Genomic DNA, 57,671 nt, shown 5'->3' with positions numbered 1-57,671 from the left:
GCTCCATCTTGACCAGCATGCGTGGCAGTACCGATTCCGAAGAAGAAGTACCGAGCACGATCAGCAGTTCCTCACGGATGTAGCGGATCATCTTCAGCACGCTGAAGCCGTGCATGCGAGCGATGGAGCCCAGCACGATCAGGATGAACAGCAGGCAAGTGATGTAGAAGCACGCCATCAACTGACCCAACTGCACCAGCGAACCGACACCGTAGGCACCGATGGTGAACGCCATGGCACCGAAGGCACCGATCGGCGCGAGCTTCATGATCATGTTGATGATGTTGAACATCACGTGGGCGAAGCGATCGATGAAGTCCAGCAGCGGCTTGCCGTAGGCACCCAGGCGATGCAGGGCGAAACCGAAGATCACCGAGAACATCAACACCTGCAGGATGTCGCCGGTGGCGAAAGCGCCGACGATGGTGGCCGGGATCACGTTCAGCAGGAAGCCAACGACGCTCTGGTCAGCACCGGCTGCAACATAAGTGGCAATCTTGGAGGCATCGAGGGTGGCGACGTCGATGTGCATGCCATTGCCCGGCTGCACGATGTTGACCACGACCAGACCGACCAGCAGGGCGATGGTCGATACGATCTCGAAGTACAGCAGCGCATAGCCACCGGTCTTGCCGACCGACTTCATGTCCTGCATACCGGCGATGCCGCTGACAACGGTACAGAAGATGATCGGGGCGATGATCATTTTGATCAGCTTGATGAACCCGTCACCCAGTGGCTTCACGGCCACACCGAGCTGTGGGTAGAAGTGACCGAGGGCGATACCGATGACAATTGCAACGATCACCTGGAAATACAGGGATTTGTACAGTGGCTGACGAGTCGTCATTGCAAAGTTCCTCAAGGGTGCCCGGTGACAACATCCATCTGTTGCCCGCAACACCGCAATTGCGAACCCTCCTGCACTGGAGGGATTTGTTTTTTCGAGCTGCGCAACGGCAGGCATCTGCTCGTTGTATCGCAAGGCCCGTGCCACCTTCCGTAAAAACCCTGCAAGCCTTTTGATATCAGGGGTCGCAGCAAATTCCCTGTCACCAGACGGTTACATGCATGTGGCGGATTTCCGCCCTTCCACTAAAAGCCGTCCTGCAATTTGGCGGATATCCGCCCTGTTCATGCCCGCAGTGCGCAGCTACCATCCGTCGTTCAACGGTCAGGCCTGCTGCCATGCGTGAACGCACCATCGCCAGTCATTTCGCCCGCGCCGTTCTCGGCGGGGCGCGTCGACACGGCTACGACTATTCGAGACTGCTGCAACAACTGGGAATCAGCCCCGAGTTGCTGGACGAACCGCGGGCGCGCCTCGCTCCGGAGCAGTTCACCCAATTGATCAAGGCCTTATGGCTGGCACTGGACGACGAGTACCTGGGGTTCGGGCAAGCCCCGAGCAGACCGGGCAGCTTCGCGATGATGTGCCATGCCGTGATCCACTGCCGCAGCCTGGATAAGGCACTCAATCGCGGCTTATTGTTTTATAGCCTATTCCCCGGGACTCCGCGTTTGACCCTGACTCACGAGGACGAATGGGTCCGTCTGAGCCTGGACGACTCGCAGCTTTGGGACCCGGACCACTTTCTGACCGAGGCTTTGCTGGTGATCTGGCACCGTTTCGGCAGCTGGCTGATCGGCCAGCGCATTCGCCTGGAACAGGCCACGTTCAGCTACCCGCGTCCGGAACACGGCGCCGAGTACGACCTGCTGTTTTCCTGCCCGCTTGAGTTTTCACGCCCCCAGAGCAGCCTGTTGTTTCACAGCCGCTACCTGACCATGCCGTTGTTGCAGGACGAGCGCACCCTCAAGCATTTTCTTGAGCACTCCCCGGCAAACCTGCTTTCGCGTCCGGATGACGGCGACAGCCTGAGCAGCCGCTTGCGCCGCTTGCTGAGCCGGGACAGTTCTCGCTGGCCCGACCTGGAAGCCGTGGCCGCGCACTTGCACATCAGCCCGCAAACCTTGCGCCGGCATTTGCGTGAAGAGGGCACGAGCTTTCAGGAATTGAAGGACCAATTGCGCAGGGACATCGCGATTTACCACCTGAGCCGCGCCGACCTGTCGTTGCAACAGATCGCCGAGCAATTGGGGTTTTCCGAACCGTCGGCGTTTCACCGGGCGTTCAAGAAGTGGACCGGGCTGACACCGGGGGCCTATCGGGCGCAGGAGAGCTGAGGTTCAGTGCCCGTTTTTTCGGTGTGATCACCGGCCTCTTCGCGGGCAAGCCCGCTCCCACAATGGCCGACGTTGTTCACAAATCATCTGACTCACTCAAAACCCTGTGGGAGCGGGCTTGCCCGCGAAGAGGCCCGAAAGAGCACTATCAAACTCCCGGTTAAACCACCGGAAAATGAATCCGAAACGCCGCCCCGCCCATCGGTGAATCCCCCAAGGTCAGTTGGGCGCCGTAGCTCTCGATGATGTCCTTGACCACCGCCAGGCCGATGCCCTGCCCCGGATGCTGACGGTCCAGGCGCTCACCGCGCTCGAGAATCCGTGCGCGCTGATCCGGCGGTACACCGGGCCCGTCGTCCTCGACACACAACTCGGTGCCGCTGAGGGTTTCACGCACGCTGATACGTATTTCGCCGAGGCACAGGCGATAGGCGTTTTCCAGCAGATTACCCATCATTTCCAACAAAGCGCCCTGCTCGATCGGTACATGGCACGGGTCGGGCAGGTCGAACGCAACGTGCACGCGCTTGTCGCGATAGACCTTGTCCAGCGTGTCGCACAGACTTTTCAGCACCGGGTGCAAGTGCACCTGATGACGTACCAGACCACTCTTGCGCAGGCTGGCGCGCTGCAATTGATAGCTGATCTGCTGGCTCATGCGTTCGATCTGGGTTTGCAGCACCCAGGCCTGATCGCGATCCTCGGGACGCTGGGCCATGTCTTCACTGACGCCCTGCAACACCGCCAGCGGCGTTTTCAGGCTATGGGCCAGGTCATCGAGGGAATCACGATAGCGACTGCGCTGCTCACGTTCACTGTGCAGCAAACGGTTGAGGGAGCCGGTGAGGCGCAGCAATTCCCGGGGATGTTCCTCGCTGAGGCTTTCACGCGTACCACCTTCAATCTGGTCCAGCTCCTGGCTCAAGCGCCGCAATGCCTGCAAGCCCCAGGTCAGGCCGATCCACAGCAACGCCAGCAGTACCAGCAGTGCCGCCCCAAAACCCAGATAGAGATTTTCCCGCAGACCTTCGAGGGTCAGTTCGTACTCGCGAACCGGTTGCAGGGCCACGATGCTGAAGGCTGCACTTTTGCCGCCGAGCAACTTGACCTCGACGTCGTAGACGAAGAATTCCTGGCCATTGGCTTCGCGGATCCGCGCAAACTCGTTACCACGTCCGTCATAACGTGGCTTGTAATTGATGCGCTCTTCCCGGGTCGCCTTTGAGCGCCAGACCAGATGCCCTTCGCGGTCATAGATATAGCCGAGCAGTCGGCTGTCGGTGAGGTTGAAGCGCTCGTCGGGCAATTGCGCCGGCATTTGCAGGCTGTTGTTCTCCACGCGGGCGGCGGAGATCAACGTGGTCACGTCCGATGCCAGACGCTGCTCGATGGAGTCCTGCAACGCCAGGCTGAAGGCGCCCTGCATCGCCGGCAGCAACGCCAGCATGAACAACACCGCCAACAGCGTGGCGGCGAGCATCAAGCGAATGCGCAGCGAACGGATCAAGTGCAACGCTCATTGAACAGGTAGCCCAGGCCGCGCACGGTGTCGATCGGCTTGAAGCCGCCCGGCCCCTCCAGTTTGCGGCGCAGACGGCCGACCAGCACCTCGATCACATTCGGATCACGCTCGTCGTCATCCGGGTAGAGCTGTTCCATCAAGCGGTCCTTGGGCACCACTTGCTGATGGTGGCGCATCAGGTATTCGAGAATGCGGTACTCATACGCGGTCAGTGCCAGCGGCTGTTCGTCGAGGGACGCCTGCTTGCGATTGAGGTCCAGCAGCAAGGGACCGGCGACGATGGTCGACTGGGTGAAACCGCTGGAGCGGCGCAGCAAGGCATTCAGGCGAGCTTCCAGCTCTTCGAACTGGAACGGTTTGACCACGTAATCGTCGGCGCCGGCGGCCAGGCCTTCGACCTTGTCCTGCCAGTTGCCGCGCGCGGTGAGGATCAGGATCGGGAAGGTCTTGCCACCTGAACGCAACTGGCGAATCAGGTCGAGCCCGCTCATGCCCGGCAGACCGAGGTCGATCACCGCCAGGTCAAAGTTGAATTGCGCGGTCTGGTACAACGCCTCTTCGGCGTTGGCCACGGACTCGACCACGTGGCCGCTTTCCGTCAGGCGGGTTTTCAGGTGATGACGCAGCAACGCTTCATCTTCGACGACCAGCAGTTTCATAACACTCTCCCGGGCAAATCAACATCTCCAGAGGCGCAACGCCGCGCCTCAATAGCTAACATGGCAACGCCGGATCGTCACTCGGACCGATCCGGCGCAGGCCGCTCACGAAACGCTTGTCAGAAAGCGTAGTTGGCGGACAGGTAGGTCTGGGCGCTGCTGGTCAGGTCCAGCGAACCCTGCTTGCTGCCACCACGCTCACTCATCTCGGTGCTGGCGTTGCTGCGCAGGTAACGGTAACCCAGTTCAACCGAGGTGTTTTGCGAAACCTGTTGCAGCACACCCACCTGGCCACCAATGGCGTAGCCGATATCGCTGTCGCGACTGAAGCCTGGCGACTCCTGGGTCATTTTGGTCAGGCCCGCCGTGGCGCCGCCGAACAATTTGGTGCTGCCGCCCACCGGGTAGAACAGATCGTAGCTGCCCAGGAGGTTTTCCTGACGCAGTTTAATGCCGTTGTGCGAGCCCGACACGTTGTCGTAAGTGGCGTAGTAACGGCCCTGGCTATTCTGCTGGCCCAGACGCACACCCCAGGTGGTGTCCTTGCCGATTACACCGTCGGCGTTCGGGTGATTGAGGTTGTCGTTCAGGGCGTGGGATTTTTTGACCTTGTCGCTGGTCTGTCCAAGAGTAAGGCTGGCGAAGTTGTCGTCGGACGCGAAGGCTGCGGTGCTTGCGCCCATAACCGTGAATGCCAGAAGCAGTTTTTTGAATGCAGTCATTGGGGAGTTTCCTCATGTGCCGTTTGTTTTTTGGGTACGAGGCAAGGTTACGCACCGCGCCCTGAACTCCCCCTGAACGCACTCTGAACCTGGGCTGAACCACCCTTTCCCGAATGTTTCGACACGTTTCAACAGGAGTTCCGACCATGCGCATATTCTTCGCTGTTCTCCTGCTGGCCTTGAGCGGGCTCAGCCAGGCTGCCATCCAGACCCGGGAAATCCCCTACCAAAGCGCCGATGGCACAAAAATGATTGGCTACTTCGCCTACGATGACGCCCTCAAGGGTCCGCGCCCCGGGGTCGTGGTGGTGCATGAGTTCTGGGGCCTGAACGACTACGCCAAGCGCCGCGCCCGGGATCTCGCTGGCCTGGGCTACAGCGCCCTGGCCATCGACATGTACGGCGACGGCAAAAATACCGAGCACCCCAAGGACGCCATGGCCTTCATGCAAGCCGTGACAAAAGACAGTGCCGTGTCCAGCGCGAGGTTTCAGGCGGGGCTCGACCTGTTGAAAAAACAACCGCAGACCGATCCGCATAAAATCGCCGCCATCGGCTACTGCTTCGGCGGTGGCGTGGTGCTCAATGCCGCCAGACAGGGCGTGCCATTGGCAGGCGTGGTGAGTTTCCATGGCGCGTTGGCAACCAATACGCCGGCAACGCCAGGCAGCGTCAAGGCGAAGATTCTGGTGGAACACGGGGCGCTGGACAGCATCGTCACCCCGGAAAACATCACGGCTTTCAAAAGTGAGATGGACAAGGCCGGGGCCGACTACACATTTGTCAGCCTCGACGGCGCCAAGCATGGGTTCACCAATCCGGATGCCGATCGGTTGAGCCATGGCGAGCATGGCGGACCGGACATTGGTTACAACAAGGCCGCCGATGAAAAATCGTGGGCGGACATGCAGGCGTTCCTCAAAAAGATCTTTGGTTGAACCGGTAGACCGCTTCGCGAGCAGGCTCGCTCCCACAGGAATTGTGCAAGCGACACAAATCCACTGTGGGAGCGAGCCTGCTCGCGAAGGCGGCAATACCAATCTGAAGCTTTGCACTACCCAGACCCAATGCAACCCGGCAAAATGCCGACATGAATCCAGCACTGCCCGTCTGCTGCACCCCCCTCGATGACCACTGGCCGCTACCGTTCGTGCTGCCCGATACGGTCCTGTTGAGCACTCACTTCGATAGCGCCCGACTGGCCAGCGATGACTTTCAGCGCAGCGCAGTGGAGGTGCCGGCGAGCATTCAGCGCTCTGTCGCCAAACGGCAGGCGGAGTTTCTCGCCGGGCGGGTGTGCGCGCGGGCTGCGTTACAGCGCCTGGAAGGTTTGAGCGTCATTCCGGCCATTGGTGAAGACCGGGCACCGGTCTGGCCTGCTCATATCACGGGCTCGATCACCCATAGCACAGGCCGGGCCGCGGCGATTGTCGCGAACAAAAGCCATTGGCGCGGCCTGGGCATGGACCTGGAAAACCTGCTCAATGTCGAACGCGCCGAACGCCTGGCCGGGGAAATCCTCAACCCGCCGGAGCTACAACGCATGGCGGCCGGTACTCGCGAGCAACGGGCGTTACTGGTGACCCTGACGTTCTCGGTCAAGGAAAGCCTGTTCAAGGCACTCTATCCGATCGTTCAGCAACGGTTTTATTTCGAACACGCCGAAGTGCTGGAGTGGCGTGAGTCGGGTGAGGTGCGGCTGCGACTGCTCACGGATTTGTCCGGCGAATGGCGCAACGGCACCGAGCTGGATGCGCAGTTCGGGGTCAAGGATGGGCAGTTGTTGAGTCTGGTCAGTATCAAGGCCTGAGAGTTTTCGGTGCTTGGTATGGCCCCTTCGCGGGCAAGCCCGCTCCCACAGGTTTTGTGTCGTACACAAGTCAACTGCGGGAGCGGGCTTGCTCGCGAAAGCGGTTGAACATTCGCCGGAAGGCTCAACGCTTCTCCTGATTGCGCGGCCAGCTCAGGCTGAAACACGCCCCACCCAGACTCTTGCTCTTGCCGATCAACGCACGCCCGTCGTGCCAATGGATGATACGCCGCACGATCGACAACCCCAGCCCATGCCCGCCCGACGCACGGGTGCGACTGTCGTCCAGACGCAGGAACGGCGTAAAGATCTTCTCCCACGCCGACTCCGGCACCCCCGGCCCGTCGTCCTCGATATCCACTCGGCAGCGCTGTTGCCCCACCTGATAGCTGATGGTCACCCGTGATTGCGCATGGCGCATGGCATTGCTCACCAGGTTCTGGATCGCCCGGTGCAGATAACGCGGTTCGGCCTCGACCCAGGCATCGTCGTTATCGGCGGCCGACAGGCACAAACCCCGCTGTACCGTGACGTCGGCACGCAACGGCGCCAGTTCCTCAATCACCTGGTTGACCAAGGCATCCAGATCGATCCGCTGGAAATTCAGTGCCGGAGAACCCTGTTCGAGCCGCGCGTAGGTCAGCATCTCGTCCACCAGCCGGTCGAGATCCTCGATGTCGTTGTCCATGCCCTGGCAGTATTTTTCCAGGGCTTGCGGCGTGGTGGCCGACCCGATCATCTCCAGGCCAAAGCGCAGGCGCGCCACCGGCGTGCGCAACTCATGGGACACCGCGCGCACCAGTTCGCGCTGGATCGCCAACAACTGCTGCAAGTGCTCGGCCATGCCGTTGAACGCCGAAGCCAGCCGTCCCACCGAGTCCGCGCCACGCGCCGGCACGCGGGTTTCCAGGCTGCCCTGGGCAATGCGCGTGGCGGCGGCCTCCAGGCCACGCAAACGCCGCTCGAGCTGGCGCACCAACAGATAAACGATCAAACCGATCAGCGTCAGGCCCAGCGCGGCGATCAGCACCAGCCATTGCGGGGGATAAGGATTCATCTGATACAAAGGGCCGATTTCCAGGACCCACGGCGTGCCGACCATGCCGGCAAACACCCGGATCGAATCGCCCTCCTTGCCCAGCGCCATCACGGTGTCGCCCTCGGACACCCGGCGGCTCTGGTCTTCGTCCATGTCCGCCTCGTCAACCGTAACCAGGCGCAGGTCGAAGCCAAAGCCCTTGTCTTGCTTCAATTGCGCCAGCCGCATGGGCTGATCGGCTACAGGGGTGCGCACCAGCTCATCGGTCAACAGGTAAATGGTTGCCCGGGCCAGTTGCTCGCTGATCTGCTGCACTTCCCCGGTCAGCATCAACTGTTCTTTGTCGCTGACCAGCTTGTAGACCTTCGCCGCGTGCGGGCCGGTCTGTTCCACCAATGCCTGGCCGCGCAACACACGGGTGCGCTGGGTCAGGTCCAGGTCAGTTTCGACAAAGGTTTTCAGCGCCAGCGGAATGCCCAGCAACCGCTCCCACACCAGCAAGGCCCGATGGCGCTCGGTCTGGTTCATCGGTTGCAGGTTGTCGGCCATCAGCGAAAAGGTGCCGTGGGCCAGGCGCTCGCGGTATTGCTCGCTGCGCACCTGATTGAGCAGGTGCAACGCCAGCACACCGAGCACCGCCACCAGAATCAGCGCGGCACACATGCCGCCATAGATACGCAGGAAGATCGAGTTCACAGGGTCTGGTCTACGCAAGCCTCGGGAACAAACAGATAGCCTTTGCTGCGCACGGTCTTGATCAACCGTGGATGCTCCGGGTCATCGCCGATCTTGGGACGGATGCGCGAGATGCGCACATCGATGGAGCGGTCCTGACCGTCATAACCGATACCTCGCAGCGCAGTGAAGATCTCTTCCCGGGAGAGAATGCGCCCGGCATTGGCCACCAACAGCCAGAGCAAGTCGAATTCGGCGCTGGTCAGTTCGATGCCGTTGCCCTGCAACCAGGCTTCGCGCAAGGCGTTGTCGACGATCAGCGGGCCGAACTGCAGACGCCGTTGTTTTTCCGGGGCAACTTCAGGCGTTTCGCTACGGCGCAGCAGGGCCTGGATGCGCGCCAGCAGCAGGCGCGGGCGTACCGGTTTGCAGACGTAGTCGTCAGCCCCCAGGTCCAGGCCGAGAATCTGGTCGGTATCATCGGTGCGAGCGGTGAGCATCAGGATCGGGCCGTCATAACGGGCGCGGACCTTGCGGCAGATGCTCAAGCCATCTTCGCCGGGGAGCATCAGGTCGAGGATCACCAGGTCCGGTTGTTCCTTGATAATGCGGTTCGCGGCGAGAGCACCATTCCCTTCGATCGACACACGCAGGCCATTGGCTTCCAGGTAATCGCGGGTCAGTTCGGCCAGTCGCTGGTCGTCCTCCACAATCAATACCTGCCAGGCTTCTTGCTCCACGGGTGACCTCTGCTTGCCAAAAACACTAATAAGGAAGGATCCGCCCGTTTTTTTGTAATGATTCGGGGGGACAAATATGTATACACGCTGGGCCGAATGTATAAACGCCGCTCGTCGAGAACACAAGCGGGTAAATGCGTTCGGACAACGCGGTTTTTTGTGATAGGGTTCGCGCCCTTAAAAATCTGATAAGCCATTTTCGCCAGGTCAAAATCACTGAAAATAGCTTCAATCCAGCTACGTCGCGGCCTACACGCCGCTTCCCCCTTTCACACACAATATACGCACAGGTTTATCCACAGGCAGCACGTTGCATTCGCCCCCCAAAACGCATTATCTTGTAGCCCGCGCGTTGCAAAATACCTACATGTAGGGTTTTACGCTGAAAACCAAACACAAACCGGACAGCAATTTCAAGCGCTTTTCATGCGTCTTTTTCGGTTGAACCAAACGTATTTTTCGAAGACCAAACCGCGCGTGCGGATGGCTACTGTATTTCGACCCAAAGTGGTGAAAACGGTACGGGTGTTGCAGTCATAACTGACATCTGGAAAGGAATGCGGTATCGAGCACCGGCTCGCACCAAAACTTCGGCACGGACGGCCTCATTAGCCTTTTTCCTACTGTCCCGAAGTTGTTATGCCCGACGCCATGTCGGTTGTAGTGCTTCAGGACGGAACGGTGGGCACCGTGATGGTGCCCAAACAAACATAGAGAATGTGGAGACACTCCCCCATGCAAACCGACACAACTCGCGAGAACCCGCAGGGCACCTTGCCGCAGGCCGCTGATTCGAATTCGGATCTGTCCGCCACCGCGCCTGGCCAACTGCGCGTGATCAAGCGTAATGGCACTGTCGTTCCTTACACCGATGACAAGATCACCGTCGCTATCACCAAAGCGTTTCTCGCAGTTGAAGGCGGCACCGCTGCTGCCTCGTCGCGAATCCATGACACCGTTGCCCGCCTGACCGAACAGGTCACCGCGACCTTCAAGCGTCGCATGCCATCGGGCGGCACCATCCACATCGAAGAAATCCAGGACCAGGTCGAACTGGCCCTGATGCGTGCCGGCGAGCAGAAAGTCGCTCGCGACTACGTGATCTACCGCGACGGTCGTTCGAAAGAACGCGCTGCCCACGCCCCGGCCGAAGCTGCGGTCAACGCACACCCGTCGATCCGCATCACCCGCGCTGACGGCACTTTCGCGCCGCTGGACATGGGCCGCCTGAACACCATCGTCACCGAAGCGTGCGAAGGCCTGGAAGAAGTCGACGGCGACCTGATCCAGCGCGAAACCCTGAAGAACCTGTACGACGGCGTGGCCCTGACCGACGTCAACACCGCCCTGGTGATGACTGCCCGTACCCTGGTTGAACGCGAGCCGAACTACTCGTTCGTGACCGCCCGCCTGCTGATGGACACCCTGCGTGCCGAAGGCCTGGGCTTCCTCGGCGTCGCCGAAAGCGCCACCCACCACGAGATGGTCGACCTGTACGCCAAGGCGCTGCCGGCCTACATCGCCAAGGGTATCGAATACGAGCTGCTGAACCCTGAGCTGGCCTCCTTCGACCTGGAAAAACTGGGCAAGGCGATCAACCACGAGCGCGACCAGCAATTCACCTACCTGGGCCTGCAAACCCTGTACGACCGTTACTTCATCCACAAGGATGGCGTGCGTTTCGAACTGCCGCAGATCTTCTTCATGCGCGTGGCCATGGGCCTGGCGATCGAAGAGAAAGACCGCGAAGCCCGTGCCATCGAGTTCTACAACCTGTTGTCGTCCTTCGACTACATGGCTTCGACCCCGACCCTGTTCAACGCCGGCACCCTGCGTCCACAGCTGTCGAGCTGCTACCTGACCACCGTGCCGGATGACCTGTCGGGCATCTACCACGCGATCCACGACAACGCCATGCTGTCGAAATTCGCAGGCGGCCTGGGCAACGACTGGACGCCGGTTCGTGCGCTGGGTTCGTACATCAAGGGCACCAACGGCAAGTCCCAGGGCGTGGTTCCGTTCCTCAAAGTAGTGAACGACACCGCCGTAGCCGTTAACCAGGGTGGCAAGCGCAAAGGCGCTGTGTGTGCCTACCTGGAAACCTGGCACATGGACATCGAAGAGTTCATCGAGCTGCGCAAGAACACCGGTGATGACCGTCGTCGTACCCACGACATGAACACCGCCAACTGGATCCCTGACCTGTTCATGAAGCGTGTCTTCGATGACGGCAAGTGGACCCTGTTCTCGCCGTCCGAAGTGCCGGACCTGCACGACCTGACCGGCAAGGCCTTCGAAGAGCGCTACGAGTACTACGAAGCCCTCACCGAGTACCCGGGCAAGGTCAAGCTGTTCAAGACCATCCAGGCCAAAGACCTGTGGCGCAAGATGCTGTCGATGCTGTTCGAAACCGGCCACCCATGGCTGACCTTCAAGGACCCGTGCAACCTGCGCAGCCCGCAGCAGCACGTCGGCGTGGTCCACAGCTCGAACCTGTGCACCGAGATCACCTTGAACACCAACAAGGACGAGATCGCCGTTTGCAACCTGGGCTCGATCAACCTGCCGAATCACATCGTCGACGGCAAGCTGGACACCGCCAAGCTGCAACGCACCGTGAACACTGCCGTGCGCATGCTCGACAACGTGATCGACATCAACTACTACTCGGTGCCGCAAGCGAAGAACTCCAACTTCAAGCACCGTCCGGTCGGACTGGGCATCATGGGCTTCCAGGACGCCTTGTACCTGCAGCACATCCCGTACGGTTCGGACGCAGCCGTCGAGTTCGCCGACAAGTCGATGGAAGCGGTCAGCTACTACGCGATCCAGGCTTCCTGCGACCTGGCTGACGAGCGCGGCTCGTATGAGACGTTCCAGGGTTCGCTGTGGTCCAAAGGCATCCTGCCGCTGGATTCGCAACAGATCCTGATCGAGGCCCGTGGCCAGAAGTACATCGATGTCGACCTGAACGAAACCCTGGACTGGGCACCGGTTCGCGCCCGTGTACAGAAAGGCATTCGTAACTCCAACATCATGGCCATCGCACCGACCGCGACCATCGCCAACATCACCGGCGTATCGCAGTCGATCGAACCGACCTACCAGAACCTGTATGTGAAATCGAACCTGTCGGGCGAATTCACCGTGATCAACCCGTACCTGGTTCGCGACCTCAAGGCTCGCGGTCTGTGGGACTCGGTCATGATCAACGACCTGAAGTACTACGACGGTTCGGTGCAGCAGATCGAGCGTATCCCGCAAGAACTCAAAGAGCTCTATGCGACCGCCTTCGAAGTGGACACCAAGTGGATCGTCGACGCGGCCAGCCGTCGTCAGAAGTGGATCGACCAGGCTCAATCGCTGAACCTGTACATCGCCGGCGCTTCGGGCAAGAAGCTGGACGTGACCTACCGCATGGCTTGGTACCGTGGCCTGAAAACCACTTACTACCTCCGTGCCCTGGCCGCAACCAGCACCGAGAAGTCGACCATCAACACCGGCAAGCTGAACGCTGTTTCCAGCGGCGGCAACCACGGTGAAGATTCGGTCCTGGCAGCGCCTGCCGGCCCTGCTCCAGTGCCGAAGGCTTGCGCCATCGACGAGCCGGATTGCGAAGCTTGCCAATAAGCTGAGCTGGTAAGCACTGAAAGGTGCTGACTCGAAACCCCCGATGAGCCTCTGGTTTATCGGGGGTTTTTCTTTTGCCCGTGAAAAAGATCGCAGCCTCGCTTCGCTCGACAGCTCCTACATTGAAATGCGATTCCTGTAGGAGCTGTCGAGCGAAGCGAGGCTGCGATCTTTTGATCTGTATCTTGCACTCACAAAAAAGCCCCTCTCTCGAGGGGCTTTTTATGCAGCACTTTCCAGCATCAGGTCATCTGAATGATGGTCTGCATGATGGTGCTCTGAGTCGAGATGGTCTTGGCGTTCGCCTGGTAGTTGCTCTGCGCCTTGATCAGGTCGACCAGTTCGTTGGTCAGGTTGACGTTGGACTCTTCCAGGGAGTTGGAAACGATCGAACCCAGGGTGCCAGTCTGCGGCGCATCGTAGCCCGGGATGCCCGACGTGTAGGTTTCTTTCCAGCTTGTGCCGCCTACCGGCTGCAGGCCTTGCTCGTTGGTGAAGCTGGCCAGGGAAATCTGGCCGATCGGCTTGGTCTGGTTGTTGCTGAAGTTGGCCAGCAGCACACCGCTGCCATCAATGGTCAGGTTGGTGATCTGGCCGGTGGCGTAGCCGTTCTGCGCAGGAATCGAACGCGCAGTGTCGGCGTTGAACTGCGTGGTGTTGCTCATGGAAGTGGTCACACCTGCCGGATCGGCGGCGGCGCCGTTGGCTGCCCATACACCGTTGGTCACTTTGCCTGGAACCCAGTTGGTGATCTTCAGATCCGGGCTGACGACAGGCGGAGTACCTGGAGTGGTAACCGAAACCAGCTTGCCACTCGAATCGAAAGCCATGGTCGAAGGGATCGGAGCCGTCACGGCAGGATCACTGCCATCCGGGTTGCGACCATCGATCAGGGTGTAGGTATCCCAGGTGTTCGGACCCGTCTTGACCATGTACTGGTCCATGGGGTGCTGGTTACCCTGCGTATCGAAAACCGGGGTAGTGAACTGCTTGGTGTAAGTGGCGGGCTTGCTCGGATCGAACTTGTTGGTCGCCACCGTCTGATCGATCACCGGCGCCGTGGAGTTCAGGTTGATCGTCGACGAAACGGTGTTGGTGGCCTTCGGCGCCAGGTTGGAGGTATCGATTCGCAGGTCGGTCAACACGCCGTTGAGAATCTTGCCATTGGCATCCACACCGTAACCCTGCAATCGGGCCGTGCCGTCGCTGTTGGTGACGTAGCCTTCCTTGTCGGTCTTGAACGTACCGGCACGGGTGTAGGTCAGCGAACCGTTGTTGTTCAGGACGAAAAAGCCGTTGCCCTGGATACCCATGTCGAGCACGTTGCCGGTGTTGCTCACGTCACCCTGGGTGAACTGCTGGGAAACGTTGGCCAGGCGCACGCCGTTGCCGATGGTCTTGCTGCCGGTGCCCAGGCGGGTCGCCGAGTACACGTCTTCGAATTCTGCACGGGACGATTTGAAACCCGTGGTCGCGACGTTGGCGATGTTGTTGCCGGTAACGTCGAGTTGTTTGTTGGATGCAAAGAGACCGCTAAGACCGATATTGAAAGACATATTTCACTCCTTTGTGCCGGGTTAGTCGGCTTTACATACCAATGGTTTGTACTTTGGACAGGGCAACGCTGCCCAGCCCGGCCAGATTGAGCATCAACTCACCGCCGGTCTGGCTGATGGTCACGCTGTTGACGGTCGCGGGCAGGTTGGTGATCAACGCGACGGACTTGCCATCAATCTCGGTCGTGGCGCCGAAGGTGTAGGTGCCCGCAGGTACCGTCTCACCCGCATCGTTCTTGCCGTCCCAGATGAAGCTGGCGTTGCCGGCCTTCTGCGAACCGAGGTCGATGGTGCGCACGGTCTTGCCGGTTGAGTCGGTGATCTTCAGGGTGGCGGACGCCACCGAAGACGGCACCACCACCGTACCGCTCAGGCTCTTGGTGGTATCGACCACAGCCTTGTCGCCCGGCGCGATGACCGAACGGCCCACCAGCGACGACGCCTGCAAGGCCTGGGACGAGTTGTAGTTGCTGGCCAGGCCGCTCACGGTGTCGTTGAGCGTGGTGATGCCTTCCAGGCTGCTGAACTGCGCCAGCTGGGCCACGAACGCACCGTTGTCCTGAGGCTCCAGCGGGTTCTGGTTTTTCAGCTGGGTCACCAGCAACTGCAGGAACGCATCCTTGCCCAGGGCCTTGTTGCCCGAGGCGCTGCCGGCTGCCGAGGCGAGGCCGTCAGTCGTGGTGTTGGTCTTGATCGAAGAGTTGGCCAGGATGTCGTTGAGGCTCAAACCGCTGGTGGAATCGGTAACACTCATCTGAGTCGCCCCTTATCACTGACCGAGGGTCAGCACTTTCTGCATCATGGTTTTGGCGGTGTTCATCATTTCGGCGTTGGTCTGGAACGAACGGCTCGCGGAAATCATGTCAGCCATCTCTTCAACCACGTTGACGTTCGGGTAGTAGACATAGCCCTTGGCATCGGCGGCCGGATGGTTCGGCTCGTAGCGCGCTTCGAGATTGCTCTGGTCTTCGACCACACCCAGCACCTGCACGCCTTGGCCGGCGGCGTCCTGGCTCTGGAACAGCGAGTCGCTGCCGCCGCTCTGGCCACCCTGGAACATGGTGGCGAATACCGGGTGACGCGCGCGGTAGGTCTGGTCGATGCTCGACGAGACGGTCTCGGCGTTGGCGATGTTCGAGGCAACGGTGTTCAAACGCGTGGTCTGCGCACTCATGCCGCTACCGGCAATGTTGAAAACACTGGATAGAGACATGGCTTACTCTCCGCGCAGGGCTGACACCAGCCCTTTGAATTTGCTGTTGAGCAGGGTGAAGCTGGCCTGGAAGCCGATCGCGTTTTCCGCGTAGTTCGACTGTTCCAGCTGAGCGTCCACGGTGTTCTGGTCGATCGACGGTTGCATCGGCGTGCGATACAGCAACGACTCGTCGCCATTGCCCAGGCCTTCCGCTTCGATATGACGGCTGTTGGTCATGTTCAAGGCGAAGGTGCCGCTTTTGGTTTTCTCGTTCTGCTCGGCGAGCACTTTCGAGAAGTCCAGGTCCCGAGCCTTGTAGTTCGGGGTATCGGCGTTGGCGATGTTATTGGCCAGGACTTCGGCACGCTGGGCGCGGAAGCCCAGGGCTTGTTCGTGGATACCGAGCGCTTTATCGAAGCTGATGCTCATGTCGGGAAACCTTCGGGTGACCTGATTTTTCGTAGGATCAACTTAGCAAGCCCCATGCCAATTCAAAACCCCCCGGAAACCGGGGCTTTGCCGGACATGGCAACGCGGCAATGCCAGAAAAGCGGCAACGGTTTTCCGCCGCCTGCCGCTTTTCTGCCGCTTTCCCGAGTTCCGCACTGCCCCCTCCTGAATCGGGCACCGTCCCTTACTGGATCGAACGCCGCCCCCTGTAGGAGCTGCCGAAGGCTGCGATCTTTTGATCTTAAAAAACAAGATCAAAAGATCGCAGCCTTCGGCAGCTCCTACCTGATGCAAAAGCGGCGCGCATAAAAAAGGAGTCCCTGAGGACTCCCGTTTTTATACGTGCCGCTTTTGCATCATTTCGCCTGGTAAATGATCCCCGGGCTGCACTGGACCATCTGGTAATGATCCGGCAAACCGTTCAACGCTTCGGAAGCACCGAGGAACAGGTAACCCCCCGGCTTCAACGTGCTGTGGATGCGCAACAGGATGTCCTTCTTCACCTCGGCGGAGAAGTAGATCAGCACGTTGCGGCAGAACACGATGTCGAACTTGCCGAGGCTCGCGTAACTGTCCAGCAGGTTGAAGGAACGGAATTCCACCCGGCTCTTGATCGGCGCCTTGATCGCCCAGCGCCCCGGCCCTTTCGGGTCGAAATAACGCTGCAGGCGCTCGGGCGACAGACCGCGGCCGATGGCCAGGCTGTCGTACTCGCCGGTCTTGCAGTTGTTCAGCATGGTGCCGGACAGGTCGGTGGCAACGATCTGTACGCCCATCCTCAACTGGCCCATATTGACCCGTTCGAACTCGTCGATGGACATCGACAGCGAATACGGTTCCTGGCCCGACGAGCACGCCGCCGACCAGATACGCAGGCGCTGGCCGGGGCTGGCCTTGATCGCTTCGGGCAGGACCTTGTTCTTCAAGACTTCAAACGGGTAGGTATCACGAAACCACAGGGTTTCGTTGGTGGTCATGGCATCCACCACCTGCTCGCGCAAACCGCTGCGCGGCTGGGTCTGCATGCGCTGAACCAGCTCACCCAAAGACTTGATGCCTTGCTGTTCCATCAGTTTGTTGAGACGGCTGGAGACCAGGTATTGCTTGTTTTCACCGAGCAAAATGCCACAGGCTTTTTCCAGGAATACCCGGAACTGTTCGAAATCCAAATTACCCGTAGACAATGATGCCGCCTCTTAAATCGTGTTGACTGCCAGGGGCGCAGGCCCCTAGCTGATATCTGCTGCTTTGATCCGGTCGACTACCCGGGATGCCAGGTCATCAGGACGGAATTTGGCCAGGAAGTCATCGGCACCGACCTTCTTGACCATCGCCTGATTGAATACCCCCGACAACGAAGTATGCAGGATGATATGAAGCTTTTGCATGCGCGGGTCGTTGCGGATTTCCGCCGTCAGGGTGTACCCGTCCATCTCCGGCATCTCGATGTCGGAGATCATCATCAGGAACTCTTCTTCCGGCTTCTTGCCCTCGTCGACCAGTTTGCGCAGGTAATCCAGCGCTTGCCGACCATCGTTCAACGCCACCACTTCGACGCCGACCGTTTGCAGGCAACGCGTGACCTGCTTGCGCGCCACCGAGGAGTCGTCGACCGTCAGCACACGCAACGAAAGCGCCTTGTGCTGGGTTTCGACATCCACCACGCCGACAGAAATCGCTTCCGGCGTCGGTGCCACTTCCGCGAGCACCTTCTCGACATCGATGATTTCGACCAACTGATTGTCGACCCGCGTCACCGCCGTCAGGTAGTGATCGCGCCCGGTGCCCTTGGGTGGCGGATGGATCTCCTCCCAGTTCATGTTGACGATGCGCTCCACCGAGCGCACCAGGAAACCCTGGGTCTTGGTGTTGTACTCCGTGATGATCACGAACGGATTGTTCTTGTCCTTCAACGCACCGGAGCCGGTCGCCATTGCCAGATCAAGGATCGGAATGGTCGCCCCCCGGATGTTCGCCACGCCGCACACGACAGGACTGGACTTGGGCATCAACGTCAGTTGGGGGCATTGCAGCACCTCCCGAACCTTGAAAACGTTGATCCCGTACAGCTGCTGGCCGTCGAGACGGAACAACAACAGCTCAAGGCGATTCTGCCCCACCAGTTGCGTGCGCTGGTTTACCGAATCCATTACACCAGCCATGCCCAGACTCCTACACCAACGCCAAGTGTTGTTGCGACGCGCCTTCATCACTAAACGGCACGGCGCTTGCTTTTTTAATCGTTATGAACACAGAACCGACATTTTTCCGACGCCTGACCACACCCTACCGCAAATTACTCGGCGTGCTGGCGGCTGTTTGCCTGTTCAACGCTGGCAGCCCTGCCCTTGCTGACGCGGTTACCTTGCCTGACATGCTTATCGGCGTCACTCAGGGCTTTCTTGAATTCACCGTAGAAGACTATCTGGCAACCAGTCAAACGGAAGGTCGCTACGAGATCCAGGTCAACCCGCTCGACCCGCGCATGCACATGCCCATGTGCGACAAGGAATTGACAGCAACGCTCGAGACTCCAAAGCCGCTGGGACGGGTCACGGTCAAGGTCCGCTGCGAGGGCGCCTCCCCCTGGACTGTCTTCGTACCCGCTCAAGTCCGCCTGTTTCGCGATGTCGTGACCAGCGCCCGGCCACTGCGCCGTGCCGCCATTGTCGAGCCTGAAGATGTGGTGCTGCGCGAGCGCGATATCAGCCTGATCAGCCAGGGCTACCTGACGTCCCTCGACCAGGCGATCGGGCAGCGATTGACCCGACCAATGGTCACCGACCAGGTAATTACCCTGGTACATATCGAACAGGCAGAGGTGATCCGCAAGGGGGATCAGGTGGTGATTACCGCCCGCAGCGGTACGCTCAGCGTGCGCATGCCCGGCGAAGCCCTGTCGAACGGCAGCCTGAGCGAACAGATCCGGGTGAAAAACCTCAACTCCCAGCGGGTCATCAAGGCGCAGGTGATGGCGCCGGGGCAGGTGGAAGTGTCCATGTAAGGCGCTCGGTTCATCGGAATGTGGCGCTCGTCGCGGCTGTTCCCTAGACTGTGCTCCATGCAGGGCAAGCGCTGACGCGCGCGAGGTTCATTGATAAATGAGCCTAAAGTTTTCCAGGGAATGGCCGAAACCATGGCAAGCGTCCAAATTCCCAGAGGTTTTTTTTATCATGGTCATCGATTTCAGCCGTTTGAACAGCTCCTCGTCCCTGACGGGCAGTACACGTACCAGCGCCAGCAAGGAAAGCGCCGAAGCCGGCAAAACCGCGCCGCTGGAATCCGCGGCCGAACAGGCCGGTACCGTCAACAGCGGGGAATCGGTACATATCAGCAATGAGGCTCAACAGTTGCAGAAGGTCACTGACACGCTGCGCGATCAGCCTGCCGTCGACAAAGCCCGCGTGGCCGAGTTGAAAGCAGCGATTGCCGATGGCAGCTATAAAGTCGACAGCAACCGTGTAGCCAGCAAACTGCTCAACTTCGAAGCCCAGCGCTAGGCCACCGCCGGCGCCAGGCTTTTGGACGCTTAAAACCCAAGGCCAGCCATGCACGACACTCAGCTACTGCAACTGATCACCGACGACTTTGCTCCAGCGAAACACCTGCTGGAATTGCTGCAGACCGAATCCCTCGCCTTGCATGGCCGTGACATGCCATTGCTCGAGGGCATCCTGGCGCAGAAACAGGCATTGGTCGTCTTGCTCGAACAGCATGGGCGCAAGCGCAGTGAAATTCTCGCCAGCCTCAACCTGCCGACCAACCGCGGCGGGCTGGAGCAACTGGCCAGCCAGTCGAGCATTGGCGACCAGTTGCTGGCGCAAAGTGACGTGCTGAGCGATCTCCTGGTCCAGTGCCAGGCCAGCAATGCCAGCAACGGTCAATCGATCCTCACTCAGCAGGCCGCTACGGCCACCCAGCTGAGAATTCTCAACGGTGGTGAAACCCCGGCGCTTTACGATGCCAGCGGAACATTCTCCAAGCTTGCTAAGCCGCGCCCGCTCAGTCAGGCTTAGGCCGCTTGATGCGCCCGCTCTATCCAAGACGCGAAAGATGCTGGCAAAATGCTGGCTAGTCGTAGTCAAATTTTGTCTGGAGATTGATTAACCGTGTCCAATGCCTTATCCGTGGATGATGCTCCGCAGCCCCCCAAGGTGCTCTCCACGCCCTTGGAAATCTCCAGCAATCTGCGCCAGCTGCTCGAAAGCCATGACCCGCTGATCATCACGTTCCACGAGCGCAGCCAGCGCTTCCAGAGCTATCTGGTGGAACTGGACCGTGACAGCAACATGATTGCCCTGGACGAAATGATCCCTCGCGATGGCGAGCGCTACCTGATGGCGGGCGAACCCTTCAGGGTCGAAGGCTTCCACGAAGGTGTGCGCATTGCCTGGGAAAGCAACGGCCAATTGAACATCGACGAATCCGGTGGCAGCCGCTGCTATCGCGGCACCCTGCCCGATGAAGTGGTGTACCACCAGCGCCGCAATGCGTTCCGCGCGGCCTTGAAACTGGCCCAACTGGTCAACGTCAATCTCGACGGCGAAAAGCTCAAGGCCCCCATCAGCGGCAAGCTGCTGGATATTTCCGCTACCGGCTGCAAACTGCGTTTCGATGGCGACATCACGGGCAGCCTGCAACTGGGTCAGGTGTACGACCGCTTCAACGCCGACTTGCCCTTTGGCAAGATGACGGCGCCGGTCGAGTTGCGTTATCTGCACTTCGAAGAAAAGATCTCCACCACCTTCGCCGGCGTTCGTTTCCACAACATGAGCGGACTGGTGCAGCGTCAGGTCGAACGCTTCGTCTACCAGTTGCAGCGTGAAGCGCGCCGCTTCGACAAAGACGACATCTGATAGAACCTCCACAAAAAACGGGCAGTCCCTTGCGGTGACTGCCCGTTTTTTTTATGCCCCGGCTTTAAGGCCTGGCCTCGCTGAAGTTAGGGTCCCGCCCTGTATCAGGGTCTTGCGGCGGCTGATCGGTTTCAGTTTCGGTGACAGGTTCTGGCTCAGGCTCTGGCCCGGCACTCACCGGAGTGTGCATCTGATCCTGCACCACCTGCTCATCGACACGCGGGTCGAGGCAGGCCACCAGTGGCGAACTCGTCATATTGTCCGGCATGGCCACGTGATGCAGCGGTGCGTCGTCGACCTGATGCAGGTTGGTCACCGCTTTCGGGCGAATCCGCCACACCAGCACCAACGCAAAGAAACTGAAGAACGCATAGAGCATCTGGCTGCCAAACAGCTTCATCAGCACACCGGCCACCAGTGGTCCGATACTCGCACCCACGCCATAGGTCACCAGCAACATTGCCGTCAGGGACACCCGGCGATCGCCTTCGACGTGGTCATTGGAGAACGCCACCGCCAACGGATACAGACAGAACTGCACTAGCGAGCAGAGGAAGCCGGCGATGAACAATACCTCCAGCGGCACCTGCGGCATGATCGCCAGCGGCAGGGCAGCCAGTGCCAGGCTGAAGGCGAAACTGCGGATCAGCACGGCCCGATCGTAGCGGTCGGACAACCAGCCCAACGGCCACTGCACCAGCAGCCCGGCAAAAATGCAGCTACCCATGAACAGACCGACCTGCTCCGTGGACAACCCTTGCTGCGAGGCATACAGCGGCGCCAGACCGTAGAACGAACCGACAATCAGGCCCGCCCCGAGCACCGTACTCAATGATTGCGGGACACGCTTGATAAAGAACCGTGGCTCCATCGGCGCAGGATGCAAGGGTGCAGGGTGAATCCGCCGGGTCAGGGCCACAGGCACCAGGCACAGGGCAAAACACAGGGCGACCAGCATCAGCAGTTCCAGCCCCAGCGCCGGGTGCATGACCAGTATCAGTTGCCCCAGCACCAGGCCCAGGTACGAAGCGATCATGTAACCGCTGAACACCATGCCGCGCTGATTGGCATCGGCCTGCTCATTGAGCCAGCTCTCGATCACCATGTACTGGCACATCATGCCCAGACCCACTATGACCCGCAGGAACAGCCAGGCCGGCAGCCAATCGACCAGGCCATGGCCCAGCACCGCCGCGCCGACGATCCCGGCACAGGCCGAGTAGGCCCGGATATGCCCGACCCGGGCAATCAAGCGGTGACCGATCTTGCCCCCCAGCACCAGGCCGAAATAGTTGGCGGCCATCAACGCACCGACCCACAGGCTGTCGACATGGTCGGCCGCCAGGCGCAAGCCCAGGTAAGTACTCAACAGGCCCGAGCCGATCAACATCATCAGCGAGGCGAAATACAGTGCTCGAAAGGATTTCCAGATTTGGCGCATCGGCGTTCCGAGCGGCTCCTTGCAGTGAGAATCGGCTATCGCTAAACGATAGCCGGATGTCGACAGATCGTCAGGCCTGGGCGGCTAAAACACGTCGTTCCCAGGGCGTAATTTCATCATGGAAACTGCTCAGCTCCAGGGTCTTCGAAGCGATGTAGCCTTCGATGAATTCCGTGCCGAACAGTTCCTTGGCCAACTGGCTACGTTTCAGACGCTCAAGAGCCGCATGCAAGGTACACGGCAATGAAAGATTGTCCGGAACTTCGAATTCACCCTGGATCGGTGCGCTCGGCTCCAATGCGTTCTCGATGCCATGCAACCCTGCCGCCAGGCTTGCGGCAATCGCCAGATACGGGTTGGCATCGGCGCCGGGCAAACGATTTTCGACCCGTCGAGCCACTGGCAAACTGGCCGGGATACGCAGGCCGGCTGCCCGGTTGTCGTGGGACCAGCAGGCATTGTTCGGTGAAGCGTAAGGGTGGCACAAGCGCTGATAGGAGTTCACGTTCGGCGCAAACAATGCGGTGAAGTCGGCCATGCACACTTGCTGGCCGGCAATGAAATGGCGGAAGGTGGCCGTCTCCTGCCCCGCCTCGTCACTGAACACGTTACGCCCCGAATCGATCTCGACCACGCTCTGGTGAATATGCATCGAACTGCCCGGCGTATGCGCCAAGGGCTTGGCCATGCAGACCACGCTCAGGCCGTGCTTGAGAGCCACTTCCTTGAGCAGGTGCTTGAACAGGAACGTCTGGTCGGCCAGCAGCAATGGATCGCCATGCAGCAGGTTGATCTCGAACTGGCTGACGCCCATCTCGTGCATGAAGGTATCGCGAGGCAATCCCAGCGCCGCCATGCACGCGTAGACTTCATTGAAGAACGGCCGCAAGCCGTTGTTGGAGCTGACGCTGAACGCCGACTGACCGTCCTCGCGGCGACCGTCCTGCCCCACCGGTGGCTGGAACGATTGAGTCGGGTCGGTGTTAGGCGCAAAAACGAAGAACTCAAGCTCGGTCGCCACCACAGGCGCCAGGCCGCGGGCCGCGTAACGGGCAATCACCGTCTTGAGCTGGCCACGGGTCGACAGGTTGGAGCTGGTGGTAGTGCCCAGTTCGTTCGCGTCGCAAATGGCGAAAGCGCGCGGTGGACTGCTCCAGGGCAAGCGGTGGATTTGTGCAGGGTCCGGAATCAGCGCCAGGTCGCCATCATCGCTGCCATAAAACCGCGCCGGCGGGTATCCGCCCATGATGCATTGCAGCAGCACACCCCGCGCCAGCTGCAAACGTCGACCGTCGAGAAACCCCTCGGAGGTCATCACTTTGCCCCGTGGAACGCCATTCAAATCCGGCGTGACACATTCAACTTCATCAATGCCCGTCAATCGCTGCGCGAGTGAACTCAGGCCAACGGTCGTCATGACGCTATCCTTGTTATTGTGCGGGCCGCGAACGGCGACCGTACAAAATAGGCTCCGCGTGTTCGGAATTTCAAGCAGCCCACATCAATAAAGACACAAAACCCCGTAGGAGCTGCCGAAGGCTGCGATCTTTTGACTTCCAGGATCAAAAGATCGCTGCCTTCGGCAGCTCCTGCGAGAAACAATCATGGAAGGAAAAGTCTGAAGACCCCACCGCCCAACGGACCGCCATTGCTGATCTCGGTGTGCCCGCCCACGCCGTTGCGTTGATGCAGTGCGGCAATTCGTCCGGCAAAGTACAGGCCCAGGCCGGTGCTGCCAGTGCTTTGATTGATGCCCTGCGCGTAATCGGCCTGACGCTCGATCATCGGCGCCGGATAGCCCTCGCCATCGTCATTGATGGTCAAAACCAGTTGCCCGGCTTCGTCACTGACACTGATCAGAACGGCATGCCGTGCAAAACGAATGGCGTTGTTGATGCAGTTGGCCAATACCGACGCGATCAACTCGCGGTCGAAGAAACCCAGCGGGCTCAACGGGTCCACTTCATAGGTGGCCATGATGCCGCGGCTGGCGAACACCTCTTGATGACACGCCAGTTGCGCTTCGATGAAGTCGTCCAGCTCATGGTAGGCCGGTTGCAACGGCATCTGGTTGACGCCGAGCTTATACAGCCCCAGCAATTGCACCAGCATGCCGTTGAGGTGGGCGAACTCGAAGTCGATCACGCCCTGCTCCGGCGTCTGCTGCGCCGACTCCGGCAAACGCCCCAGCCACTGGCTGTGGGCCTGCATCAGCATGGCCAGCGAGTTCTTCATGTCGTGCACGGTGGAGGCGATCACCGTGGAGAAGTCCAGTGCCTGTTCGTGTTCGTTCATTGGCCAAACGCCTTGCTTTTGAGCTTTTGGTAACGTGGAAAACGCGCGTCGGTGTCGGGCATCAGGCCGACCATTTTCAGGCAGGTCCGGCATTCCTCCAGCTCCGCCGAAGCAACGCTGGTATCGGTGCCGTGCAACAGCGACTGCGCCATGTTCAGGGCGATACTGATGTTCTTCGGTTGCATGGCCAGGGCTTTGCGAAAGACCTGCCGGGCCTCCACCAGATTGCCCGTCTTGTAGACGCGCACGCCCTGACGGTTGAGCTCAGCGGCGGCGTTGCCGGCATTGAGGATGCTCGGGTCATCGGTCTGCTTGGCGATGTCCTTCATGACCGCCGGATCGTCGCCGTAGATTTCCACGCAGTTTTTCAGCATCGCGGTGCCGGCTTCGGACTGCCCGAGCATTTTCAGTTGCTTGGCCACCAGCAACGCCGCTTCGGCGCTCATGAATTGCTCCATGCCGTCGAGGCGCAACAGGGCCTGCTCGGTGAGCTTGTCGGCCGTTTCCGCATCGTTGATCAGCAGACTGGTGGCCTTCATCAAGCGCGCACGAATTTGCAGGCCAGGGTCGCTTGGGTTGTCCTTGGCCACTGCGCTCAGCGTGGTGTTGATTTCCAGCCGGGTGCGGGTATCCAACCCCCTGTCGCTGCCCTTGCTGATCAAGGCGTGAGCCAGGCCGAGGTTACTTTCAGGGTCCTTGAAGCGTGACTGCGCGCCTTGGGCTACCGCCTGACGATAGGCTTTGGAGGCGGTATCGAAGTCCTCGTTGGTCATTGCCAGCTTGCCCAGCGCCGCTTGCCGGCGCACCGCCAGCGGCGACAGGCGAATCGCTTCTTCGAGAACGCGCTGCGCCCCCTTGGTGTCCCCTTCGGCGACCAGCACGTCAGCCATGCCGTCATACAACGACGGCATCATCGGGAACACTTTCAGGGCTTTTTCGTAGATGCCTTTGGCCTGCCCGACCTGACCGCGCTTGAACAGCAACTTGCCCAACCCGGCAAACGCCCAGGGCAACGGACGGTCGGCGATGATGCCGTCGTACAGCCGCTCCAGCGCTTCGTTCTGATTGAGGTCGCGCAAGGCATCGGCGCGATAGCGCAGGCACAACGGCGAGTAACGGATGTCTTGCTTGCACAGGGCGATGCAGGCGTTGAGCACCTCCATCGGCTTGCCCCGGTCGAGCGCCTGCAGGATCGGCTTGAGCAAGGTCTTGCGCTGCTCCAGGCGCTCCAGGCGCTGGGCCAGGCTGGACCGGTTGAACGGCTTGGTCAGGTAGGCATCGGGTTCATGCTCCAACGCACTGAGCACCATGGCCTGGCTGGTTTCGGCGGTGACCATCACGAACACCGCTTCATGGCTGATCAACTTTTCTTCCATCAGGTCTTCGAGCACCTGCTGGCCATTCTTCTTGCCGTCACCCAGGTGAAAGTCCTGCAGGATGAAATCGTAGGCCTTCTGCGAACACATTTTCAGCGCCTGTTCGCCGGTATCGGCAGTGTCCACTTCCTTGACGCCCAGTTCGCGCAGCATCGAGCGAACCGAACTGCGGAAGTCCGAGAAATCATCGACGATCAGAAAACGCTTTTGGTGATACGACAGCATCGAAGATTTCCAGGCAATTTAAGAAGGAGAACCCAAAGGCAAATACACGGACGGACTCAGCTTCGCAGCCCTAGATTTGGCGCGCAGATGATAACTGGTAGCCCTTAGCCATCAAACAGCTTCTCATCGCCAATCAGCAGATGCACTGACCGCATAGATGAAGAAGCGCGTAACTGTCAGGGTTATCGGCCAGCCATGGCATTCCCTTGAGAACCTGCCCCAACGCTCACTCTGAATAGATGAACGCGCGAGTGAAAACGAGACGCAGCGCACAAAAAAGCCCCGCCGGAATCAACTTTCCGACGGGGCTTTTTGGACAGCAAAGTGCTGATGAAGGATGGTGTCCCAGGGCAGGTTCGAACTGCCAACCTTCCCCTTAGGAGGGGGATGCTCTATCCAATTGAGCTACTGAGACACAAGTCGGCCGCGACGAAACGCGGCGCGATGGACGGCGTGCATGTTAACGGCCGGACCTGCTTTTGTCATGTCGTCCGTGGGTTTTTTAAGTGTAGGCAGATGCCTCTGGCGGGCGCGGACTTGTTTACCGTGCATTTTGCATCACTGCAAAAAGCCACCATTGCAAAATGCAATATGGAGCTTTACCAAAAATAACTTAATTGATTGTTTTTAAAGAATTTAATTGCCGATAAACTCTGGCATGCGAGCTGCTTCCACTGTTCTCACAGAACAACCGAGGCACGCACCATGAAATGCGCCCTTTTACTCTCGAATGCAATCGCACTGGCAGTTTTACTGGGATTTCATTTTTTTCCCGAGACCAGCGCTACGCAGATTGCCCAACGCATCCCGCATTACCTTCAGTTGCAGAAGGCTCCGCAGCTGGCAGCGATAAGCGACCAGCACGGTTTTGTCAGCCAGGAGGCCAGCCAGGAAAACATCCCGGTGCCAAACCCGCCTGCCGAACGTTTGGTATTTTGACCCCCCCCACCAGGAGCATCGCATGTCCAGATCAGCCGCGAGTTTTTTCATCCTCGCCTTGTTGAGCGGCATTTTTCATCTGTCATTGACCCAGGACATGGTCGTCACCCTCCCCCTGATCGCCTGTGGTGTATTCACCACCCTGTTCGTGCTCGCATTGATTGCCGGACGCAAGATCAAGTTTGATCCGGTACTGCGCTGACCTTGGCTTGGCAGATTCAGTGCAAGGGCCTGTCTTCCAACCTGAATTCAGCCCCTCAATACCACCTCCCCTAGTAAATCGGCCATTTGCCACTATTCTGTAAGGGCAAGGAGCAGGAATCGAGCCCGCTTTTTTCCTCCCGCCAGAGACCTTTCGTCGGTCGGAGAAAGCGCCAAGCGAAACGGCCCGGTCAAACTTTTCAAACCAGTGCGCATTTCTGATAATTGGTGCTGGCAGAACGCCTTTATCCAGTTCAATATTTGTCACAGAATTGACGCCAAGGATCTGGCTGGTTTGAGGCATGATGCGCGCCTCTATCAATTCAGGTTGAACATTTGGTCAGAGAGCTTGTCCTACCAGACATCCTGCGGCCAATCCCGAAAACCGCTCCCCTGAACTAACCGGTTAAATATATGCGCCCATTGAAACAGGCAATTTATTCCAGCCGTACGGCTGACAAGTTCGTCGTACGTCTGCCAGACGGAATGCGTGAACGCATTGCCGAGGTGGCTCGCAATCATCATCGCAGCATGAACTCCGAAATCATTGCGCGCCTTGAGCAGAGTCTTATTCAGGAAGGCGCACTGGGAGAAGAGTTGAGCATGCGCCTGGACAGCCCGGAGCTTTCCTTGCACGAACGGGAGCTGCTGCAGCGCTTCCGCCAACTCTCACATCGACAGCAGAACGCTCTGGTTTCGCTGATCGCTCATGACGCTGAAATGGCCGCCGACGCGTCCTGATTCAGCCAGAAAGCTCAAGCCAGCCTGATCGCTGGCTTTTTTTTTGGTTATTTCACTGGCCTGAGCATGGACTCCTGCAGTTGCGGCCCCTTGTGGGAGCTGGCTTGCCAGCGATGGTCGTTAACGATTACGCGGGTGAACTGGATAAACGCGGCGCACTGGAGTCCATCGCCAGCAAGCTGGCTCCTACAGTTTTCGGCGTGGGCATGGCCCCCTGTGGGAGCTGGCTTGCCAGCGATGGTCGTTAACGATAACGCGGGCAAACTGGATAAACGCGGCGCACTGGAGTCCATCGCCAGCAGGCTGGCTCCTACAGTTTCCCGGGATTGCATGAAGAATTTTTTTGCCTGAAACCCGAGCACAAAAAACCCACCAGAAGGCGGGTTTTCGGTGAACAGGAGATCAGAGCAGGAAAATTGTCGCCAGCCCGAGGAAGATGAAAAAGCCACCACTGTCGGTCATGGCCGTAATCATCACACTGGCCCCCATCGCCGGATCGCGGCCCATCTTCGCCAGGGTCATCGGAATCAAGACCCCCATCAACGCCGCCAGCAACAGGTTGAGCGTCATCGCGGCGGTCATCACCACGCCGAGCGACCAACTGCCATACAGCAGATAGGCGACCACACCGATCACCCCACCCCATATCACACCGTTGATCAAGGCGACTGCCAACTCCTTGCGCATCAGGCGCGAGGTATTGCCGGTGCTCACCTGATCCAGAGCCATCGCTCGAACGATCATGGTGATGGTCTGGTTGCCCGAGTTACCACCGATCCCCGCCACGATCGGCATCAACGCCGCCAGCGCCACGAGCTTCTCGATCGAACCCTCGAACAAACCGATGACCCGGGAAGCCACGAACGCGGTAATCAGGTTGATCGCCAGCCAGGCCCAGCGGTTACGCAGGGATTTCCAGACCGACGCAAAAATGTCTTCTTCTTCACGCAGACCCGCCATGTTGAGAACTTCGCTTTCGCTCTCTTCACGGATCAGGTCGACCATTTCATCGATGGTCAGACGGCCGATCAGCTTGCCGTTCTTGTCGACCACGGGTGCGGAGATCAAGTCGTAACGTTCAAATGCCTGGGCGGCATCGTAGGCGTCTTCGTCCGGGTGGAAACTCACCGGATCGCTGGCCATCACCTCGGAAACCTGTTTGTCCGGATCATTGACCAGCAAACGCTTGATCGGCAACACGCCCTTGAGGACGCCGTCGTAATCGACCACGAACAGCTTGTCGGTGTGGCCCGGAAGCTCTTTCAGACGACGCAGATAACGCAGGACCACTTCAAGACTGACATCCTCGCGGATGGTCACCATCTCGAAGTCCATCAACGCACCGACCTGCTCCTCATCGTAGGACAGTGCCGAACGCACACGTTCACGTTGTTGCTGGTCGAGGGTCTCCATGAGCTCATGGACGACGTCTCGCGGCAGCTCGGAGGCCAGATCAGCGAGTTCGTCGGCATCCATGTCCTTGGCGGCCGCCAGGAGCTCGTGATCGTCCATGTCGGCGATCAGCGATTCACGGACCGAATCGGATACTTCAAGGAGGATGTCGCCGTCGCGATCGGCCTTGACCAATTGCCAGAGCGTCAGACGATCGTCCAGCGGTAAGGCTTCAAGGATGTAGGCGACGTCGGCGGAGTGCAGGTCATCGAGCTTGCGTTGCAACTCGACGAGGTTCTGCCGGTGGACCAGGTTCTCGACCCGGTCATGATGCGGGCCTTCCTGGCGGTGAGTCAGGTCTTCTACCACTCGCTGGCGCTGCAGCAACTCAACCACCTGAGCCAGGCGATCCTGCAAGCTTTCCTGCGTTTTCTTTACTTCAACTTCGGACATAGGCGAACTCCACTCCCAGCAGCGGGGCACGCCGGAAGGATCAATCAGTCAATTCATGATTGGTAAAACGGGGTACTGAGTAACTACTGGGTAAGTCCATGGAGGTATTCCACAAGCCCCGGCGGGGCTGACGGGCGCAATGATACACCGCCTGACGGTTTTAAACGTTAAAAAATCTTGGCTGAAACAAGCGCTTGCACAACAAACCTGAGCATCGTCCTGATCCGTGAAAATGCGACGACGCAATCCGAGAGGAAAACACACGCCCCTTCGAAAATTGTAGCCGCCAGCCTTGAAAAGGAACGCCACGCAGGACGCCCAGGAACACGCAGAGGCGATTTTCAACCAGCAGGAGCCAGCAAGACGCCAGGCACGCGTGGCGTTCGACGGGAAGGGATGCAAGAAGGGAAAAGCCAAATCCCGGACGGCAAAAAGCCCGCATAAAATGCGGGCTTTCTGTTGTATGGTGCACTCGACAGGATTCGAACCTGTGACCGCTCGGTTCGTAGCCGAGTACTCTATCCAGCTGAGCTACGAGTGCAATTTGTGTTTTTAGACCAGATCACAACTGGTTGAAGCCAAGTCATTCACATTACTGCAGATGACTCTTAAATGGTGCACTCGACAGGATTCGAACCTGTGACCGCTCGGTTCGTAGCCGAGTACTCTATCCAGCTGAGCTACGAGTGCATTTGTTGCCGCGCATTATAGGCCGTCTAATCTCTATGTCAAACACTTTTTCTAGTAATTTCAACAACTTACCGAAAAAGCCAGATTACAACGTACTAAGCAAATAATGGCGGAGAACGGGGGATTCGAACCCCCGACACCCTTTTGAGGTGTACTCCCTTAGCAGGGGAGCGCCTTCGGCCACTCGGCCAGCTCTCCGCAACACGGGGCGTATATTAACCAGCTTCTTCCCCGTTTGCAAACATAAAAAACGATAAAAATTAATGGCTTGGTTCTTCGTCCTTCTCTTTCTTGATACGCAGGTAAATTTCTTCCCGGTGAACAGCGACCTCTTTGGGGGCATTAACGCCGATGCGCACTTGATTTCCTTTGACGCCGAGTACGGTCACGGTGATTTCGCCATCACCGATAATCAGGCTTTCTGCACACCGACGAGTCAGAATCAGCATACCTTTCTCCTCACGCATTTCATTTCAGGGACAACAGTCTGCAAAAAAAAGGCACTCGACCCACAACCGGAGCGGTCGCAGCCCTACATGCCTGAGTATTGACTAGCGCGAGCAAAAGAACAGTCTCGGGGGTCACGCCATTCAAAAAAACAAAAGGCGCGGTCAGACCGCGCCTTCTGGCAAACGCATCACTCGCCCTGGCGGGCCGGTGCGTCCAGTTCGAAAGCCGTGTGCAGAGCGCGCACAGCCAGCTCCAGGTACTTCTCTTCGATCACTACGGAGACTTTGATTTCCGAGGTCGAGATCATCTGGATGTTGATGCTTTCCTTGGCCAGGGATTCGAACATGCGGCTGGCCACGCCTGCGTGAGAGCGCATGCCGACGCCGACGATCGAGACCTTGGCGATCTTGGTGTCGCCCACGACTTCACGGGCACCCAGCTCGCCAGCGGTTTTTTCCAGCACGGCTTGCGCCGCCTGGTAGTCGTTGCGGTGCACGGTGAAGGTGAAGTCGGTGGTGTTATCGTGCGCGACGTTCTGCACGATCATGTCGACTTCGATGTTCGCGGCACTGATCGGGCCGAGAATCTTGAAGGCAACGCCCGGAATGTCTGGCACGCCACGGATGGTCAGCTTGGCTTCATCGCGGTTGAAAGCGATACCGGAAATGATCGGCTGTTCCATGGTTTCCTCTTCATCAATAGTAATGAGGGTGCCCGGACCCTCCTTGAAGCTGTGCAGTACGCGCAGCGGAACGTTGTACTTGCCGGCGAACTCGACCGCGCGGATCTGCAACACCTTGGAACCGAGGCTGGCCATTTCCAGCATCTCTTCGAAGGTGATCTTGTCCAGGCGCTGGGCCACGGACACCACGCGCGGGTCGGTGGTGTAGACGCCGTCGACGTCGGTGTAGATCTGGCATTCGTCAGCCTTCAGGGCCGCCGCCAGCGCCACGCCGGTGGTGTCGGAACCGCCACGACCGAGGGTGGTGATGTTGCCGTGCTCGTCGACGCCCTGGAAACCGGCGACAACCACCACACGACCTGCCTTCAGGTCACCGCGAATCTTCTGGTCATCAATCTGCAAGATACGCGCTTTATTGTGCGCGCTATCCGTCAGAATCCGCACCTGATTGCCGGTGTACGACACCGCCGGCACGCCGCGCTTGATCAGCGCCATGGCCAACAGGGCAATCGTCACCTGCTCACCGGTGGAGACGATCACGTCCAGCTCGCGCGGAACCGGTTGGCCGTCGCCACTGATTTGCTTGGCCAGATCGATCAGACGGTTGGTTTCGCCGCTCATTGCAGACAGCACAACCACCAGGTCATCGCCGGCATCGCGGAATTTCTTAACCTTGTCGGCGACCTGCTCGATTCTCTCGACAGTGCCGACCGAGGTGCCTCCAAATTTCTGTACGATCAAAGCCATTTCAAAGCCGCCTCTGCCCATGAAGGGCGCCCAAATAATCACTCAAACAGCGTTGCGGCCCGCCACTAGACTACGAGCCGCAAGCACTGCCTTATAGACCCTGCTCTACAAACGGAACGGTCAGCGCCAGTGCCGCATCCAGTGCGCCAGCGTCGGTACCGCCGCCTTGCGCCATGTCTGGACGACCACCGCCCTTCCCGCCCACTGCCGCAGCGGCTTGCTTCATCAAATCACCGGCTTTGAGTTGGCCAGTCAGGTCTTTGGTTACGCCTGCAACCAGAACGACCTTTTCCTCATGGACACTGCCGAGCAGGATCACTGCGCGGCCGAGTTTGTTTTTCAGTTGATCGACCAGCGCCAGCAGCGCCTTGCCATCCTGACCGTCCAGACGCACGGCCAGCACTTTCACACCCTTGACGTCCTGCGCCTGGGCCGACAGATCGTCGCCCGCGGCACTGGCAGCCTTGGCTTGCAACTGCTCGAGTTGCTTCTCCAGCAGACGGTTGCGCTCCAGCACAGCCGACAGCTTGTCGATCAGGTTGTCGCGGCTGCCCTTGACCAGGCTGGCCGCTTCCTTGAGTTGTTCTTCCGCCGCGTTCAAGTAAGCCAGCGCCGCAGCACCAGTGACGGCTTCAATACGACGCACACCCGATGCCACACCGCCTTCGCTGATGATTTTCAGCAGGCCGATGTCGCCGGTACGGTTGGCGTGGATACCGCCGCACAGCTCGACGGAGAAGTCACCCATGCTCAGTACGCGCACGCTATCGCCGTACTTCTCGCCGAACAGCGCCATGGCGCCTTTTTGCTTGGCGGTTTCGATATCGGTTTCTTCGGTTTCAACCTCGGAGTTCTTGCGAATCTCGGCGTTGACGATCTCTTCCAGCGCTTTCAGTTGCTCAGGCTTGATCGCTTCAAAGTGGCTGAAGTCAAAGCGCAGGCGCTGACTGTCCACCAACGAACCTTTCTGCTGGACGTGGTCGCCCAGTACCTGGCGCAATGCGGCGTGCAGCAAGTGAGTCGCCGAGTGGTTCAGCGAAGTCGCGTGGCGCACTTCGGCGTCGACATGAGTCTCCACCGGAGTACCTACGATCAGGCTGCCCGAATCCAGCACGCCGTGATGCAAGAACGCACCACCGGTCTTGGTGGTGTCGCGCACGTCGAAACGCGCAGCACCGGCCTGCAGGAAGCCGCAATCACCAATCTGGCCACCGGACTCCGCATAGAACGGCGTCTGATCGAGGACGATCACGCCCTCTTCGCCTTCGCTCAGTACGTCAACCGATTGCCCGTCCTTATAGAGAGCAACGATTTTGGCGGAACCGCTGTGAGCGGTGTAACCGGTGAACTCGGTGTCCACATCGACCTTGACCAGGCTGTTGTAGTCCATGCCGAAGGAACTGGCGGAACGGGCACGGACGCGCTGGGCTTCCATTTCACGCTCGAAACCTTCTTCGTCGATGGTCAGGCTGCGCTCGCGAGCGATGTCGCCGGTCAGGTCCATCGGGAAACCGTAGGTGTCGTAGAGTTTGAACACCACGTCGCCCGGCACCACGTCGCCTTTGAGTTCGGCCAGATCCTGCTCGAGGATCTTCAGGCCCTGCTCCAGGGTCTTGGCGAATTGCTCTTCTTCGGCCTTCAGCACGCGCTCGATGTGCGCCTGCTGGGATTTCAGCTCAGGGAAGGCCTCACCCATCTCGGCAACCAGGGCCGCGACGATCTGGTAGAAGAAGCTGCCCTTGGCGCCCAGCTTGTTACCGTGACGGCAGGCGCGACGGATGATCCGGCGCAGCACGTAGCCGCGGCCTTCGTTGGACGGCAGCACGCCGTCGGCGATCAGGAAGCCGCAGGAACGAATGTGGTCAGCCACGACTTTCAGCGAAGCCTGGGCGTCGTTGGTGCAGCCGATGGCCTTGGCCGACGCGCTCAGCAGGCTCTGGAACAGGTCGATTTCATAGTTCGAGTGAACGTGCTGCAGCACGGCACTGATCCGCTCCAGGCCCATGCCGGTGTCCACCGACGGCGCTGGCAGCGGGTGCAACACGCCGTCGGCGGTGCGGTTGAACTGCATGAACACGTTGTTCCAGATTTCGATGTAACGGTCGCCGTCTTCTTCCGGCGAACCCGGTGGGCCGCCCCAGATGTCGGCGCCGTGATCGTAGAAGATCTCGGTGCAAGGACCGCACGGGCCGGTATCGCCCATGGTCCAGAAGTTGTCGGAAGCGTATGGCGCGCCCTTGTTGTCGCCGATGCGCACCATGCGCTCGGCCGGAACCCCGATTTCCTTGGTCCAGATGTCGTACGCCTCGTCATCGCTGGCGTAGACGGTGACCCAGAGCTTTTCCTTCGGCAGGTTCAGCCACTTGTCGGAAGTCAGGAAGTTCCAGGCGTAGCTGATGGCATCACGCTTGAAATAATCGCCAAAGCTGAAGTTACCCAGCATTTCGAAGAAGGTGTGGTGACGAGCGGTATAACCGACGTTTTCCAGGTCGTTGTGCTTGCCGCCGGCGCGCACGCATTTCTGGCTGCTGACCGCGCGGGTGTACGCGCGTTTTTCCTGGCCCAGGAAGCAGTCCTTGAACTGGTTCATCCCCGCGTTGGTGAACAGCAGGGTTGGGTCGTTGCCCGGAATCAAAGAGCTGGAGGCTACACGGGTGTGGCCTTGCTCTTCGAAGAAGCGAAGGAAGGCTTCACGGATTTCTGCGCTTTTCATTAGGTTCTTCCACGGAGGCTGCGGCCAAAGGCCTGTTCGAAACGTCAACAGACGAAGCGACGGCAAAGGGCCGCATTATATCGGCCCTGCGCGCGGGGTACAGCGTGTTTATACGATAGAAACGGTCAATTGGAGCGCTAACGCTATCACTTGCGCGAAAAGTCGACGAATGTTGCGACGACTTGCTCGATTTGCCCACGGTTGACGTCCATGTGCGTGACCATGCGCAGACGCGCAGCCGCACTGAGCCTGATCCCGCGCTCGGCGGCAAAGGCCTTGAGCGCTTCGGCCTGGTCACCCATCTGCACATATACCATATTGGTCTGTACTGGCTCGACCTCGAAGCCCGCCGCACGCAGGCCTTCGGCCAGCAACTGCGCGTTGGCATGGTCATCGGCCAGGCGCTGAACATTGTGATCCAGTGCATACAGGCCCGCTGCCGCCAGAATACCGGCCTGACGCATGCCGCCACCGACCATCTTGCGCAGGCGCCGCGCCTTGCCGATCAGCTCGACCGAGCCGCACAGCACCGAACCGACCGGTGCACCCAGGCCTTTGGACAGGCACACCGAGACCGAATCGAAATACCGGGTGATTTCCCGGGCATCCACACCCAGCTTCACTGCCGCGTTGTACAGGCGTGCACCGTCCAGGTGCAGCTGCAAACCCTGCTCGCGGGTAAAACTGCGCGCCCGGGCCAGGTATTCCAGCGGCAGGACCTTGCCCTGCATGGTGTTTTCCAGCGCCAGCAAGCGGGTGCGGGCGAAGTGGAAGTCGTCCGGTTTGATCGCCGCCGCGACCTGTGCCAGGTCCAGCGAGCCATCGGCCTGCACTTCCAGCGGCTGCGGCTGGATCGAGCCGAGCACCGCTGCGCCGCCACCTTCGTACTTATAGGTGTGGGCCTGCTGGCCGACGATGTATTCGTCACCGCGCTCGCAATGGGCCATCAACCCCAGCAGATTGCTCATGGTCCCGGTCGGCACGAACAGCGCCGCGGCAAACCCCAGGCGCTTGGCCAGTTCGGCCTCCAGCTGATTGACCGTCGGATCTTCGCCATACACGTCGTCGCCGGTGACGGCGTTGGCCATCGCGTCCAGCATGCCGGCGCAAGGTTGGGTGACGGTGTCGCTGCGAAGATCGATAACGCTCATGAATCTGGCCTCGGTAAGCAGGGGAAATCCCTTTCAGGAAAGAATTACTGCGGGCATGGCGACGATTAATCAACCCTTGAACGAGTAAAAGACGAAATGCGCCCATGTGGGAGCGGGCTTGCTCGCGAAGGCGGACTGACAGTCGACATTTGCGCTGGATGTTAAACCGTCTTCGCGAGCAAGCCCGCTCCCACAGGTTCCCCACCTTTAGTGACCGGTATTGGTCATGCGCATATCGGAAATATGTGATAAAAACGCTGCGCCGCCAAACATTCCGGCGGCAAAAACGTTCTCAGGGCGGGGTGCAACTCCCCACCGGCGGTAATTGCGCGCAATGCGCATAGCCCGCGAGCGCTTGATGGCAGCACGGCTTCGGCGGTGCCTGACAGCAAGGTCAGCAGACCCGGTGTGATCCCGGGGCCGACGGTCATAGTCCGGATGAAGAGAGAACGGGATTGACACCAGAGGGCCGACCGCCGGCATTCGTGCGAGCGTGCGTACCCTCAGATCCCCTTCGATTCATAACGCCCTGTTTTTCACACAAACAGGAGTCAGAACATGCAACCCACCGCAATTGACAGCAAAAGCAAACACCATCACGGCGAGCGCGTTGCGTTCATCCAGGCCTGCTGGCACAAGGAAATCGTCGATCAGAGCCGTAAAGGTTTCCTCGCCGAAATGATTGCCCAGGGTTATCAGGAATCCGACATCGACTTCTTCGAAGTCGGCGGCGCCTTCGAAATGCCCCTGCACGCCAAGTTGCTGGCCAAGACCGGTCGTTATGCCGGCATCGTCGCGGCCGCCCTGGTGGTGGACGGCGGGATCTACCGTCACGAGTTCGTCGCCCAGTCAGTGGTCAGCGGCCTGATGCAGGTTCAACTGGAAACCGAAGTGCCGGTGTTCTCGGTGTCCCTGACCCCGCACCACTTCCATGCCGGCGAAGAGCACCAGAAGTTCTTCTTCGAGCATTTCGTGCATAAAGGCCAGGAAGCGGCGAAGACCTGTGCGGATACCCTGATGAAGATCCGTGCACTGCGCCGCACTGAACCGCGCGCGGTAGCCGTCTGATTCACCCTTGAACCTGTAGGAGCTGCCGAAGGCTGCGATCTTTTGATCTTTAAACATCAAGATCAAAAGATCGCAGCCTTCGGCAGCTCCTACAGGGATCCAGGTCGGGTCAGGCGAGGTTTTCGTCGGTGGTCGGCACCACCAGGATGCCGGCACGCAGGCCATTCTTCACCCTGGGGTTCGGGAAGATGATCCGGGCGCCCTCCTCCTCGATGATCCAGCGGGTGTTGGCGATGTCTTCCGCCAGCAGGTAACCCACTTCCAGCTCCGAGAAGTTCTCGACGTCCGCCGGCAGGTTCAGGCGAAAGCTGTCGCTGTGCTTGATGATTTCCCGCGCCACGCTGTACAGCTGCAAACCGTCCAGTGCCGCTTCAGTCAGTTCCGGCTCGGTGCCTTCGATGATCTGCTTGAGGCGCGCCTCCAGCAGCGAGACGTTTACCCCGGCGTTCTGCCCGAACGGCCGCGCCTTGCCCAACTCCAGGGTGAAGGCCTCGGCACCGAGCTTGTCGTAGGTGTAGGCGCTGAACACGATGGACGGCTTGTTCTGCAGCAACACCGCTTCCATACCGGCGGCACGCAGGCGCGCCAGTTCCTGACGCGAATGCTGGCGGTCTTCCTTCCACGGGTACAAGGCGAACTGCTCGATTTTCGAGCCACGAATCGCCGTGTGCAGGTCGTAGTGCAAGCGCTGTCGGTCCGGCAGGCTGAAAAAGCTGGCCGCCAAACGCTCCAGCTCACAGGCGCGCAAGGCTTCGGAGCCGCTGCTTTGTTCATGACGGCCGTTGAACAGCCGATTGACGTCCTGCTCGACAAAGCGCTCGCCTTTGCGAATCGCTTCGGGGTTGCCGAACAGGAACAGAATACGTGCGCGCGGCTTCAGGTCGCCGCGGGCAATGTCGTGCAACAGGCGATCGAGCAACTCGATCGGCGCTGTTTCGTTCCCGTGGATCCCCGCCGACAGCAGCAGGTCCAGGCCATTGTCACGCGCTTCAGGTGGCCGGACTTCCAGCGCACCTTCGCTCAACCAGCGCATGCGCACGCCTTCGACAGTCAGTTGAGTCTTCTCCGCCGGTTCGCGGCCGGCGAGGGTCAGTTCAAGCAGTTTGCCGAGGGCGAGCATAGAGCGGTTTCCTTAGTGATCGTGGTTGCAGTCCGGGCCGTGAACATGGTCCTCATCGTCGGTGAGGTCAGCCGGTTCCATCTCCAGTTGCAGACTTACCAGATTAGTCGCCAATGGGCGCAGCAGCAGGTTGGCGTATTCGGCATCGCCTTCTTCGACGTCCACGCCGATCAGCAACTGGCCACGGCCGTCCTGCTGGATCCACAGCTCTTTGCCTTGCCACAGGACCGCGACGCGGGTGCAGGACGTCTCCAGTTGCGTGCCATCGGTGTCTTCAAGGATCAGCTGCAGGGTATCGCTCATGTCTTTACGCTCTCGTTTGAGATGAAGCGGCGCGCTGCCATCCGGGGCAGCGCGTCGTCGATCAATTGATCTGGAATGGATAAACCGCGCCCAGTTTAAGGATTTGCGTCAGTTCATCCAGTGCCGTCCGGCACTCAAGCAACAATTGCGGGTCCGCCAGATCGTTTTCGGTCATGCGGTCGCGGTAGTGCTTCTCGACCCATTCGGTCAGTGTGCCGTACAACGGTGCCGTCATGATAACCCCTGGGTTGACGGCCGCCAGTTCGGTTTCGTTGAGTGCGACGCGCAACCGCAGGCAAGCCGGGCCTCCGCCGTTCTGCATGCTCTGCTTGAGATCGAAGACTTTCACTTCGCGGATCAGCCCGCCGGAGCTGGTCAGACCCTGCAAGTATTGCCAGACACGCTCTATGCCACGGCATTCTTCCGGCACGATCAACAGCATGGAGCCGTCAGGACGCGACAGCAGTTGGCTATTGAACAGGTAGGAACGAACCGCGTCTTCCACACTTACTGCGGAACGCGGTACGCAGACTGACTGAAATTTCCCACCGGCCTTGGCGAGTTTGCTCTGCAGCTCGGCCAGCATCTTCTCGGTCTCGAGGAACGCGTCCTCGTGATAGAACAGCACCTCGCCATTACCCACGGCGATCACGTCGTTGTGGAACACGCCCTGATCGATCACCGACGGGTTCTGCTGGGCGTAGACCACGCCGTCATCGCTCAAGCCGTGCAGACGGGCAACGGCCTGGGACGCTTCGAGGGTCTGGCGCGCCGGATACTTCTGCGGAGCCGGGTAGCGGGTGTCGAACGCACTGCGGCCGAACACGAAGAACTCGACGCCGGCTTCGCCGTATTCACGGCAGAAACGCGTGTGGTTGGCCGCCCCTTCGTCACCGAACTGCGCCACGGCCGGCAAGGCGGCATGGTGGGCGAAGTGTTTCTGGTCAGCGAACATAGCACCCAGCACGCGGCTGGTGGTCGGGTGTTCGATGCTGCGGTGATATTTGCAGTTGAGGTTGGCAGCGGTGAAATGCACACGGCCGTCAGCGGTGTCGGCGCTCGGGCTGACGGTGGCGGCGTTGGCCACCCACATGCTCGAGGCCGAGCAACTGGCCACGAGCAGCGGCATCGCGTCCTTGGCAGCGCGTTCGATCACTTGAGCGTCGGTGCCGCCAAAGCCCAGGCGACGCAGTGCGGCCACATCCGGGCGCTCTTGCGGTGCCAGCACGCCTTGCTGGAAACCCATTTCCATCAGCGCTTTCATCTTCGCCAGGCCCTGCAGCGCCGCTTCCTTGGGGTTGGAAGACTGCTGGCTGTTGCTCTGGGACGCGACGTTGCCGTAGGACAGGCCGCCGTAGTTATGGGTCGGCCCCACTAGACCGTCAAAATTGACTTCATAGGATTTCATCAGCGAGGCTCCACGAGAATCTGTTGTTATAGGCATCGAGTAACAATTGATTTAGACCGAGGCGCGGCCTTCACGGGCAAGCCCGCTCCCACAGGTTCAGCAGTGTTCACAAATTTTGTGTTCGACGCAGTCCTTGTGGGAGCGGGCTTGCCCGCGAATGGGCGTTACGCCATTTTCACGCCTGGCGTCAGGGCCGCAGGCAACACCAGGCTCGGCGTTTCCAGCGAGGCCACCGGGTACGCGCAGTAATCCGCCGCGTAGTAGGCGCTGGCGCGGTGGTTGCCCGAGGCGCCAACGCCGCCGAAGGGCGCGCTGCTCGCGGCACCGGTCAGCTGCTTGTTCCAGTTGACGATACCGGCACGGCTTTCCAGCCAGAATTGCTGGTAACGCGCTTCGGAGTCCGACAGCAGACCGGCGGCCAAGCCATACGCGGTGTCGTTGGCTTCAGCGATCGCCGCTTCAAAATCAGCGTAGCGGATCACTTGCAGCAACGGGCCGAACAGCTCTTCGTCAGGACGATCGGCAACGGCGGTCACGTCCAGGATGCCAGGGGTCAGCAAGGCCGACTGAGCCTGAGGCTGGGTCATTTCCAGCAATGCCACGGCGCCATTGGCCAGCAAGTGTTGCTGGGCATCCATCAGCGCTTTTGCCGCACCGAGGGAAACCACCGAGCCCATGAATGGCGCCGGCTGTTGATCGAAGGCACCGACTTCAATAGTCGCGCTGACCGCCACCAGGCGCGCCAGCAGCGAGTCGCCCCAGGCGCCCTGCGGTACCAGCAAGCGGCGGGCACAGGTGCAACGCTGGCCGGCGGAGATGAAGGCCGACTGAATGATGGTGTACACGGCGGCATCGAGGTCGGCGACCTGATCGACCACCAGCGGGTTGTTACCGCCCATCTCCAGCGCGAGGATCTTGTCCGGACGACCGGCGAATTGCTGGTGCAGGTGGTTGCCGGTACGGCTGGAACCGGTGAAGAACAGCCCGTCGATACCCGGGTTCGCCGCCAGGGCGATACCGGTTTCGCGAGCGCCTTGCAGCAGGTTCAACACGCCCGCCGGCAGACCGGCCTCGATCCAGCACTTGACCGTCAACTCGGCCACTTTCGGTGTCAGCTCGCTGGGCTTGAACAGCACGCTGTTACCCGCCAGCAGTGCCGGCACGATGTGGCCGTTCGGCAAGTGGCCCGGAAAATTGTAAGGACCAAATACCGCGACTACACCGTGAGGCTTGTGGCGCAGCACAGCGGTGGCGTCACCCAGCGGGCCGCTCTTCTCGCCGGTACGTTCGCGGTAGCTCTGTACCGAGATGGCGATCTTGTTGACCATGCTGGTGACTTCGGTCGCCGCTTCCCACAGGGGTTTGCCGGTTTCTTCGCCGATGGTGCGGGCCAGTTCGTCCGCATGACTCTTCAGCGCGGCAGCAAAGGCCTCCAGCACCGAGATACGCTCTTCCAGGGTACGCCGCGCCCAGCCCGGGAACGCCTGACGCGCCGCCTGCACAGCCGACTCGACCTGAGCGGCGGTGGCACCGACGCCGGACCACAGCACCTGCTGGGTCACCGGGTTCAGCGATTCGAAGGCTTCGCCCTGACCGGTCAGCCATTCACCTGCGATGTAAAGCGACTTCATTATTTCGACTCCCGAGCTGCGGACAACGCCACGGCGCGCACTTGATCGCCAGCGTTGAGTTGAAGACGTTTGGCGGTCTGCTGATCGACCACCAGGGTGCCGGCGGCCAGACGTGCCGGCGCAGCAGTGATGCGGCAGTCTTCGCGCTTGCGGTTGTGGATGATGAATTGCGTGGCGTCGTCACCCGGCGTGCCGACGGCCAGCACCAGCGCCTGGCTGTCGCGTACCGCACGGATCTTGCCGGTTTCGCATTCGATGGCCGGGCCTGCGTCGAAGATGTCGACGTAGCCCTGGTAGCTGAAGCCTTCGCTCTTGAGCATGGCCAGCGCCGGTTCGGTGTCCGGGTGAACCTGACCGATCACGTTGCGCGCATCCGGCGACAGGAAGCAGGTGTACAACGGGAATTTCGGCATCAGTTCGGCGATGAACGCCTTGTTGCCCACGCCGGTCAGGTAATCGGCCTGGCTGAATTCCATCTTGAAGAAGTGGCGCCCCAGGCTTTCCCAGAACGGCGAACGCCCGGCTTCGTCGGAAACACCGCGCATTTCGGCGATGATCTTGTTGCCGAACAGTTGCGGGAATTCGGCGATGAACAGCATCCGCGCCTTGGACAGCATGCGGCCATTGAGACCGCTGCGGTAATCGGCGTGCAGGAACAGCGAGCACAGCTCGGAGTTGCCGGTCAGGTCGTTGGCCAGGAACAGCGTCGGGATTTCGCGATAGATGTTCAGCTCTTGGGAAGCGCTGACCGTCAGACCGACCCGGAAGTTGTACCAGGGCTCTCGCAGGCCGACGGCGCCGGCAATGGCGGAAATGCCCACCACGCGACCGTCGTCGTCTTCGAGCACGAACAGGTAGTCCGCATCGCCCCGCCCGGCTTCGCCGCGAAAGGTCTTCTCGGCCCAGCCGACCCGATGGGCCAGACGTTCTTCGTTGGCCGGCAAGGTGGTCAGGCCGGTGCCGGTGCTGCGGGCCAGGTCGATCAGAGCGGGTAAATCGCTGCTGCGTACGGGACGAACGATCATGCTATCTCCTCAAACGGGCCGCTTGCGCCACCCGTGAAACTCGCTGCTTTACTAAGCATTCACTCTTTACAGGCATAGCAGCAGGTGTTAAACCGCCACCAGGCGCACGCTGGCACCTTCACCGACGCCCAGGGCTTCGGCCGCTTCCAGGTCCAGGGTCACCGGTTTACCCGGCGCGTAGTCAAGCTCGAGCATGACTGCGCGGTAGTCCTGCAACTGGGCGTTAGCCACCAGGTACTGGCGACCGACACCTTTGACCGGCTCGCCGATCTTCACCGGCACCACGCGGCTCTGGGCAATCGAACGGATCCCCGAGACGCGGGCATGCAGGGTCGGGCCGCCGTCGAAAATGTCGATGTAGTGATCGGTCTCGAAGCCTTCGCGCATCAGGATGTCGAAGGTGATCTGCGCCCGCGGGTGCACCTGGCCCATCGCCTCTTGCGCGGAGTCCGGCAGCAGGGGCACGTAGATCGGGTAATGCGGCATCAGTTCGGCGAGGAACGTACGGCTCTTCAGGCCGCACAGACGCTCGGCTTCAGCGTAGTTGAGGTCGAAAAAGTTGCGCCCGATGGCATCCCAGAATGGCGAGTCGCCGTTTTCATCGCTGTAACCGACGATCTCGGTCACCACGGAATCGGCAAAACGCTCCGGATGGCTGGCCACGAACAGCAAGCGGCCACGGGAGTTGAGCTCCGACCACGGCGAACCCACCAGATCGCGCTGCACGTAGAAACTGGTCAGCAAGCTGTTGCCGGTCAGGTCGTGGCACTGCGAGAGCACGTGGATCTTGTTGTGAATCTTCAGCTCGCGCGAAGCGTGGACGAAGGTCTCGTTGCGAAAGCTGTAGAACGGCTCGGAGTAACCGGCCGACGCCACGATGGCCGAGCAACCGACCAGCTTGCCGGTGGCACTGTCTTCGAGGACGAAGAAATAGCTTTCCTCACCGTTGAAGCTCACTTCGGCGGCGAACGAGGCCTCGCTTGCCGCGATCTTGTCGCTCAGGCGCTCAACGTCATCCGGCAAGGAAGTGACACCAATCGGACTGTCCGCAGCCAGACGCTGTACCTCGCCCAGATCAGCCATTTGCGCGGGGCGCATCACCAGCATGGTGTCACTCCTTAATCTCAGAACTTACAGAAGAAAAATCCCGGGCCTACACAGAGATCAGTGTGGGAGCGGGCTTGCTCGCGAAAGCGGTGGGTCAGACAGTAAAAATGTTGACTGATACACCGCTTTCGCGAGCAAGCCCGCTCCCACATTTGATCGTGCCCGGCATCAAAATTGGGTTCGACGCTTGAACGGTCAGGCGTCGAAGGGTCTATCAGGCTTGCGTCAGTTTTGCCGCGGCACGTTCGAAGCGGTCCAGGCCGGCATCGATATCGGCGTCTTCCACCACCAGGCTTGGCGCGAAACGCACCACGTCCGGGCCGGCTTGCAGAACCATCAGGCCTTCTTTTTCAGCGGCGTTGAAGATGTCCTTGGCCTTGCCTTTCCACGCATCGCTCAACACGCAGCCGATCAACAGGCCCATGCCACGGACCTTGGTGAACAGGCCGTATTTTTCGCCGATCTGCTCAAGGCGCGCCTTGAACTTGTCGTGCTTGGCCTTGACGCCGGCCAGCACCTCAGGGGTGTTGATCACATCGATCACGGCTTCCGCGACCGCACACGCCAGCGGGTTGCCGCCGTAGGTGGTGCCGTGGGTGCCGACGACCAGGTGCTTGGCCAGGTCTTCGGTGGTCAACATGGCAGCGATCGGGAAACCACCGCCCAGGCTCTTGGCGCTGGTCAGGATGTCCGGAGTCACGCCGTAATGCTGGTAGGCGAACAGGTGGCCAGTGCGGCCCATGCCGGTTTGCACTTCGTCGAAGATCAGCAATGCGTTGTGCGCGGTGCACAGTTCGCGGGCACCTTGCAGGTATTCGAGTTCAGCCGGGATGACACCGCTTTCGCCCTGGATCGGCTCCAGCACCACAGCGCAAGTTTTGTCGGAAATGGCGGCTTTCAGCGCGGCCAGATCGTTGTACGGCACATGGGTGATGCCGGTGATCTTCGGACCGAAGCCATCGGAGTACTTCGACTGGCCACCGACGTTCACGGTGAACAGGGTACGGCCGTGGAAGCTGTTGAGCGCGGCGATGATCTCGTATTTCTCGCTGCCGAAACGGTCGAAACCGACACGACGGGCCAGCTTGAAGGCGGCCTCGTTGGCTTCGGCGCCGGAGTTGCAGAAGAAGGCGCGGTCGGCAAAGGTGGCGTCGACCAGCTTGTGGGCCAGGCGCAGGGCCGGCTCATTGGTGAACACGTTGGACACGTGCCACAGCTTGTTCGCCTGCTCGGTCAAGGCACCGACCAGCGCCGGATGCGCGTGGCCCAATACGTTAACGGCAATCCCGCCGGCGAAGTCGATCAGCTCGCGACCGGACTGGTCCCAGACGCGGGAACCGGCGCCACGCACAGGAATGAATGCGGCAGGCGCATAGTTGGGAACCATTACCTGATCGAAATCGGCGCGTTGTACCGCAGCGTGCTCAACGGACATCGGAGTCTCCTGAAGAGAAAACACTCGCCTGAAACTGGCGAGCGATGGGGGGATTGTAAGGACAGTTTTCAGCCCGGCCTTGCCGCCAAGCGACAACTTCTTATAGCGCAAACCCCGGATTTTCCCGGGTTTACGGCAATGCGACATATAGGGTCGCAAAGGCGCAGTTTAACTGGCGGCGGACGTTTGCGGCAGGTCGCTGTGTCGTAACCCATGCCGATTCCGTGAATGCGGTAGATATGTACCGCGCGTCGTCTTCGATTACGGGTTTTCCTGACGGTCTATCAACCGCAAGGGTGGACCTGCCTCCATGAATACCGAAAATCCCGACATCCCTGAGACTTTCAGGCCCGACGCGCATTACCAGCATCTGATGAACGTCATTCCACCCTGGCTTCGCCAAACCACGCCACGAAGGCGTGAAGCGCTGCGCAACATCAAGCCAGTGTTGCCCACCTCCATCAGGGATGCATCCAAAGATCAGCACGCCGAACTCGGTCGACTCATTACCCGGCAGACGACAAGCCAGAACCGGGTCGATCAGGCCCTGGCGAATCTGCTGGACCCCGCAGCCTTCGCCGAACCCATGCTCAAGGGCGCACTCAAGACACGATTCGGCCTGGAAGCGGACGTCAGTAAAATCTTTCTGCGCCTTTACATTCCCGCGCACATCCCCTGGTTGCGCCTGAAGTCCGGAGCCGCGCGCACCTGGACCGTGTCCTTGCTGGACGCCGCGCTGCACAACTTCGAAAGCGCCGAAACCGAAGCCGACGCCTTTGAATCCGCCTCGACCTACATCACCGCGCCCTCTTCCACCGGGCACTTCAGCACCCTGCCACAGATTCTGGCGAAGATGCCCATCACAGCGTTCACCCAACTGTGCCGCGAACTCGACATTGGTGAGCGCTATAAAAGGTACCTGGAAGACAACCTTGGCATCAGCAACCCGGTGGCTGCGGCGATCCTGCAACCGAAAATTCGCGAAAGCCAAAAAACCACCCTGACCGCCGCCCTGCAGATGGCGCAGATGCAAAACCTGCTGACCGGCGACGTTCATCAGCCGCTCCTTCGCCTGCTCTCCGGTGCACACGGCCAATCCTGGCGATGCCATGACCTGACGATCATGAATGCCCGCCTGACCGGCATCGTGCTGTTCGCCCCGGAACTGGAGCGCGCCCGCGAAACGGTCCGGGTAGTGGCCTACATTCCTGACGACCCCGAACATCCCATCAAGCAATACCCCTCATCGGCGGCATTCGCCGAGGAGCTGAGCCAGCGCCTGCGGGCGCCCGACTATCAACAGTTTTTCAGTCGATTCATCAATCATGAAGACCGCGGTTACTTCTTCGCCGAGCTGAACAATCGTCTCGACCCCATCACCTGGCAACCGGTCCCACCCGGCGATCCACGGCCGACCTGGAGAGAAGCCCCCAACCAGCGTCCCGACCTGCAAATGGCAGCAACGCCGATCAGAGGCGACCTGTGGGTTCATCTCTATCAACGCAAACTCGACAAGATCCTCAATGACGCGCGCGTGATCGCAGTGTCGACGGCCACGGTCGACCGCAAGGCCCGATGGGCGTTATGGGACTCCTTCACGGAAATCGCCTCGGCGCTGCTGAACATCGCAGCCTTCATCGCGTTGCCGTTCGTCCCGTTCCTGGGCGAGCTGATGCTGGCTTACACGGCCTATCAGCTGCTGGATGACACCTTCGAAGCTGTTGTCGACTGGGCTGAAGGCCTGACCAACGAAGCCTTCGAGCATTTCATGGGGATGGTTGAATCTGCAGTGCAACTGGGCACTTTCGCGGCAGGTGGCATGATCGCCGTCAGCGAGTTTCGCGCGGTCCTGCCCCGGGAAGTCGTGCAATTCATCGACCGCTTCAACGCCGTGAAACGCCCCAATGGCGAAAACCGCTACTGGAAGCCCGACCTGACGCCTTACGAACAAACCGTCGCGATCCCCAACGACGCAAAACCTGACTCGATGGGGCTGCACGCCCATCAAGGCAAAACCCTGCTGACACTGGACAACAGCCGTTACGCCGTATCCGAAGATCCGCTGACAGGGCGCCATCGCATCCAGCACCCCACGCGTCCCGAAGCTTACCAACCCACCCTCAGGCACAACGGAAAAGGCGCCTGGCACACCGAACTCGAGCAGCCACAGACCTGGGACCAGGCCACCCTGCTGCGACGTATCGGTCCGGACATGCAGCGTTTTTCCGCGAGCGAACGCGAGCGCATCCTCAGCATCAGCGGCTGTCACGAAAACGCCTTGCGCAAGATGCATGTCGAGGCCGAACAACTACCGCCGCTGCTGGCCGACACCCTCAAACGCTTCATGATTGATCAGGACCTGCAGATCTTCATTGATCAAATCGGCAGCGATCGTGCGGACGATTACCTGAAGGCTGATCCGCTGATGCAACTGGAACTGCTCTGCGACTACGGTGACTGGCCAGCGGACAAGGGGCTGCGACTGATCGATGCAACTGGTGAAACCCTCTGGGAGCGCGGCGCGGGCAACCAGGTCGTGGTGCAGATCGACCTGGCGCAACTGGACGATGGCGACCTGATCACCCCCCTGCTGCAACACCTCGACAACACCGACGCACGCTCAGTGCGCCGCCACCTGGCAACGCTTGCCATAGCCAAGCGGGAAACCCTCTTCAGCCAGCGCTACCGCAAAATCGAACAAGGTGCGCGCCCCTTGGTCCAGCGCATTATCGACAGCGAACCCGGTTTGCCAACCAGCCTCGCCGAAGCACTGCTCGACAGCGCCAGTGCCACGGAACGCGAGCAACTGGAGCGTGGAAGATTGTCCAAACGCCTCACGGAACTGGCACAGGAGGCCGGCCTGCAAGTGCGCGTCACTCGCGCTTATGAGGGGCTCGAGCTGTACTCGACGCGCAACCATCTCGATACCGATCGCCTGACGCTACACACCCTGGAACACGTGCCTGGCTGGTCGGGACAACTGCGCCTGGAAATCCGCCAATACACCCACAATGGACCGCTTATCGACAGCATTGGCGAGCTGGATTCGCACGTGCGCAAGGTGCTGGTGCTGACCGATGAAGGGGGTTATCAGGCCTACGACGACGCCGGCGAACAACTCAGTGGCACCGACTCCCTCTATTCCAGCCTGTTACAGGCACTGCCCGACAGCGAGCGAATCGCCCTGAACATCAACATCGGTGAGGGCGAAAGGCTCAAGCAGCTGATTCGCACCCACGCGCTCACTCGTGAAGCATTGCGTGCGCTGTTGGCGCAACGGCCGAACCTCAAGCCCGCCTACGATCCGGCGGTGATGCGCTTGCTGGGCGGGGGCGATGGTTATCACCGGATGCCGGTCAATACCCCTTCATTACAAAGCCATATCTATCGGCTGTTTCCCCATCTGAGCCCAGAGGAACTGCAAGCCTTTGCCGCACGATTGCAAGGCAACCCCGGCGGACCGCGCGCAGAACTCCAGCGCCTGTTCTATCAACACGCGCAATTGTTTGAGCAATTGAGCGCCTGGCGCGAAGAGATCCCACAGCATGTTCCGGGTACGCAAACCCGCTTGAGCATCGAGCAGCTCGCCAGTCAACGGCTTGCGCGTCGACAAATGACAGCCAGTTTGCTCGACGGCTGGCGGCGTCAGGCCACCTACGACAGCGCCCATGGCGTACCGGTTTCCTTTGAGTTTTCCCAGCCGGTTGTTGGCGAGCTGCCAAAATTGAGCGTCGATTTCCCTCAGGTGCGCAGCGTGACGCTTGAAGGTCATCGTGCCACCCAGGGCGTGAATGATTTTTTGAAGGGGTTTTCCAGCCTCAACCGACTGGCGCTACGCAACTTCGAACTGGGGCAGTTGCCGGACGCCATTGCCCAATGGCCCCAACTCGACGCACTCATCCTCAGCGACTGCGCCGTGACCCTCACAGAGCAGAGTCGCGCCACCCTGTCTGCCCTGACCCAATTGACTGCGCTCGACCTGTATAAAAACCCGCTCGGTGAGTGCCCTTCCCTGGCAAACATGCCAAAGCTGAACTACGTCGATCTTTCCGGTACTGGAATTACCCGCATTCCCGAGGGTCTGGTGAATCACCCGAGCATTCGAACCGCCATTTTGAATGACAACCAGATCACCGAATTGCCCACCACCCTCTTCGATCTGCCCGGCAACATCACCGAGGGATTTGATTTTGGCAACAACCCTCTGTCCCCGACCACCCGGGAACACATCAAACGTCACTATCAGCGAACCGAACAGGACTTTGGAGTCCATGCCGAACAGGTCGATATCGATCGCGTCAAAGCCCTCTACCCAAGCCTGGACAACGAAGAGGCCAGCGACTTCGTCTATCGCTTACCCGGCACCCTCGCAGAGGGTCGAGCCGACCTGACCCGTCGCGAACTCGAACTCGCCCGACTCGGTACCGAGCTGAGCCGGTGGACGGCTGATGTGCCCGACACCCATTCCGTTACTGGCGCCCCGCTGACGGCCGACGAGATGTTTGCCGAGCACGTCAAAAGAGACGAATTCAAGCAAAACCTGGAACGCTGCTGGCGCCAGATCCCCATCGAAAACATTGCCGTGGGTGAGTACGGATTCGTCTCACACCTGGCAATCATGGGTGACCTGCCGACGCTGTCAGCCGACTTCAGTCATGTGCCCGAAATGTACCTGACGACCGCCCATGGCATTGCACCAAGACTTGGCCGGTTCCTGGACAGTTTTGCCAACCTGGACACCCTGACCATTCGGGGATACCAACTGGGCAACCTTCCCGAAGCCATCTTCAGAATGGGCAAGTTGTCGGTGCTGAGCTTGTCGGAGTGTGGCATTACGCTGACTCAGGAAACCCTAGAGGCCCTGGCGGGCATGGAGCACCTTGACCACTTGAGCCTGCGGGACAATCCACTCGGCCCAAGCCCTGACCTTAGCCATATGACAGAAATATCCTCACTGGACTTGAGCCATACGGGCATCACTGAAATCCCCAAGGGCGTGCTGAGCATCACGACCTGGACCGACGTCGACCTGAGCTTCAACGCCATTACCGAGATGCCGCCCGAACTCATGGAGGTGGACCCGGGTGTCGGAGAAAGCTTTGACTTCAGCGGCAACCCGTTCAATGCGCAAAGCTTGCAACGCATCGCCGCGTACTTTCGCGCAACCGAGAATGATCTGGGTATCGACGAAATAGCCGACATGCCGGTGCCTGAGGATGAGGCGCCCGACACCGACATTGAAGACTGAGTACCGGCTAACCGCGTTCCGGCGGCACCGATGACAATTCGAACGGGCTGCTGCTGCGCCGCTGGTTGCGATCTTCCCGCGGCGTGGCACCGAAGAAGTTGCGATAGGCGCTGGAGAAGTGCGGCCCCGAGGAGAAGCCACAGGACAGGCCGATCTGGATGATCGACTTGCTGGTTTGCATTAACATCTGCCGGGCCTTGTTCAGGCGCAGCTCCAGGTAGTACTGGCTCGGCACACGGTTGAGGTATTGCTTGAAGATCCGCTCCAGCTGCCGACGGGACACGCACACATGCTGGGCGATTTCGTCGGTGGTCAACGGTTCTTCGATGTTGGCTTCCATCAGCAACACGGCTTGCGTGAGCTTCGGATGGCTGGAACCGAGACGGTTCTGCAACGGGATACGCTGGCGCTCGCCACCCTCGCGGATGCGCTCGACCACCAGTTCTTCGGAGACCGCACCCGCCAGCTCCGCACCATGGTCGCGGGCCAACACGGCCAGCAACAAGTCGAGCACCGACATGCCGCCGCACGCGGTCAGGCGATCGCGATCCCAGTCGAACAGGTGGCTGGTGGCGATGACCTTCGGAAAGCGCTCGGCGAAATCGTCCTGCCAGCGCCAATGCACGGCCGCGCGATAGCCATCGAGCAAACCCAGTTGCGCCAAGGGGTACACACCGGCCGACAGGCCGCCGATCACGCAACCGGAACGCACCAGCTGTTTGAGCGCACTGCTGAGCGCCGGCGCCAGTGCGGTTGGCGGCTCGTCAGCGAGCAGGAACAGTTTCTGGAAGTTTTCCAACTTGCCGGTCCATGCCTCACCTGGCAATTGCCAGGCACTGTCGGCCGCGGCGTCTGTAATGGCTTCGGCCTGCAGGAACGACAGCTCGTAAACCACGTCCGGATGCACACGCTGGGCAACACGCAAGGCCTCCTCAGCCAGCGCAAGCGTCAGTGCTTTAGTGCTGGGCCAAATCAGGAAACCAATTCGATGGGCAGTCATGGTGGGCAATCCGAAGCGAAGAACAGAGATGAAGGCATGGGCCAATGCTAGCCCGTAAATGAACGCAAATCTCGAAACCAACCGAGATCAAACACAGGAGCCGCCTGCCACCCCACCCTGTAGGAGCTGCCGAAGGCTGCGATCTTTTGATCTTAAAAAAACAAGATCAAAAGATCGCAGCCTCGTTTCACTCGACAGCTCCTACACACGGGGTCGGGGCTGGCCTCTAAACGGCGAAGCATGCACTATTCAGGTGCACAACGGCAGTCCTGATTACTTCAAGCTGCCGGACAGGAATTGCTGCAGACGCTCGGATTGCGGATTGACCAGCACTTCGCGCGGGTTGCCGCTTTCTTCGACCACACCTTTGTGCAGGAACACCAACTGGTTCGACACTTCACGGGCGAAGCCCATTTCGTGGGTCACCACCACCATGGTCCGGCCTTCCTGGGCCAGGGCCTGCATGACTTTCAACACGTCGCCAACCAGCTCCGGGTCGAGGGCCGAGGTCGGTTCGTCGAACAGCATTACCTCAGGTTCCATCGCCAGTGCACGGGCAATCGCCACGCGCTGCTGCTCGCCGCCGGACATGTGGCCCGGGTAAGCGTCTTTGCGATGGGCCACGCCGACCTTGTTCAGGTAGTGCTCGGCTTTTTCCCGAGCTTCGGCCTTGGACACGCCGAGCACGTGCACCGGCGCTTCCATGATGTTTTCCAGTGCGGTCATGTGCGACCACAGGTTGAAATGCTGGAACACCATCGACAGGCGCGAACGCATGCGTTGCAGCTGTTTCGGGTCGGCGGCTTTCAACGCGCCGTCCTTGTTCGCCACCAGCTTCAACTCTTCGTTGTTGAGCAGGATCTTGCCCGCGTGCGGCTGCTCCAGCAGGTTGATGCAGCGCAGGAAGGTACTTTTGCCGGAGCCACTGGAGCCGATGATGCTGATCACATCGCCGGCTGCCGCTTTCAGGGACACGCCCTTGAGCACTTCGTGACTGCCATAGCGTTTATGCAGGTCTTGGACTTCAAGTTTGTACATGCGGTCGGTTCTCACAAAAACAGTCAGTCAGTCGTTGAGCAAGCGCCCGTGACGCAGCGCTTCGCGCCCCGCCACCTTGGCCAGCCAGAAACCGGGTTGGGCATAACGCAGCCGTTCAATGGCAAACAGCACCCCGGACGTACCAGCACACACCGTGCTGACCCGATCCGCCAACGGATCGATCACTTCAAAAATCTCGTCGCCCGCTTCAACCCACTCGCCGGGCTTACGCAGGAAACTCACCACACCGGGGTGTGGCGCGAACAACAACTCAGTGCCTTCGAACGGCAGGCCCTCGCAAGGCTCTTGCGCAGCTTTTGGCCATTCACCGCCAATCAGGCCTTGCTCGGCGAGGAACGCCAGAATGCCTTCGGCATAAGCCTCTGCTTCGGCGCGCCCGGTGTCGGCCTGACCACCCAATTCAATGGTAGTCGCCAGGCAGGCCAGCGGAATTTGCGCCTCCGGGAACAGACGCGACAGGCGCAACCACGGCAACGAGCAGGCTTCGTCGAACGAACTGCCGCCGGAATCTTCCGCCAGCAAACCGACCCGCACGTTCAGGTGCGCAGCCAGCGAACGCCACTGCGGCCAGTGCTGCGGCAAGGCGTACATGTGCAGCGCCGCTTCCGCATCGCAATGCAGATCCAGCACCACATCGGCAGTGCAGGCGTGGCTGAGCAGAACGCGCTGCATGCCCTGCAACTGGCTGCTCGCCTCTGGCAAAGCGGCCAGATGATCGACCATCGCCTGACGGATCAGGCGAATGTTGGCGTGCGGATCGTCACCCAGGCTTTCTGCCAAGGCAGCCGCCACAGGTGCGCTCAACTCGACGAAATCGCGGTTGAAGTTCTTGCCGCTGCCCGCCTCGAAACGCCCTTGATGATTGCCCTGAAGCAGTTGACCCAGACCCAGTGGATTAGCCACCGGCACCAGTTCGACCACACCATTGAGCAAGCCCTGGGCTTCGAGTTCGGCCAGACGCTTTTTCAGCTCGAACGCCGTGCGCATGCCCGGCAGCTCATCGGCATGCAGGCTGGCCTGGATATAAGCCTTGCGCTCGCCATTACCGAAGCGGAACACTGAAATATGGCGTTCGCTGCCCAGGTGGCTCCACGGCAAAGCATGATCGATGCGTTCCATATCAGTGCTTCCGCGGGGCCAGGTAGCCCAGCCAGCGGCGCTCGGCCATCTTGAACAGCTTCACCAGGATGAAGGTCAGGCACAGGTAAAACACGCCGGCGGTGATGTAGGCCTCGAACGGCAGGTAGAACTGGGCGTTGACCGTGCGCGCGGCACCGGTGATGTCGATCAGGGTCACGATGGACGCCAGACTGGTGGTCTGCAGCATCATGATCACTTCGTTGCTGTACTGCGGCAGCGCCCGGCGCAGGGCCGACGGCAGCAGGATGCGTTTGTACATTTTGAAGCGCGACATGCCCATGGCCTTGGCCGCTTCGATCTCGCCGTTCGGCGTGGCGCGCAGGCTGCCGGCGATGATCTCGGCGGTGTAGGCGCTGGTGTTGATCGCGAATGCCAGGCACGCACAGAACGTTGCGCTGGACAGCCACGGCCAGAGGAAGCTCTCACGCACCGCTTCGAACTGCGCCAGACCGTAGTAGATCAAAAACAGCTGCACCAGCATCGGTGTGCCGCGGATCACGTAGGTGTAGAGCCAGGCGGACATGTTGACCACCGAGTTCTTCGAGACGCGCATCAGGCCCAGTGGCAATGCGCACAGCAAGCCGAAGAACAGCGACATCGCGAGCAGTTTGAGGGTGGTCACCAGGCCGCCGAAGTACAGCGGCAAGGCCTCCCAAATGACGTTGTAGTCGAAGATCATAGATCAGCCGCCCTTACGCCTACCGAGTAGCGCTTCTCAAGGTGACGCAATGCCAGCAACGACACACTGGTGATCACCAGGTACATCGCCGCCACTGCGAGGAAGAAGGTGAAAGGCTCGCGGGTGGCATCGGCCGCCTGCTTGGCCTTGAACATCATGTCCTGCAGACCCACCACCGAAATCAGCGCGGTGGCCTTGGTCAGAACCAGCCAGTTGTTGGTGAAACCCGGAATCGCCAGGCGAATCATCTGCGGTACCAACACCCGGAAGAACACCTGCAAACTGCTCATGCCGTACGCCATGCCGGCTTCGGCCTGACCTTTGGGGATCGCCATGAACGCGCCACGGAAGGTTTCCGACAGGTACGCACCGAAGATGAAGCCCAGGGTGCCGATACCGGCAGCCAACGGATTCAGGTCGATGTACTCGTCAAAACCAAGCAGCGGTGCGACGCGATTGAGCAGGTCCTGGCCGCCGTAGAAAATCAGCAGGATCAGCACCAGGTCGGGAATACCGCGGATCACCGTGGAATACAGGTCGCCCAGCCAGGCCAGCCAGCGCACCGGCGACAGACGCAGTGCCACGCCGATCAGGCCCAGAACGATGGCCAGGGCCATGGACGACAAGGCGAGCTGAAGCGTCAGCCAAGCGCCATCGAGGATGACAGCCCCGTAGCCTTTCAACATGATTCAGGTCCTCGAAAGTTGGGATGAAAAAATGGCGCAAACCTCAGAGATCCTGCTGCTTGCGCCATTTCGGACTTGTCGCCGGGGCGTGTTACTTGCCGTAGATATCGAAGGCGAAGTATTTGTCCTGGATTTGCTTGTACTTGCCGTTCTCGCGAATGGCGGCGATGGCGGCGTTGAGCTTGTCCAGCTCGGCCTTGTCGCCCTTGCGCACCGCGATGCCTACGCCGTCGCCGAAGTACTTGACGTCGGTGAACGCAGGGCCGACGAAGGCGAAACCTTTACCGGCGTCGGTTTTCAGGAAACCGTCATCCAGAAGCGTAGCGTCTGCCACGGTGCCGTCGAGGCGGCCGGCGGCCACGTCGAGGTAAATTTCGTTCTGCGAGCCGTAAGGCTTGATCTCGGCACCCAGCGGGGCCAGGACTTCGCGGGCGAAACGCTCGTGGATCGAACCACGCTGCACGCCGATGTTCTTGCCCTTGAGCTCGGTCAGGCCGTCGCTGACCTGGGTGCCGGCCTTCATGACCAGGCGAGCCGGGGTGTTGTAGTACTTGTTGGTGAAGTCCACGGACTTCTTGCGATCTTCAGTGATCGACATGGACGACAGGATCGCGTCGATCTTGCGCACTTTCAGTGCCGGGATCAGGCCGTCGAACTCTTGCTCGACCCACACGCACTTGACCTTCATCTCTTCGCACAAAGCGTTGCCGATGTCGTAGTCGAAACCAACGATGCTGCCGTCCGGTGCTTTGGAAGCGAACGGAGGGTAAGCCGCTTCGATACCAATTTTCAGAGGCTTTTCATCGGCGAAGGATGGCAGCGACAGCACGGACAGTGCCAGGGCGCCAAGCAGCACGAGTTTCTTCATCTTGGGACTCCATCGGTAAAGGGCAAAAACGGCAGAGTGAGCAACAGCCCAATATGCGAATGAGTGGAACCAGAAAGCAGTGCTGCGTCCTGGGAAGCCGGTGTTTAAATTCAACACGAGCAACGACGAGCGAGTGATCGGCATTCTAACGACAGGCCCGAGGCCGATATTTCTTCAATGCGACAACTAATTACAGAAGCACCGAGAAAGTCGCTTTAGCGCGTTGACAGCCCTGCAAAATCATGCAAGAGCAAAAGATATGGAACCGATCTATATTGCAAATTGCGGGCCTATTATTGGCAAACCCTTCTAATCCGGCAAGCGCAGCGTGGAGTCTTATTTTTTATCCGTGGTTTTTAACCCCTGCTATGGGGCTGGGCGTTTCCCAATGCCCCGCATTGGCGCGATGCGGTTACACATTCAGTAACCTGTAAGATCTCGGGTAACAGTAGGAAAACGCCGACAGAGGAAGCCGATATTTATTGGTAGATATTGCTGTAGCGCCTGCCAAACCGCTATCGCGAGCAAGCTCGCTCCCACAGGGATTCGTGGTGTACACACGACCTGAGCCACACCGCAAAAACCTGTGGGAGCGAGCTTGCTCGCGATGAGGCCAGCCCGCCCAACACAAAAACCAGAGAATAAAAAAGCCCCACCCGGCGCAACGCCAGGTGGGGCTTCAGTGACTCAGAAGCCGCTTACGCCACATTCATCGTCTTGTGCGTATCAATCAAATGCTGCACCACACTCGGATCCGCCAAGGTGGAAATATCCCCCAACCCATCATATTCAGCGGTCGCAATCTTGCGCAGAATCCGCCGCATGATCTTGCCCGAACGGGTCTTCGGCAGCCCCGGCGCCCACTGGATCACATCCGGCGAGGCAATCGGCCCGATCTCCTTGCGCACCCAGTTTTTCAGTTCCAGACGCAGTTGCTCGTTCGGCTCCTCGCCGTTTTTCAGGGTGACATAGACATAAATGCCCTGTCCCTTGATGTCGTGCGGTACACCGACCACCGCCGCTTCGGCGACTTTCGGGTGCGCGACCATCGCGCTTTCGATCTCGGCGGTGCCCATGCGGTGGCCGGACACGTTGAGCACGTCGTCCACGCGCCCGGTGATCCAGTAGTAACCATCGGCATCGCGACGGGCGCCGTCACCGGTGAAGTACATGCCGCGGAAGGTCTTGAAGTAGGTGTCGACGAAACGGTCGTGGTCGCCAAACAGCGTACGCGCCTGGCCCGGCCACGAATCGAGAATCACCAGGTTGCCCTCGGCCTCGCCTTCGATGATGTTGCCCAGGTTGTCCACCAGGGCCGGCACCACGCCGAAGAACGGACGCGCCGCCGAGCCCGGCT

At 59.8% G+C, this 57,671-nt stretch carries 48 protein-coding genes, 4 tRNA genes, 1 pseudogene and 1 riboswitch (1 of these 54 running past the window's edge); of the genes and pseudogenes, 14 read left to right on the top strand and 39 right to left on the bottom strand.

Translation table 11 applies throughout. The features are described from left to right. Positions 1-850 carry the 5' portion of a dicarboxylate/amino acid:cation symporter gene (locus tag C9422_RS05340; protein ID WP_116579923.1) on the bottom strand. Its footprint begins 485 nt before the window's first position, so only the first 850 of its 1,335 coding nucleotides appear in the window; its start codon is at positions 848-850; its stop codon lies off the left edge, out of view. Positions 851-1,188: 338 nt separating this feature from the next. On the opposite strand from C9422_RS05340, the gene C9422_RS05335 reads away from it, so the two are divergent. Continuing rightward, positions 1,189-2,187: an AraC family transcriptional regulator gene (locus C9422_RS05335; protein WP_116579922.1), complete on the top strand. Its 999-nt coding sequence runs from the start codon at positions 1,189-1,191 to the stop codon at positions 2,185-2,187. Positions 2,188-2,347: 160 nt separating this feature from the next. Here C9422_RS05335 and C9422_RS05330 read toward each other — a convergent pair whose 3' ends face one another. From C9422_RS05330 to C9422_RS05320, 3 genes are all read right to left on the bottom strand, one after another. Then, on the bottom strand, positions 2,348-3,694 hold the full coding sequence (locus tag C9422_RS05330; RefSeq protein WP_116579921.1) for an ATP-binding protein: 1,347 nt from the start codon (positions 3,692-3,694) through the stop codon (positions 2,348-2,350). Further along, the gene (locus C9422_RS05325; protein WP_007980106.1) at positions 3,691-4,368 is read right to left on the bottom strand and encodes a response regulator transcription factor; all 678 of its coding nucleotides are present in this window, start codon (positions 4,366-4,368) and stop codon (positions 3,691-3,693) included. Before C9422_RS05325 ends, C9422_RS05330 begins: the two co-directional genes overlap by 4 nt. A 119-nt stretch (positions 4,369-4,487) precedes the next feature. Continuing rightward, positions 4,488-5,090, bottom strand: a complete 603-nt coding sequence (locus C9422_RS05320; protein WP_116579920.1) for a hypothetical protein — start codon at positions 5,088-5,090, stop codon at positions 4,488-4,490. Between the two features lie 146 nt (positions 5,091-5,236). Between C9422_RS05320 and C9422_RS05315 the strand changes: the two genes are divergently transcribed. Together C9422_RS05315 and C9422_RS05310 are read left to right on the top strand one after the other, a co-directional pair. Then, positions 5,237-6,028 carry a dienelactone hydrolase family protein gene (locus C9422_RS05315; protein ID WP_116579919.1) on the top strand — a complete coding sequence of 264 codons (792 nt, stop codon included), beginning with the start codon at positions 5,237-5,239 and terminating at the stop codon, positions 6,026-6,028. A 152-nt stretch (positions 6,029-6,180) separates the two neighbouring features. Beyond that, complete coding sequence (locus tag C9422_RS05310; RefSeq protein WP_116579918.1) at positions 6,181-6,900, top strand: 4'-phosphopantetheinyl transferase; 720 nt, start codon at positions 6,181-6,183, stop codon at positions 6,898-6,900. A 124-nt stretch (positions 6,901-7,024) separates the two neighbouring features. Here the strand turns inward: C9422_RS05310 and C9422_RS05305 are convergent, their stop codons facing one another. Together C9422_RS05305 and C9422_RS05300 are read right to left on the bottom strand one after the other, a co-directional pair. Next, entirely contained in the window at positions 7,025-8,635 is a 1,611-nt protein-coding gene (locus tag C9422_RS05305) for an ATP-binding protein (RefSeq protein ID WP_116579917.1), read from the bottom strand. Further along, positions 8,632-9,354 carry a response regulator gene (locus C9422_RS05300; protein WP_102699803.1) on the bottom strand — a complete coding sequence of 241 codons (723 nt, stop codon included), beginning with the start codon at positions 9,352-9,354 and terminating at the stop codon, positions 8,632-8,634. Before C9422_RS05300 ends, C9422_RS05305 begins: the two co-directional genes overlap by 4 nt. Before the next feature lie 735 nt (positions 9,355-10,089). Here C9422_RS05300 and C9422_RS05295 point away from each other — a divergent pair. After that, positions 10,090-12,984, top strand: coding sequence for a ribonucleoside-diphosphate reductase subunit alpha (locus C9422_RS05295; protein ID WP_104449074.1), 2,895 nt, complete (start codon positions 10,090-10,092; stop codon positions 12,982-12,984). Positions 12,985-13,226: 242 nt separating this feature from the next. Here C9422_RS05295 and flgE read toward each other — a convergent pair whose 3' ends face one another. From flgE to C9422_RS05260, 6 genes are all read right to left on the bottom strand, one after another. Then, positions 13,227-14,540 (bottom strand): flagellar hook protein FlgE, encoded by a 1,314-nt coding sequence (flgE, locus tag C9422_RS05290; RefSeq protein ID WP_116579916.1) that lies wholly within the window; start codon positions 14,538-14,540, stop codon positions 13,227-13,229. A 31-nt stretch (positions 14,541-14,571) separates the two neighbouring features. Then, complete coding sequence (gene flgD / locus C9422_RS05285) at positions 14,572-15,294, bottom strand: flagellar hook assembly protein FlgD (RefSeq protein WP_116579915.1); 723 nt, start codon at positions 15,292-15,294, stop codon at positions 14,572-14,574. Between the two features lie 15 nt (positions 15,295-15,309). Continuing rightward, positions 15,310-15,753, bottom strand: a complete 444-nt coding sequence (flgC, locus tag C9422_RS05280; RefSeq protein WP_007980123.1) for a flagellar basal body rod protein FlgC — start codon at positions 15,751-15,753, stop codon at positions 15,310-15,312. A 3-nt stretch (positions 15,754-15,756) separates the two neighbouring features. Then, positions 15,757-16,164: a flagellar basal body rod protein FlgB gene (flgB, locus tag C9422_RS05275; RefSeq protein WP_008051530.1), complete on the bottom strand. Its 408-nt coding sequence runs from the start codon at positions 16,162-16,164 to the stop codon at positions 15,757-15,759. 377 nt (positions 16,165-16,541) lie between these two features. Next, positions 16,542-17,369 (bottom strand): protein-glutamate O-methyltransferase CheR, encoded by an 828-nt coding sequence (cheR, locus tag C9422_RS05265; protein ID WP_007980127.1) that lies wholly within the window; start codon positions 17,367-17,369, stop codon positions 16,542-16,544. 45 nt (positions 17,370-17,414) lie between these two features. Continuing rightward, on the bottom strand, positions 17,415-18,347 hold the full coding sequence (locus tag C9422_RS05260; RefSeq protein ID WP_015096472.1) for a chemotaxis protein CheV: 933 nt from the start codon (positions 18,345-18,347) through the stop codon (positions 17,415-17,417). An 83-nt stretch (positions 18,348-18,430) separates the two neighbouring features. On the opposite strand from C9422_RS05260, the gene flgA reads away from it, so the two are divergent. The 4 genes from flgA to C9422_RS05240 all read left to right on the top strand — a co-directional run bounded on the left by flgA (position 18,431) and on the right by C9422_RS05240 (position 21,041). Further along, complete coding sequence (gene flgA / locus C9422_RS05255; protein ID WP_116579913.1) at positions 18,431-19,189, top strand: flagellar basal body P-ring formation chaperone FlgA; 759 nt, start codon at positions 18,431-18,433, stop codon at positions 19,187-19,189. A 169-nt stretch (positions 19,190-19,358) separates the two neighbouring features. After that, positions 19,359-19,685, top strand: a complete 327-nt coding sequence (flgM, locus tag C9422_RS05250; RefSeq protein ID WP_007980134.1) for a flagellar biosynthesis anti-sigma factor FlgM — start codon at positions 19,359-19,361, stop codon at positions 19,683-19,685. A gap of 48 nt (positions 19,686-19,733) precedes the next feature. Continuing rightward, the gene (locus C9422_RS05245) at positions 19,734-20,201 is read left to right on the top strand and encodes a flagella synthesis protein FlgN (RefSeq protein WP_116579912.1); all 468 of its coding nucleotides are present in this window, start codon (positions 19,734-19,736) and stop codon (positions 20,199-20,201) included. Positions 20,202-20,294: 93 nt separating this feature from the next. Next, entirely contained in the window at positions 20,295-21,041 is a 747-nt protein-coding gene (locus tag C9422_RS05240) for a flagellar brake protein (protein ID WP_116579911.1), read from the top strand. A gap of 64 nt (positions 21,042-21,105) precedes the next feature. On the opposite strand, the gene C9422_RS05235 is transcribed toward C9422_RS05240, so the two are convergent. The 5 genes from C9422_RS05235 to C9422_RS05215 all read right to left on the bottom strand — a co-directional run bounded on the left by C9422_RS05235 (position 21,106) and on the right by C9422_RS05215 (position 26,793). Then, positions 21,106-22,482, bottom strand: a complete 1,377-nt coding sequence (locus tag C9422_RS05235; protein WP_116579910.1) for an MFS transporter — start codon at positions 22,480-22,482, stop codon at positions 21,106-21,108. A 70-nt stretch (positions 22,483-22,552) separates the two neighbouring features. Further along, a complete protein-coding gene (locus tag C9422_RS05230; RefSeq protein ID WP_165824756.1) occupies positions 22,553-23,797 on the bottom strand; it encodes a glutamine synthetase family protein in 1,245 nt (414 codons plus the stop codon). Positions 23,798-24,084: 287 nt separating this feature from the next. Continuing rightward, positions 24,085-24,777 (bottom strand): sensor histidine kinase KdpD, encoded by a 693-nt coding sequence (locus tag C9422_RS05225; RefSeq protein ID WP_116579908.1) that lies wholly within the window; start codon positions 24,775-24,777, stop codon positions 24,085-24,087. After that, the gene (locus C9422_RS05220) at positions 24,774-26,378 is read right to left on the bottom strand and encodes a tetratricopeptide repeat-containing response regulator (RefSeq protein ID WP_116579907.1); all 1,605 of its coding nucleotides are present in this window, start codon (positions 26,376-26,378) and stop codon (positions 24,774-24,776) included. The genes C9422_RS05225 and C9422_RS05220 overlap by 4 nt, the downstream gene beginning before the upstream one ends. A 338-nt stretch (positions 26,379-26,716) precedes the next feature. Then, a tRNA-Arg gene (locus tag C9422_RS05215) sits at positions 26,717-26,793 on the bottom strand. Positions 26,794-27,083: 290 nt separating this feature from the next. On the opposite strand from C9422_RS05215, the gene C9422_RS05205 reads away from it, so the two are divergent. The 4 genes from C9422_RS05205 to C9422_RS32475 all read left to right on the top strand — a co-directional run bounded on the left by C9422_RS05205 (position 27,084) and on the right by C9422_RS32475 (position 28,507). Then, entirely contained in the window at positions 27,084-27,317 is a 234-nt protein-coding gene (locus tag C9422_RS05205) for a hypothetical protein (protein ID WP_116579905.1), read from the top strand. Between the two features lie 22 nt (positions 27,318-27,339). After that, positions 27,340-27,519, top strand: coding sequence for a PA3371 family protein (locus tag C9422_RS05200; protein ID WP_095963656.1), 180 nt, complete (start codon positions 27,340-27,342; stop codon positions 27,517-27,519). Positions 27,520-27,932: 413 nt separating this feature from the next. Beyond that, on the top strand, positions 27,933-28,259 hold the full coding sequence (locus C9422_RS05195) for an Arc family DNA-binding protein (protein ID WP_003178899.1): 327 nt from the start codon (positions 27,933-27,935) through the stop codon (positions 28,257-28,259). A gap of 113 nt (positions 28,260-28,372) precedes the next feature. Further along, positions 28,373-28,507 carry a hypothetical protein gene (locus C9422_RS32475; protein WP_256589863.1) on the top strand — a complete coding sequence of 45 codons (135 nt, stop codon included), beginning with the start codon at positions 28,373-28,375 and terminating at the stop codon, positions 28,505-28,507. Between the two features lie 154 nt (positions 28,508-28,661). On the opposite strand, the gene mgtE is transcribed toward C9422_RS32475, so the two are convergent. The 8 genes from mgtE to ltaE all read right to left on the bottom strand — a co-directional run bounded on the left by mgtE (position 28,662) and on the right by ltaE (position 36,537). Then, positions 28,662-30,104, bottom strand: coding sequence for a magnesium transporter (gene mgtE, locus C9422_RS05190; RefSeq protein WP_007971042.1), 1,443 nt, complete (start codon positions 30,102-30,104; stop codon positions 28,662-28,664). 464 nt (positions 30,105-30,568) lie between these two features. Next, positions 30,569-30,645, bottom strand: a tRNA-Arg gene (locus C9422_RS05185). 72 nt (positions 30,646-30,717) lie between these two features. Beyond that, positions 30,718-30,794, bottom strand: a tRNA-Arg gene (locus C9422_RS05180). A gap of 107 nt (positions 30,795-30,901) precedes the next feature. Further along, positions 30,902-30,992 (bottom strand) — tRNA-Ser (locus C9422_RS05175). A gap of 62 nt (positions 30,993-31,054) precedes the next feature. Continuing rightward, on the bottom strand, positions 31,055-31,243 hold the full coding sequence (csrA, locus tag C9422_RS05170; protein ID WP_002554426.1) for a carbon storage regulator CsrA: 189 nt from the start codon (positions 31,241-31,243) through the stop codon (positions 31,055-31,057). Positions 31,244-31,431: 188 nt separating this feature from the next. Then, positions 31,432-32,673, bottom strand: a complete 1,242-nt coding sequence (locus tag C9422_RS05165; protein WP_007971040.1) for an aspartate kinase — start codon at positions 32,671-32,673, stop codon at positions 31,432-31,434. 91 nt (positions 32,674-32,764) lie between these two features. Continuing rightward, positions 32,765-35,386, bottom strand: a complete 2,622-nt coding sequence (gene alaS / locus C9422_RS05160) for an alanine--tRNA ligase (protein WP_095963655.1) — start codon at positions 35,384-35,386, stop codon at positions 32,765-32,767. Between the two features lie 146 nt (positions 35,387-35,532). After that, positions 35,533-36,537 (bottom strand): low-specificity L-threonine aldolase, encoded by a 1,005-nt coding sequence (gene ltaE, locus C9422_RS05155; RefSeq protein ID WP_116579904.1) that lies wholly within the window; start codon positions 36,535-36,537, stop codon positions 35,533-35,535. Positions 36,538-36,821: 284 nt separating this feature from the next. Continuing rightward, positions 36,822-36,992, top strand: a riboswitch (FMN riboswitch). Positions 36,993-37,095: 103 nt separating this feature from the next. Here ltaE and C9422_RS05150 point away from each other — a divergent pair. Then, on the top strand, positions 37,096-37,605 hold the full coding sequence (locus tag C9422_RS05150; protein WP_102699825.1) for a 6,7-dimethyl-8-ribityllumazine synthase: 510 nt from the start codon (positions 37,096-37,098) through the stop codon (positions 37,603-37,605). 109 nt (positions 37,606-37,714) lie between these two features. On the opposite strand, the gene astE is transcribed toward C9422_RS05150, so the two are convergent. From astE to C9422_RS05115, 7 genes are all read right to left on the bottom strand, one after another. Next, positions 37,715-38,725 carry a succinylglutamate desuccinylase gene (gene astE / locus C9422_RS05145; protein WP_116579903.1) on the bottom strand — a complete coding sequence of 337 codons (1,011 nt, stop codon included), beginning with the start codon at positions 38,723-38,725 and terminating at the stop codon, positions 37,715-37,717. Between the two features lie 12 nt (positions 38,726-38,737). Further along, the gene (locus C9422_RS05140) at positions 38,738-39,028 is read right to left on the bottom strand and encodes a hypothetical protein (protein ID WP_007971029.1); all 291 of its coding nucleotides are present in this window, start codon (positions 39,026-39,028) and stop codon (positions 38,738-38,740) included. A 61-nt stretch (positions 39,029-39,089) separates the two neighbouring features. Then, positions 39,090-40,436, bottom strand: coding sequence for an N-succinylarginine dihydrolase (astB, locus tag C9422_RS05135; protein ID WP_116579902.1), 1,347 nt, complete (start codon positions 40,434-40,436; stop codon positions 39,090-39,092). A 164-nt stretch (positions 40,437-40,600) separates the two neighbouring features. Continuing rightward, the gene (astD, locus tag C9422_RS05130; protein WP_165824755.1) at positions 40,601-42,070 is read right to left on the bottom strand and encodes a succinylglutamate-semialdehyde dehydrogenase; all 1,470 of its coding nucleotides are present in this window, start codon (positions 42,068-42,070) and stop codon (positions 40,601-40,603) included. Continuing rightward, on the bottom strand, positions 42,067-43,092 hold the full coding sequence (gene astA, locus C9422_RS05125) for an arginine N-succinyltransferase (protein WP_116579900.1): 1,026 nt from the start codon (positions 43,090-43,092) through the stop codon (positions 42,067-42,069). Before astA ends, astD begins: the two co-directional genes overlap by 4 nt. A gap of 87 nt (positions 43,093-43,179) precedes the next feature. Next, complete coding sequence (gene aruF / locus C9422_RS05120) at positions 43,180-44,199, bottom strand: arginine/ornithine succinyltransferase subunit alpha (protein WP_007971023.1); 1,020 nt, start codon at positions 44,197-44,199, stop codon at positions 43,180-43,182. 214 nt (positions 44,200-44,413) lie between these two features. Next, the gene (locus C9422_RS05115) at positions 44,414-45,634 is read right to left on the bottom strand and encodes an aspartate aminotransferase family protein (RefSeq protein WP_007971021.1); all 1,221 of its coding nucleotides are present in this window, start codon (positions 45,632-45,634) and stop codon (positions 44,414-44,416) included. Between the two features lie 310 nt (positions 45,635-45,944). Here C9422_RS05115 and C9422_RS05110 point away from each other — a divergent pair, with 310 nt between their 5' ends. Then, positions 45,945-50,882, top strand: a complete 4,938-nt coding sequence (locus C9422_RS05110; RefSeq protein WP_116579899.1) for a dermonecrotic toxin domain-containing protein — start codon at positions 45,945-45,947, stop codon at positions 50,880-50,882. A gap of 7 nt (positions 50,883-50,889) precedes the next feature. On the opposite strand, the gene argR is transcribed toward C9422_RS05110, so the two are convergent. The 7 genes and pseudogenes from argR to C9422_RS05075 form a co-directional block, all read right to left on the bottom strand. Further along, the gene (gene argR, locus C9422_RS05105; protein ID WP_007971017.1) at positions 50,890-51,882 is read right to left on the bottom strand and encodes a transcriptional regulator ArgR; all 993 of its coding nucleotides are present in this window, start codon (positions 51,880-51,882) and stop codon (positions 50,890-50,892) included. 273 nt (positions 51,883-52,155) lie between these two features. Continuing rightward, positions 52,156-52,920 (bottom strand): ABC transporter ATP-binding protein, encoded by a 765-nt coding sequence (locus C9422_RS05100; protein WP_007971015.1) that lies wholly within the window; start codon positions 52,918-52,920, stop codon positions 52,156-52,158. A 27-nt stretch (positions 52,921-52,947) separates the two neighbouring features. Continuing rightward, positions 52,948-54,060 carry a M14 family metallopeptidase gene (locus C9422_RS05095; RefSeq protein ID WP_116579898.1) on the bottom strand — a complete coding sequence of 371 codons (1,113 nt, stop codon included), beginning with the start codon at positions 54,058-54,060 and terminating at the stop codon, positions 52,948-52,950. Between the two features lies 1 nt (position 54,061). Continuing rightward, positions 54,062-54,760 carry an ABC transporter permease gene (locus C9422_RS05090; RefSeq protein WP_116579897.1) on the bottom strand — a complete coding sequence of 233 codons (699 nt, stop codon included), beginning with the start codon at positions 54,758-54,760 and terminating at the stop codon, positions 54,062-54,064. Continuing rightward, a complete protein-coding gene (locus C9422_RS05085; protein WP_007971008.1) occupies positions 54,757-55,446 on the bottom strand; it encodes an ABC transporter permease in 690 nt (229 codons plus the stop codon). Before C9422_RS05085 ends, C9422_RS05090 begins: the two co-directional genes overlap by 4 nt. Positions 55,447-55,537: 91 nt before the next feature. Continuing rightward, complete coding sequence (locus C9422_RS05080) at positions 55,538-56,314, bottom strand: ABC transporter substrate-binding protein (protein ID WP_007971007.1); 777 nt, start codon at positions 56,312-56,314, stop codon at positions 55,538-55,540. A gap of 698 nt (positions 56,315-57,012) precedes the next feature. Then, positions 57,013-57,671 (bottom strand): annotated as a pseudogene (locus C9422_RS05075) (AMP-binding protein); the annotation flags it as partial.

This window comes from Pseudomonas sp. B1(2018), from assembly GCF_003097365.1.
Classification (GTDB): domain Bacteria; phylum Pseudomonadota; class Gammaproteobacteria; order Pseudomonadales; family Pseudomonadaceae; genus Aquipseudomonas; species Aquipseudomonas laurylsulfatiphila.
The sequence above is the reverse complement of the archived record's forward strand: the minus strand, read 5'-3'. Positions and strand labels throughout refer to the sequence as shown.

What these genes read in the sequence shown, in the direction of transcription:
- C9422_RS05090 (WP_116579897.1), bottom strand. Translation starts at nt 54,760, where the DNA reads ATGATCTTCGACTACAACGTCATTTGGGAGGCCTTGCCGCTGTACTTC.
- ltaE (WP_116579904.1), bottom strand. Translation starts at nt 36,537, where the DNA reads ATGAGCGTTATCGATCTTCGCAGCGACACCGTCACCCAACCTTGCGCC.
- C9422_RS05315 (WP_116579919.1), top strand. Translation starts at nt 5,237, where the DNA reads ATGCGCATATTCTTCGCTGTTCTCCTGCTGGCCTTGAGCGGGCTCAGC.
- C9422_RS05295 (WP_104449074.1), top strand. Translation starts at nt 10,090, where the DNA reads ATGCAAACCGACACAACTCGCGAGAACCCGCAGGGCACCTTGCCGCAG.
- C9422_RS05325 (WP_007980106.1), bottom strand. Translation starts at nt 4,368, where the DNA reads ATGAAACTGCTGGTCGTCGAAGATGAAGCGTTGCTGCGTCATCACCTG.
- astB (WP_116579902.1), bottom strand. Translation starts at nt 40,436, where the DNA reads ATGAAATCCTATGAAGTCAATTTTGACGGTCTAGTGGGGCCGACCCAT.
- C9422_RS05260 (WP_015096472.1), bottom strand. Translation starts at nt 18,347, where the DNA reads ATGGCTGGTGTAATGGATTCGGTAAACCAGCGCACGCAACTGGTGGGG.
- C9422_RS32475 (WP_256589863.1), top strand. Translation starts at nt 28,373, where the DNA reads ATGGTCGTTAACGATTACGCGGGTGAACTGGATAAACGCGGCGCACTG.
- C9422_RS05080 (WP_007971007.1), bottom strand. Translation starts at nt 56,314, where the DNA reads ATGAAGAAACTCGTGCTGCTTGGCGCCCTGGCACTGTCCGTGCTGTCG.
- C9422_RS05235 (WP_116579910.1), bottom strand. Translation starts at nt 22,482, where the DNA reads ATGCGCCAAATCTGGAAATCCTTTCGAGCACTGTATTTCGCCTCGCTG.
- flgD (WP_116579915.1), bottom strand. Translation starts at nt 15,294, where the DNA reads ATGAGTGTTACCGATTCCACCAGCGGTTTGAGCCTCAACGACATCCTG.
- C9422_RS05195 (WP_003178899.1), top strand. Translation starts at nt 27,933, where the DNA reads ATGCGCCCATTGAAACAGGCAATTTATTCCAGCCGTACGGCTGACAAG.
- flgE (WP_116579916.1), bottom strand. Translation starts at nt 14,540, where the DNA reads ATGTCTTTCAATATCGGTCTTAGCGGTCTCTTTGCATCCAACAAACAA.
- C9422_RS05150 (WP_102699825.1), top strand. Translation starts at nt 37,096, where the DNA reads ATGCAACCCACCGCAATTGACAGCAAAAGCAAACACCATCACGGCGAG.
- C9422_RS05205 (WP_116579905.1), top strand. Translation starts at nt 27,084, where the DNA reads ATGAAATGCGCCCTTTTACTCTCGAATGCAATCGCACTGGCAGTTTTA.
- C9422_RS05100 (WP_007971015.1), bottom strand. Translation starts at nt 52,920, where the DNA reads ATGTACAAACTTGAAGTCCAAGACCTGCATAAACGCTATGGCAGTCAC.
- csrA (WP_002554426.1), bottom strand. Translation starts at nt 31,243, where the DNA reads ATGCTGATTCTGACTCGTCGGTGTGCAGAAAGCCTGATTATCGGTGAT.
- flgB (WP_008051530.1), bottom strand. Translation starts at nt 16,164, where the DNA reads ATGAGCATCAGCTTCGATAAAGCGCTCGGTATCCACGAACAAGCCCTG.
- C9422_RS05245 (WP_116579912.1), top strand. Translation starts at nt 19,734, where the DNA reads ATGCACGACACTCAGCTACTGCAACTGATCACCGACGACTTTGCTCCA.
- C9422_RS05225 (WP_116579908.1), bottom strand. Translation starts at nt 24,777, where the DNA reads ATGAACGAACACGAACAGGCACTGGACTTCTCCACGGTGATCGCCTCC.
- argR (WP_007971017.1), bottom strand. Translation starts at nt 51,882, where the DNA reads ATGACTGCCCATCGAATTGGTTTCCTGATTTGGCCCAGCACTAAAGCA.
- C9422_RS05230 (WP_165824756.1), bottom strand. Translation starts at nt 23,797, where the DNA reads ATGACCTCCGAGGGGTTTCTCGACGGTCGACGTTTGCAGCTGGCGCGG.
- C9422_RS05095 (WP_116579898.1), bottom strand. Translation starts at nt 54,060, where the DNA reads ATGGAACGCATCGATCATGCTTTGCCGTGGAGCCACCTGGGCAGCGAA.
- flgM (WP_007980134.1), top strand. Translation starts at nt 19,359, where the DNA reads ATGGTCATCGATTTCAGCCGTTTGAACAGCTCCTCGTCCCTGACGGGC.
- C9422_RS05200 (WP_095963656.1), top strand. Translation starts at nt 27,340, where the DNA reads ATGTCCAGATCAGCCGCGAGTTTTTTCATCCTCGCCTTGTTGAGCGGC.
- C9422_RS05220 (WP_116579907.1), bottom strand. Translation starts at nt 26,378, where the DNA reads ATGCTGTCGTATCACCAAAAGCGTTTTCTGATCGTCGATGATTTCTCG.
- C9422_RS05085 (WP_007971008.1), bottom strand. Translation starts at nt 55,446, where the DNA reads ATGTTGAAAGGCTACGGGGCTGTCATCCTCGATGGCGCTTGGCTGACG.
- flgC (WP_007980123.1), bottom strand. Translation starts at nt 15,753, where the DNA reads ATGTCTCTATCCAGTGTTTTCAACATTGCCGGTAGCGGCATGAGTGCG.
- C9422_RS05140 (WP_007971029.1), bottom strand. Translation starts at nt 39,028, where the DNA reads ATGAGCGATACCCTGCAGCTGATCCTTGAAGACACCGATGGCACGCAA.
- C9422_RS05335 (WP_116579922.1), top strand. Translation starts at nt 1,189, where the DNA reads ATGCGTGAACGCACCATCGCCAGTCATTTCGCCCGCGCCGTTCTCGGC.
- C9422_RS05115 (WP_007971021.1), bottom strand. Translation starts at nt 45,634, where the DNA reads ATGTCCGTTGAGCACGCTGCGGTACAACGCGCCGATTTCGATCAGGTA.
- alaS (WP_095963655.1), bottom strand. Translation starts at nt 35,386, where the DNA reads ATGAAAAGCGCAGAAATCCGTGAAGCCTTCCTTCGCTTCTTCGAAGAG.
- aruF (WP_007971023.1), bottom strand. Translation starts at nt 44,199, where the DNA reads ATGCTGGTGATGCGCCCCGCGCAAATGGCTGATCTGGGCGAGGTACAG.
- astA (WP_116579900.1), bottom strand. Translation starts at nt 43,092, where the DNA reads ATGATCGTTCGTCCCGTACGCAGCAGCGATTTACCCGCTCTGATCGAC.
- C9422_RS05310 (WP_116579918.1), top strand. Translation starts at nt 6,181, where the DNA reads ATGAATCCAGCACTGCCCGTCTGCTGCACCCCCCTCGATGACCACTGG.
- C9422_RS05165 (WP_007971040.1), bottom strand. Translation starts at nt 32,673, where the DNA reads ATGGCTTTGATCGTACAGAAATTTGGAGGCACCTCGGTCGGCACTGTC.
- mgtE (WP_007971042.1), bottom strand. Translation starts at nt 30,104, where the DNA reads ATGTCCGAAGTTGAAGTAAAGAAAACGCAGGAAAGCTTGCAGGATCGC.
- astE (WP_116579903.1), bottom strand. Translation starts at nt 38,725, where the DNA reads ATGCTCGCCCTCGGCAAACTGCTTGAACTGACCCTCGCCGGCCGCGAA.
- C9422_RS05110 (WP_116579899.1), top strand. Translation starts at nt 45,945, where the DNA reads ATGAATACCGAAAATCCCGACATCCCTGAGACTTTCAGGCCCGACGCG.
- C9422_RS05320 (WP_116579920.1), bottom strand. Translation starts at nt 5,090, where the DNA reads ATGACTGCATTCAAAAAACTGCTTCTGGCATTCACGGTTATGGGCGCA.
- flgA (WP_116579913.1), top strand. Translation starts at nt 18,431, where the DNA reads ATGAACACAGAACCGACATTTTTCCGACGCCTGACCACACCCTACCGC.